This is a genomic window from Planctomycetota bacterium (assembly GCA_039819165.1).
GTDB lineage: Bacteria > Planctomycetota > Phycisphaerae > Phycisphaerales > UBA1924 > JAHCJI01.
Window position 1 is genome coordinate 2,528,425 of record JBCBSM010000001.1, and the last position, 56,063, is coordinate 2,584,487.

At 70.8% G+C, this 56,063-nt stretch carries 49 protein-coding genes, 2 tRNA genes and 3 pseudogenes (2 of these 54 only partly in view); 26 read left to right on the top strand and 28 right to left on the bottom strand.

The genetic code is table 11. The annotated features are described in order from the left end of the window. The 5 genes from plsX to fabG form a co-directional block, all read left to right on the top strand. Positions 1-564 carry the 3' portion of a phosphate acyltransferase PlsX gene (plsX, locus tag AAFX79_11065; GenBank protein ID MEO1009102.1) on the top strand. 477 nt of this gene lie to the left of the window's left edge, so 564 of the gene's 1,041 nt are visible here — the last part of the coding sequence; the start codon falls outside the window, past its left edge; its stop codon occupies positions 562-564. After that, complete coding sequence (locus AAFX79_11070) at positions 561-1,577, top strand: beta-ketoacyl-ACP synthase III (GenBank protein MEO1009103.1); 1,017 nt, start codon at positions 561-563, stop codon at positions 1,575-1,577. The genes plsX and AAFX79_11070 overlap by 4 nt, the downstream gene beginning before the upstream one ends. Positions 1,578-1,740: 163 nt before the next feature. After that, the gene (locus AAFX79_11075) at positions 1,741-2,667 is read left to right on the top strand and encodes an ACP S-malonyltransferase (GenBank protein MEO1009104.1); all 927 of its coding nucleotides are present in this window, start codon (positions 1,741-1,743) and stop codon (positions 2,665-2,667) included. Between the two features lie 161 nt (positions 2,668-2,828). Beyond that, positions 2,829-4,121: a hypothetical protein gene (locus tag AAFX79_11080; protein MEO1009105.1), complete on the top strand. Its 1,293-nt coding sequence runs from the start codon at positions 2,829-2,831 to the stop codon at positions 4,119-4,121. Between the two features lie 176 nt (positions 4,122-4,297). Beyond that, a complete protein-coding gene (fabG, locus tag AAFX79_11085) occupies positions 4,298-5,044 on the top strand; it encodes a 3-oxoacyl-[acyl-carrier-protein] reductase (protein MEO1009106.1) in 747 nt (248 codons plus the stop codon). 22 nt (positions 5,045-5,066) lie between these two features. Here the strand turns inward: fabG and AAFX79_11090 are convergent, their stop codons facing one another. After that, entirely contained in the window at positions 5,067-6,434 is a 1,368-nt protein-coding gene (locus AAFX79_11090; GenBank protein ID MEO1009107.1) for a tetratricopeptide repeat protein, read from the bottom strand. A 214-nt stretch (positions 6,435-6,648) separates the two neighbouring features. Here AAFX79_11090 and AAFX79_11095 point away from each other — a divergent pair, with 214 nt between their 5' ends. Then, entirely contained in the window at positions 6,649-7,779 is a 1,131-nt protein-coding gene (locus tag AAFX79_11095) for a PA0069 family radical SAM protein (protein MEO1009108.1), read from the top strand. 89 nt (positions 7,780-7,868) lie between these two features. Here AAFX79_11095 and AAFX79_11100 read toward each other — a convergent pair whose 3' ends face one another. Both AAFX79_11100 and AAFX79_11105 read right to left on the bottom strand, forming a co-directional pair. Next, the gene (locus tag AAFX79_11100; GenBank protein MEO1009109.1) at positions 7,869-8,336 is read right to left on the bottom strand and encodes a MaoC/PaaZ C-terminal domain-containing protein; all 468 of its coding nucleotides are present in this window, start codon (positions 8,334-8,336) and stop codon (positions 7,869-7,871) included. Next, positions 8,333-8,773, bottom strand: coding sequence for a VOC family protein (locus AAFX79_11105; protein MEO1009110.1), 441 nt, complete (start codon positions 8,771-8,773; stop codon positions 8,333-8,335). The genes AAFX79_11100 and AAFX79_11105 overlap by 4 nt, the downstream gene beginning before the upstream one ends. 57 nt (positions 8,774-8,830) lie before the next feature. On the opposite strand from AAFX79_11105, the gene AAFX79_11110 reads away from it, so the two are divergent. Beyond that, on the top strand, positions 8,831-9,298 hold the full coding sequence (locus tag AAFX79_11110; GenBank protein MEO1009111.1) for a GNAT family N-acetyltransferase: 468 nt from the start codon (positions 8,831-8,833) through the stop codon (positions 9,296-9,298). 37 nt (positions 9,299-9,335) lie between these two features. Here AAFX79_11110 and AAFX79_11115 read toward each other — a convergent pair whose 3' ends face one another. Genes AAFX79_11115 through AAFX79_11130 form a run of 4 tightly spaced genes read right to left on the bottom strand, consistent with a single transcriptional unit; the run spans position 9,336 to position 13,108 of the window. Next, a complete protein-coding gene (locus AAFX79_11115) occupies positions 9,336-10,418 on the bottom strand; it encodes a succinylglutamate desuccinylase/aspartoacylase family protein (GenBank protein ID MEO1009112.1) in 1,083 nt (360 codons plus the stop codon). Then, the gene (locus tag AAFX79_11120; protein ID MEO1009113.1) at positions 10,415-11,620 is read right to left on the bottom strand and encodes a RimK family alpha-L-glutamate ligase; all 1,206 of its coding nucleotides are present in this window, start codon (positions 11,618-11,620) and stop codon (positions 10,415-10,417) included. Before AAFX79_11120 ends, AAFX79_11115 begins: the two co-directional genes overlap by 4 nt. After that, complete coding sequence (locus AAFX79_11125; GenBank protein MEO1009114.1) at positions 11,617-12,102, bottom strand: RimK/LysX family protein; 486 nt, start codon at positions 12,100-12,102, stop codon at positions 11,617-11,619. Before AAFX79_11125 ends, AAFX79_11120 begins: the two co-directional genes overlap by 4 nt. Before the next feature lie 4 nt (positions 12,103-12,106). Further along, a complete protein-coding gene (locus AAFX79_11130) occupies positions 12,107-13,108 on the bottom strand; it encodes an AraC family transcriptional regulator (GenBank protein MEO1009115.1) in 1,002 nt (333 codons plus the stop codon). Positions 13,109-13,176: 68 nt separating this feature from the next. Between AAFX79_11130 and AAFX79_11135 the strand changes: the two genes are divergently transcribed. Then, on the top strand, positions 13,177-13,584 hold the full coding sequence (locus tag AAFX79_11135; GenBank protein ID MEO1009116.1) for an ester cyclase: 408 nt from the start codon (positions 13,177-13,179) through the stop codon (positions 13,582-13,584). 18 nt (positions 13,585-13,602) lie between these two features. Further along, a complete protein-coding gene (locus AAFX79_11140) occupies positions 13,603-14,292 on the top strand; it encodes a type 1 glutamine amidotransferase domain-containing protein (GenBank protein ID MEO1009117.1) in 690 nt (229 codons plus the stop codon). A gap of 187 nt (positions 14,293-14,479) precedes the next feature. Here the strand turns inward: AAFX79_11140 and AAFX79_11145 are convergent, their stop codons facing one another. The 6 genes and pseudogenes from AAFX79_11145 to AAFX79_11170 all read right to left on the bottom strand — a co-directional run bounded on the left by AAFX79_11145 (position 14,480) and on the right by AAFX79_11170 (position 20,868). Next, positions 14,480-15,097 (bottom strand): DinB family protein, encoded by a 618-nt coding sequence (locus AAFX79_11145; protein ID MEO1009118.1) that lies wholly within the window; start codon positions 15,095-15,097, stop codon positions 14,480-14,482. Between the two features lie 77 nt (positions 15,098-15,174). Then, positions 15,175-15,248 (bottom strand) — tRNA-Pro (locus tag AAFX79_11150). Positions 15,249-15,329: 81 nt separating this feature from the next. Further along, complete coding sequence (locus tag AAFX79_11155; GenBank protein ID MEO1009119.1) at positions 15,330-16,094, bottom strand: prepilin-type N-terminal cleavage/methylation domain-containing protein; 765 nt, start codon at positions 16,092-16,094, stop codon at positions 15,330-15,332. A 199-nt stretch (positions 16,095-16,293) separates the two neighbouring features. Then, positions 16,294-19,851: pseudogene (gene secA, locus AAFX79_11160) on the bottom strand (preprotein translocase subunit SecA). Positions 19,852-20,139: 288 nt separating this feature from the next. Further along, a pseudogene (locus tag AAFX79_11165) lies at positions 20,140-20,397 on the bottom strand (hypothetical protein). 123 nt (positions 20,398-20,520) lie between these two features. Continuing rightward, entirely contained in the window at positions 20,521-20,868 is a 348-nt protein-coding gene (locus AAFX79_11170) for a hypothetical protein (protein MEO1009120.1), read from the bottom strand. 218 nt (positions 20,869-21,086) lie between these two features. On the opposite strand from AAFX79_11170, the gene AAFX79_11175 reads away from it, so the two are divergent. After that, entirely contained in the window at positions 21,087-21,458 is a 372-nt protein-coding gene (locus AAFX79_11175) for a hypothetical protein (GenBank protein MEO1009121.1), read from the top strand. Positions 21,459-21,464: 6 nt separating this feature from the next. Here AAFX79_11175 and AAFX79_11180 read toward each other — a convergent pair whose 3' ends face one another. Next, entirely contained in the window at positions 21,465-22,439 is a 975-nt protein-coding gene (locus AAFX79_11180; GenBank protein ID MEO1009122.1) for a D-glycerate dehydrogenase, read from the bottom strand. Continuing rightward, complete coding sequence (locus tag AAFX79_11185; GenBank protein MEO1009123.1) at positions 22,429-23,685, bottom strand: type VI secretion protein ImpB; 1,257 nt, start codon at positions 23,683-23,685, stop codon at positions 22,429-22,431. The genes AAFX79_11180 and AAFX79_11185 overlap by 11 nt, the downstream gene beginning before the upstream one ends. 45 nt (positions 23,686-23,730) lie before the next feature. Here AAFX79_11185 and AAFX79_11190 point away from each other — a divergent pair, with 45 nt between their 5' ends. From AAFX79_11190 to AAFX79_11200, 3 genes are all read left to right on the top strand, one after another. Beyond that, entirely contained in the window at positions 23,731-24,504 is a 774-nt protein-coding gene (locus AAFX79_11190; protein ID MEO1009124.1) for an endonuclease/exonuclease/phosphatase family protein, read from the top strand. A gap of 140 nt (positions 24,505-24,644) precedes the next feature. After that, on the top strand, positions 24,645-25,118 hold the full coding sequence (locus AAFX79_11195; GenBank protein ID MEO1009125.1) for an HU family DNA-binding protein: 474 nt from the start codon (positions 24,645-24,647) through the stop codon (positions 25,116-25,118). A gap of 47 nt (positions 25,119-25,165) precedes the next feature. Then, complete coding sequence (locus tag AAFX79_11200) at positions 25,166-26,068, top strand: pseudouridine-5'-phosphate glycosidase (protein ID MEO1009126.1); 903 nt, start codon at positions 25,166-25,168, stop codon at positions 26,066-26,068. A gap of 18 nt (positions 26,069-26,086) precedes the next feature. Here the strand turns inward: AAFX79_11200 and AAFX79_11205 are convergent, their stop codons facing one another. After that, positions 26,087-26,590 (bottom strand): response regulator, encoded by a 504-nt coding sequence (locus AAFX79_11205; protein MEO1009127.1) that lies wholly within the window; start codon positions 26,588-26,590, stop codon positions 26,087-26,089. A 146-nt stretch (positions 26,591-26,736) separates the two neighbouring features. Between AAFX79_11205 and dacB the strand changes: the two genes are divergently transcribed. Continuing rightward, positions 26,737-28,290: a D-alanyl-D-alanine carboxypeptidase/D-alanyl-D-alanine-endopeptidase gene (gene dacB, locus AAFX79_11210; GenBank protein ID MEO1009128.1), complete on the top strand. Its 1,554-nt coding sequence runs from the start codon at positions 26,737-26,739 to the stop codon at positions 28,288-28,290. Between the two features lie 13 nt (positions 28,291-28,303). Here dacB and AAFX79_11215 read toward each other — a convergent pair whose 3' ends face one another. After that, positions 28,304-30,439 carry a UbiD family decarboxylase gene (locus AAFX79_11215; GenBank protein MEO1009129.1) on the bottom strand — a complete coding sequence of 712 codons (2,136 nt, stop codon included), beginning with the start codon at positions 30,437-30,439 and terminating at the stop codon, positions 28,304-28,306. 12 nt (positions 30,440-30,451) lie between these two features. Between AAFX79_11215 and AAFX79_11220 the strand changes: the two genes are divergently transcribed. Further along, positions 30,452-31,147 (top strand): class I SAM-dependent methyltransferase, encoded by a 696-nt coding sequence (locus tag AAFX79_11220; protein ID MEO1009130.1) that lies wholly within the window; start codon positions 30,452-30,454, stop codon positions 31,145-31,147. A gap of 51 nt (positions 31,148-31,198) precedes the next feature. On the opposite strand, the gene AAFX79_11225 is transcribed toward AAFX79_11220, so the two are convergent. Further along, entirely contained in the window at positions 31,199-31,993 is a 795-nt protein-coding gene (locus tag AAFX79_11225; GenBank protein ID MEO1009131.1) for a prepilin-type N-terminal cleavage/methylation domain-containing protein, read from the bottom strand. Next, positions 31,994-33,649 carry a sigma-70 family RNA polymerase sigma factor gene (locus AAFX79_11230; GenBank protein ID MEO1009132.1) on the bottom strand — a complete coding sequence of 552 codons (1,656 nt, stop codon included), beginning with the start codon at positions 33,647-33,649 and terminating at the stop codon, positions 31,994-31,996. A 159-nt stretch (positions 33,650-33,808) separates the two neighbouring features. Between AAFX79_11230 and AAFX79_11235 the strand changes: the two genes are divergently transcribed. Beyond that, entirely contained in the window at positions 33,809-34,888 is a 1,080-nt protein-coding gene (locus AAFX79_11235) for an ABC transporter ATP-binding protein (GenBank protein MEO1009133.1), read from the top strand. After that, positions 34,885-36,045: an ABC transporter permease gene (locus tag AAFX79_11240; protein MEO1009134.1), complete on the top strand. Its 1,161-nt coding sequence runs from the start codon at positions 34,885-34,887 to the stop codon at positions 36,043-36,045. The genes AAFX79_11235 and AAFX79_11240 overlap by 4 nt, the downstream gene beginning before the upstream one ends. Here AAFX79_11240 and AAFX79_11245 read toward each other — a convergent pair. Further along, positions 36,042-36,794, bottom strand: coding sequence for a DUF6065 family protein (locus AAFX79_11245; GenBank protein ID MEO1009135.1), 753 nt, complete (start codon positions 36,792-36,794; stop codon positions 36,042-36,044). The two genes, AAFX79_11240 and AAFX79_11245, sit on opposite strands and share 4 nt — an antisense overlap. Before the next feature lie 413 nt (positions 36,795-37,207). Between AAFX79_11245 and recA the strand changes: the two are divergent. Then, positions 37,208-38,236 (top strand): annotated as a pseudogene (recA, locus tag AAFX79_11250) (recombinase RecA). Positions 38,237-38,419: 183 nt separating this feature from the next. Next, positions 38,420-38,505: transfer RNA gene (locus AAFX79_11255), tRNA-Leu, on the top strand. 244 nt (positions 38,506-38,749) lie between these two features. Here AAFX79_11255 and AAFX79_11260 read toward each other — a convergent pair. Together AAFX79_11260 and AAFX79_11265 are read right to left on the bottom strand one after the other, a co-directional pair. Further along, positions 38,750-39,247, bottom strand: a complete 498-nt coding sequence (locus tag AAFX79_11260; GenBank protein MEO1009136.1) for a hypothetical protein — start codon at positions 39,245-39,247, stop codon at positions 38,750-38,752. Then, the gene (locus AAFX79_11265; protein MEO1009137.1) at positions 39,244-41,646 is read right to left on the bottom strand and encodes a hypothetical protein; all 2,403 of its coding nucleotides are present in this window, start codon (positions 41,644-41,646) and stop codon (positions 39,244-39,246) included. The genes AAFX79_11260 and AAFX79_11265 overlap by 4 nt, the downstream gene beginning before the upstream one ends. A gap of 405 nt (positions 41,647-42,051) precedes the next feature. On the opposite strand from AAFX79_11265, the gene ileS reads away from it, so the two are divergent. From ileS to AAFX79_11290, 5 genes are all read left to right on the top strand, one after another. Then, positions 42,052-45,030, top strand: coding sequence for an isoleucine--tRNA ligase (gene ileS, locus AAFX79_11270; protein ID MEO1009138.1), 2,979 nt, complete (start codon positions 42,052-42,054; stop codon positions 45,028-45,030). A 119-nt stretch (positions 45,031-45,149) separates the two neighbouring features. Next, a complete protein-coding gene (locus AAFX79_11275) occupies positions 45,150-45,980 on the top strand; it encodes a HAMP domain-containing sensor histidine kinase (GenBank protein MEO1009139.1) in 831 nt (276 codons plus the stop codon). A gap of 6 nt (positions 45,981-45,986) precedes the next feature. Further along, positions 45,987-47,468: a sigma-54 dependent transcriptional regulator gene (locus AAFX79_11280; protein ID MEO1009140.1), complete on the top strand. Its 1,482-nt coding sequence runs from the start codon at positions 45,987-45,989 to the stop codon at positions 47,466-47,468. A 31-nt stretch (positions 47,469-47,499) separates the two neighbouring features. Beyond that, positions 47,500-48,279: an exodeoxyribonuclease III gene (locus AAFX79_11285; GenBank protein ID MEO1009141.1), complete on the top strand. Its 780-nt coding sequence runs from the start codon at positions 47,500-47,502 to the stop codon at positions 48,277-48,279. A gap of 56 nt (positions 48,280-48,335) precedes the next feature. Beyond that, the gene (locus AAFX79_11290; protein MEO1009142.1) at positions 48,336-48,941 is read left to right on the top strand and encodes a hypothetical protein; all 606 of its coding nucleotides are present in this window, start codon (positions 48,336-48,338) and stop codon (positions 48,939-48,941) included. A 23-nt stretch (positions 48,942-48,964) separates the two neighbouring features. On the opposite strand, the gene AAFX79_11295 is transcribed toward AAFX79_11290, so the two are convergent. Next, entirely contained in the window at positions 48,965-49,645 is a 681-nt protein-coding gene (locus AAFX79_11295; protein ID MEO1009143.1) for a biliverdin-producing heme oxygenase, read from the bottom strand. A gap of 28 nt (positions 49,646-49,673) precedes the next feature. Next, positions 49,674-50,714, bottom strand: coding sequence for a GC-type dockerin domain-anchored protein (locus AAFX79_11300; protein ID MEO1009144.1), 1,041 nt, complete (start codon positions 50,712-50,714; stop codon positions 49,674-49,676). A gap of 158 nt (positions 50,715-50,872) precedes the next feature. Here AAFX79_11300 and AAFX79_11305 point away from each other — a divergent pair, with 158 nt between their 5' ends. Then, positions 50,873-51,727, top strand: coding sequence for a prepilin-type N-terminal cleavage/methylation domain-containing protein (locus AAFX79_11305; protein ID MEO1009145.1), 855 nt, complete (start codon positions 50,873-50,875; stop codon positions 51,725-51,727). Positions 51,728-51,760: 33 nt separating this feature from the next. Beyond that, positions 51,761-53,155: a tyrosine--tRNA ligase gene (gene tyrS, locus AAFX79_11310; GenBank protein ID MEO1009146.1), complete on the top strand. Its 1,395-nt coding sequence runs from the start codon at positions 51,761-51,763 to the stop codon at positions 53,153-53,155. On the opposite strand, the gene crcB is transcribed toward tyrS, so the two are convergent. The 4 genes from crcB to infA all read right to left on the bottom strand — a co-directional run. Continuing rightward, a complete protein-coding gene (crcB, locus tag AAFX79_11315; GenBank protein ID MEO1009147.1) occupies positions 53,152-53,565 on the bottom strand; it encodes a fluoride efflux transporter CrcB in 414 nt (137 codons plus the stop codon). The two genes, tyrS and crcB, sit on opposite strands and share 4 nt — an antisense overlap. 17 nt (positions 53,566-53,582) lie before the next feature. Next, on the bottom strand, positions 53,583-54,464 hold the full coding sequence (locus AAFX79_11320) for a hypothetical protein (GenBank protein ID MEO1009148.1): 882 nt from the start codon (positions 54,462-54,464) through the stop codon (positions 53,583-53,585). A 131-nt stretch (positions 54,465-54,595) separates the two neighbouring features. Beyond that, positions 54,596-55,822 (bottom strand): tryptophan synthase subunit beta, encoded by a 1,227-nt coding sequence (gene trpB / locus AAFX79_11325; GenBank protein ID MEO1009149.1) that lies wholly within the window; start codon positions 55,820-55,822, stop codon positions 54,596-54,598. Positions 55,823-56,037: 215 nt separating this feature from the next. Beyond that, a protein-coding gene (gene infA / locus AAFX79_11330; GenBank protein ID MEO1009150.1) for a translation initiation factor IF-1 crosses the window boundary here: on the bottom strand, positions 56,038-56,063 show its end. The gene runs 202 nt beyond the window's last position; 26 of the gene's 228 nt are visible here — the last part of the coding sequence; the start codon falls outside the window, past its right edge — the gene reads right to left on this strand; the stop codon is at positions 56,038-56,040.

Consider the following 56,063-nt stretch of genomic DNA (forward strand, 5'->3'; position numbering starts at 1 on the left):
TACGCGGTGATGGCCGAGGCGTATGCCCGCCAGGCGCTGCACATCGAATCGCCCCGGGTGGCCGTGCTCAACATTGGGGCCGAGGAGGGCAAGGGCACCAACCTCATCCAGCGTTCGCGGGACCTCATCGCCGCCTCGCCCGGCATCAACTTCATCGGGTACATCGAGGGTCGCGACTTCTTCGACGGCGCCGCCGACGTGGTCGTCACCGACGGGTTCGTGGGCAACACCGTGCTCAAGATGGCCGAGGGCCTGGCGCGGAGCCTCTTCGGCGCAGTCGCCCACGCCATCTTCGACATGGATGCCGAACTGGCGCTCAAGATCGAGCCGGCGATCAAGTCGCTCTATCGCAAGAGCGACTACGAGGAACTCGGCGGGGCGCCGCTGCTGGGCGTCAACGGCACCTACATCATCGCGCACGGCTCGAGCAAGGCCAAGACGATCGCCGCCTCGATCCGCAACGGCTTCGCGTCGCTCCGCGCAGGCCTCAACGACGCCATCGCCGCCCGCCTCGAGGAGGTCGAGGGCGCCGTCGACGCCGATCTCGTGCGGGAGTCGGCATGACCAGCCGAGGCTTTCCGGGCGCGGCCATCGTCGGGTCGGGCATGGCGCTGCCCCAGACGCTGCTGACCAACGCCGATCTCGAGCGGATGATGGACACCAGCGACGAGTGGATCCGCCAGCGGACGGGCGTCGTCCAGCGGCGGGTGGCCAAGCGTGAACTCGGCGAGAGCACCGCCATGCTGGGCAGCCGCGCGCTCGAGGCCGCGCTGCACGACGCGGGCCTGGGCCCGACCGACCTGGACCAGATCGTCGTCGCCACGATGACGCCCGACATGCCCACGCCGTCGGCCGCATGCCAGATCGCCGCCGCCGTCGGCGCCGGGACCGTGGGCGGGTTCGATCTGTCGGCCGCCTGCTCGGGCTTCGTGTTCGCCCTCAACACCGCCGACGCCCTCGTTCGCGCGGGCACGGCCCGCACCGTCGGGCTGGTGGGCGTGGACATCATCACCCGCCACGTCGACTACTCCAACCGCGCCCGCGGCACCTCCATCCTCTTCGGCGACGGCGCGGGCGCCATGATCATCCAGGGCTGCGACGACGATGCGCTCGGCGTGCAGGCGCAGGCCATGCACACCGACGGCGCGCGCTGGCCCGACCTGTTCGTCCCGATGGCCGACGCCGACTTCCCGCCCGACTTCGACCACGAGCGCGACGGCTTCGATCTGGGCAGCCTGCACATGAACGGCCGCGCGGTCTTCAAGTTCGCCGTCACGACCTTCGGCGACGTGATCCAGGAGACGCTCGACAAGGCGGGCCTCGCCGCCGACCAGATCGACCACTACGTGTGCCACCAGTCCAACCGCCGCATCCTCGATGCCGCCCGCGAGCGTTTCGGCCTGCCCGAGAGCAAGCTGCACGTCAACATCGATCGCTACGGCAACACCGTCGCGGCCAGCGTGGCGTTGTGCTTCGCCGAACTGAGGGCCGAGGGCCGCATCGAGCCCGGACAACTTGTGATGTTCCTGGGCTTCGGCGCCGGGCTCACGTGGGGCAGCAGCCTGTGGCGGGTCTAGAGCATCTTCGAGCGCTCCGTAGCGGCCGTCCGGCCGCACACTCGCTCTCGTGCGGCGTCGCCGGAGTGCATCCGGCGGGCCTAGACGGACGCACACGCTACATCTGCATCGAATCTGCTCTAGCCGCGAGCGGCGCGACGAGCAACGGGAAGGGCGACCGGCCATGAGCGACGCCATCGTGGTGCTGTGCCCGGGCCAGGGCGCCCAGGCGGTGGGCATGGGCCGGGCGTGGGCCGATGCCAGCGACGCCGCCCGGGCGATCTTCGAGCAGGCCGACGCCGTGCTGGGCGACGAGCTCGGCGCGCCGCTGTCGGCCCTGTGCTTCGATGGCCCGCCCGAGACGCTCAACCGCACCGACGTCAGCCAGCCGGCGATCTACGTCGCCTCGGTGGCGTCGTGGCACGGCTGGGGCGACCATCCGCCGCTCGCCGCCACCGCAGGCCTCAGCCTGGGCGAATACACCGCGCTGCACCTCGCGGGCGCCTTCAGCTTCGAGGATGGCCTGCGGCTGGTCACGCTGCGCGGCCGGGCGATGCAGGACGCCGCCGAGGCCGCTCCGGGCGGCATGCTCGCGCTCATCGGCGCCGATGAGGCCGCCGCCCAGAGGGTCTGCGATGAGGCCCGCCAGGGCGCCGTGCTGGTCTGCGCCAACTTCAACGCACCGGGCCAGGTCGTGCTCAGCGGTGACGCCGAGGCCATCTCCCGCGCCCAGGAGCGGGCGTCGGCCGACGGCCTGCGGACCGCGCCGCTGCCGGTGGCGGGGGCGTTCCACTCGCCGTTGATGGAGCCCGCGGCCGACCGCCTCGCCGAGGCCCTGGCCACCACGCCCGTGCGGGCCCCGGGCTGCCCGGTATCGTCCAACGTCACCGCGCGGCCGCACGAGGCCGACCCCGATTCCATCCGCCGCCGGCTGGCCGAGCAGCTCACCAACCCCGTTCGGTGGGCGGACGGCTGCGCGAACCTGCGGGCCGAGCCGTCCCTCGCCGATGCCGCCTGGCACGAGCTGGCGCCCGGCAAGAGCCTCGCGGGCATGATGCGGCGGATCGACCGGGCCGTCCGCATCGCGACGCACGACCAGCCGGAGGGATAGCCAGAGAGGCCCCGGCTGCGGCATTCGCCCCTAGGCTGCTCCGGGGCCACACCATCCACCAGGGCCGAACCGCCGCCGATGCCGCGGCGAATCGACTCGGCAGGGGGCGGCCTCGCCCCGCGGACCGGGATTCGCCGGCCGCCTGCTTTGGAGAGCCACGCATGTCCATCCGCCGCAACGGTGTCGTCCGCGTCCTGGGGCTGGTTGCCGCCGCCGTGCCCGCGGTGCTGGTGGCCTGCAGCGAGCCCCCGCCCCCGCCGCCCCCACCCCCGCCGCCTCCGCCGCCGCCTCCGCCGCCGATGGTCGACGCCACCGAGGTGCTCGCCTCGATGGACGTGGACGCCCGCATCTCGGCCTCGCCGGACATCCGCGTGCTGGCCGAGCACGAGCCGTTCATCCGCGCGTCCTTCGAGTTCGCCGACGCGCTCGCGCGGGGCGACGACGAGGCGTTCCAGGGCATGCTGTCGGCCAGCGCCCGCGGCGTGATGGACGACCTGCTGTTCAGCGGCGGGTGGTACGACGCCATCGACCAGGTCGAGCAGGTGCGGCTGGTGTTCCTGGCGCCGGACGCCGAGGCCGAGGGGATCAGCGTGGGTCCCGCGGCGTCGTTACCGGGCGCGGGCGGCTTCGAGCCGGGCTCGCTCGAAGCGCTGTCGCAGGGCATGGCCGATGCCTTCGCCACGGGCCTGCAGGACATGCCGCCCGAGATGATGCAGGTCATGCAGGACATGGTCCAGGCCATGGCGGCGTTCGGCGGCGACCAGGCACGATTCGAGCGGGAAATGAACGCCGCCGCACGTTCCGTGCTCGCCGCCGATGCCTCGCTCCGCAGCGATCTGGCGAGCGCGCTCAACATGCCCGCCGATGCCAGCGCCGACGACATCGTGGCCCAGCTCGATGATCCGGGCTCGGGCATCCAGGATTCGCTTTCGGGCGGCGCCGGCAGCGTCGAAGAAATGGAGGTCTTCGTGCGGCTCCTCCAGGGCATCGAGGCCGAGGCCGGCGTGGATCCAAACGTCAGACAGGTGGCAACCTCCATCCGCCGGCTCGCGCAGGTCGACCTCGCGGGTGCCGCGGCGGGCGTGGGCTCGCCCGCGCCATCCTCGGGCTTCGCGAGCGATGTCGACGCCGCGGGTGCCATCATCCTCGCCGTCCAGACCCCGGGCGAGGCCTACATCACCGGCTGGTCTGCCCGCCCGAGCGGCGGCTCCTGGGTCTTTAGCGGCGCGCCCACCGTCAACGCCACCGCCGCCCGCGCCACCGCCATGGACGGCTCGGTCGGCTCGCAGAGCTTCAGCATCGCCGCCGTCGCGGCCGCGGTCGACCTCGGCGGAGACGACGCCGGCCAGATCGGCCCCGAGGAGCCCGAGCCCGAGGCCCAGCCCCAGGACGACGGCGGCGGCCGCGTCCGCACGACGCCCCGCGGGCCCATCCGCATCCCCGGCGGCGGTTGATGTGTCCCTGAGCGCTCCGTAGCGGCCCTCTGGCCGCACACTCGCTCCTGCGTGCCCGCGACGCCGGGCGAACCGAGGCCAATCATTGACTCCACGCGGGGCGCGTCGATCGCGCCCCGCTGTCTTTCCACGACGCTTCGATGGGCCCCGCCGGGCCCGCCGCGGAGGCCCCACCCATGGCAGATGACACCCAACGCGTCGCGCTCGTGACCGGCGCCAGCCGCGGCATCGGCCGCGCGATCGCGCAGCGGCTCGCCGCCGATGGCCGGCACGTCGTGCTCGCCAGCCGCTCGCCCCAGCCCCTCGAGGAGGCCAAGGCCGAAATCGAGGCCGCCGGCGGCGCCGCCAGCGTGCTGCCCGTCGACGTCGGCGATCGCCAGGCCCTCGCCAGCGGCATCGACTCGGTCGTCAAGGAGCACGGCCGGCTCGACGTGCTAGTCAACAACGCCGGCATCACCCGGGATACGCTCGCGCTGCGCATGACCGACGAGCAGTGGGACGAGGTGCTCGGCGTCAACCTCACCAGCGCCTTCGTCGCCTGCCGCGCCGCGGCCCGCAGCATGATGAAGAACCGCTTCGGCCGCATCGTCAACATTGCGTCGACGACGGCGGTCGTCGGCAACGCGGGCCAGGCCAACTACGCCGCCGCCAAGAGCGGGCTCGTCGGCCTCACCAAGACGCTCGCCCGCGAGCTCGGCAGCAAGGGCGTGACCGCCAACGTCGTTGCGCCGGGCTTCATCGAGACCGACATGACCGCCAACCTGCCCGACGAGGCCAAGGACCACGTCCTCAAGCTCATGAGCGTGCCGAGGCTGGGCGCCGCCGACGACATCGCCGCCGCCGTCAGCTACATCAGTAGCGACGATGCCGGCTTCCTGACCGGCCAGGTGCTGTGCGTGGACGGCGGCCTGACGATGTGCTGAGCGGCAGCGGCGATCGCCAGCGCTACCCAGCCCGCCGCCGGAGCAGGATCTCCATCGCGAACCAGCGGGCGGCCGTCGCGACGCGGTGGGCGCGGATCTGGAACTGCAGCCGCCGCATCGAGGCGTCGTCGGGGTCCACCGACAGGCCCTGGCGGATCCAGTAGCGGGCGCGGCCCCACTGCTGCTCGCGCATCAGCGCCAGCGCGATGTTGTGCATCGCCGGCACGAAGCGGGGGTCCAGTCGCACGGCCTCGCGGGTCGCCTCGATGCCACGCAGCCGCTCGCCCGCGTGGAAGTGCGCGAGCCCGAGCCAGTGCCACAGTGCGCCATCGCCGGGACGCATCCGGACGGCCCGGTGCAGCACGCGGATGGCGAGCTTCTCGGCGCCGGCATCGATGAGCAGCTCGCCCAGTTCGGCCAGCGCGGGCCCGTCGGGCGTTCCGCCGTCCCGGTTGACGCGATCGACCTCGGCCTCGAGCAGCTCGACGGTCTGGGCCTGGGCATCGGCCGGCCCCGCGGCGAGCATCAGCCGCGCGAGCCGCCGGGCGACCTCGCCGTTGCCGGGCTCCAGCCGCCGCGCAACGTCCAGGTGCACCATCGCCCGGGACGCATCCCCCCGCTTCTGGTACAGCTGGCCCAGTTCGGCGTGGGCCTCGGCGTGGTCGGGCTCGATCTCCAGCACGCGGCCGAACTTCTCTCGCGCCTCGTCCAGGCGCCGCATTTCCACGAGCAGGCGACCCAGCGACATCAGCACGCGGATGTCACCCGGGTCCTCGCGCAGCTCGATCAGGAACAGCTGCCGTGCTCGCTCGTGGCGGCCGGTCTGCCAGTAGGCCTCGGCCAGCTTCGCCTGCACGCCGGGCAGCTCGGGCTCGAGGCGAGCGGCCTCGCGGAGGCACCACACCGCGCGATCGAGCTTGCCCCGCGTCAGCAGCGAGCCGGCGATGGCCGAGTACGCCTCGGCGCACTCGGGCTTGCGCTGCTGGAGCATGTAGAAGGCAAGCTCGGCGTCGTCGTGCTCGCCCAGCTCGGCGAAGGCCTCGATCCGCGCAATCGCGGGATACACCTCGTCGGGCTCGGCGGCCTCGGCCTTGTCGAACCATCCCAACGCATCCCGCGTGCGGCCCGAGCGGACCAGATTCACGCCCGTCGCCATCGCGGCGTTGAAGTCGCCCGTGCGGAGGTTGTACGACTCGGAGAAGGCGTCGGCGGCCTCGTCGTAGCGGCCGTCGGCCTCGAGTGCCACGCCCAGATTGAACTGCCAATCGGGCTGGAAGGGATTCAGCGCGATCGCCTCGCGGAGCGCGGCGGCAGCCTCGGCCCAGCGGCCCGCTTCGTACAGCGAATGGGCCCGCTCCACGTGGGCCTCGGCCTCGATCCAGTCGCTCATGCCTACCCCGATCCTGCCTCCGGCAGTTTACGCGGCGAGCCCGCCGGGGTTCAACGCGGAGCGCTCGCCCGGCCTCTTGTATCGTCGGCGCTGCGGCTTGTTCTTGCCAAACCGCTCGTGCCGCCGGCCCGCACTCCAAGCGCCAACCAGCCGGGGACTCCCGCTCTTCTCTTTGGTTGATCTCCGAGAGTTTTGTTTGTATATTGATAGGTATATGGCCGAGGACGACTTCGCCCATCGCGACGCCCTGCCCGGGGGGCCGGCGCACCGCCGCGGGGCGGCGCTCAACCCGGGCAACCGCTTCGAGTCCGTCCGCCTGCACGTGCTGGGCGAGGAACTCGACCGCCAGCTCATCGAGCGCGAGGACGGGGATGGACGCCTCCGCCGGGTGCCCCGCCAGGTCTTCGCCGACAAGAGCAGGTCGATCATCAACCGCGTGGCGCCCACCAGCGACGTGCCATTCGACTGGACCGTCAATCCCTACCGCGGCTGCGAGCACGGCTGCGTCTACTGCTTCGCCCGCCCCTACCACGAGTACCTGGGCTTCAGCTGCGGCCTGGACTTCGAGACCAAGCTCATGGCCAAGCCCGACGCGCCCGACCTGCTGCGGCGGGAACTCGCCCGCCCCCGCTGGAAGCCCGAGCCCATCGTCATGTCGGCCATCACCGACATCTACCAGCCCATCGAGCACACCCACCGCATCGCGCGCGGCTGCCTGGAAGTCCTGGCCGAGTGCCTCCAGCCCGTCTCGACCATGACCAAGAGCGCCATGGTGCTCCGTGATGCGGACCTCTGGTCGACGCTGGCCGCGAGGAACGCCGGCCGCGTCACCATCACCCTCGTCACGCTCGATCGGGTTCTGGCCGAATCGCTCGAGCCCCGCGCGTCGGCCCCGAGCGCCCGGCTGCGGGCCATCCGCGAGCTCACGGCCGCCGGCGTGCCGGTCACCGTCAACGTCGCGCCGGTCATTCCGGGGCTGACCGACGCGGAGCTGCCCGCGATCCTCGAGGCCGCGGCCGACGCGGGCGCACGCCGGGCGTCGTGGGTGCTGCTCCGGCTGCCGCACCAGCTCAAGGACCTGTTCCTCGATTGGCTCCAGCGCAGCGTGCATCCCGATCGTGCGCGGCGGGTCGAGTCGCTGCTCCGCCAGAGCCACGGCGGCACGCTCTACCACGCCGACGCGAAGCGTGGCCGTGGTCGCGGACCGATCGCCCGACAGATCGCCCAGAACTTCGACGTCTTTACTCGCCGCTACGGCCTCAACCGCGACGTCCGCCCGCTCTCGGGGCGGCACTTCCGGCGGCCCGAGGACGGCGGGCAGATGCGGCTCTTCGACGTCGGCTAGAGCCACCTGTATCGCTCCGTCGCGGCCTCCGGCCGCACACTCGCGAGCCGATCCCACGCAGGAGTAAATCCTGCGGGGATCAGCCTGCTCTAGCTCGGGGACGCCGGCCTCGCGAACGCGAGCACCGTCCAATCCTGCGCGAGCACCTCTGTTTCACCAGCCGCGAGCGTTGCGACGCGCATGCCGACCAGCCCGCGATCGGGCCGCGACGGCCTTGGTGGCGTCAGCTCGATGATCTCGGCCTCGGCGTGCAGCACCATGCCGGGCAGCACGGGGCGGCGGAATCGGATTGCATCGACCCGCACGCCGACGAGGGGCGCCGCGCCGAACGGCTTCGCGCGCACCATCAGGCCCATCGTCAGCGAGAGCGTGTGCCAGCCGCTGGCGACGAGCCGTCCGAAGAAGCCGGCCTCGGCCGCGACGCCGTCCAGATGCATGGGCTGCGGGTCGTACCGGGCGGCGTACTCGCTGATGGCGTCCGCGGTCACCTCGATCGACGCCGTGCGGAAGCGCTGGCCGATCGAAAGATCCTCGAAGTGCAGCCCGTCCGTGCTCACGTCGCGAAGAGCTGCCCGCGATCGGCGAAGGCCTTGAATTCCAGCGCGTTGCCCGAGGGGTCGCGGAAGAACATGGTCGCCTGTTCGCCCGGCTCGCCCTCGAAGCGGACGTAGGGCTCGATCACGAATTCGACGCCGGCCTCGCGGAGCGTAACCGCGAGCGTCCGCCACGCGTCCATGCCGAGCACGACGCCGAAGTGGGGCACCGGCACGTCGTGGCCGTCGACGGCGTTGGCGATCGCGTCCCCGGCCTCGCCCCGACCGTCGCCGGCCCGGCTGCTCCCAGACAGATGCGCCACGATCTGGTGACCGAACAGGTCGAAGTCGATCCACGTGTCGCTGCTGCGTCCCTCGGGGCAGCCCAGCAGCCCGCCATAGAAAGCGCGGGCCGCGACCAGATCGTGCACGGGGAAGGCCAGGTGGAAGGGATCGGGCATGGAGCGATGATACGCTGAGGGTCCGCGTGTACGCGACGAGCACAGCGAGGGAGACACATGCTGATCGACGCCATGGAGGGGCACGTCCCCGAGATGCTCGAGGTTGCCGCCGACTGCGGCCTGTTCGACGAGCCCCAGCTCGGCGTGCTGCTGCAGACCATCGAGCGGCATTTCCGCGGGGAGTCCGAAAGGCACGAGCTCTGGCTGAACGACCTCGCAGGCGACCGCGTGATCTCGGTGGCGTATTGCGCCGAGGAGGTCATGACCGATCGCGTCTGGAACCTGCTGTTCATCGCGGTCCGCACCGACTTCCAGAACCAGGGGAGGGGTGGCCGCGTGCTGGGCCAGGTCGAGGCGGCGCTGCAGGATCGAGGCTGCCGGATGCTGATCATCGAGACCGCCAGCGGCGAGGATTTCGCCGATACGCGAGCGTTCTACGAGAAGCACGGCTACGACCGGGAGGGAACCGTGCGGGACTTCTACGAGCAGGGCGTCGACAAGATCGTCTTCCGCAAGCTGCTGTAGGTGCCGCGCACGGAGCGCAGATCCATCGCTGCAACCTTCACGTCGAGTCCTTCTCTTCGGGGCTCGTCACGAGCACGTTCGAAGCCAGGTCGTCGCGGATCCGCTGGTGTAGCGAGTCCTCCGCCAGCCCGCCGACGAGCCGGCCGGCCTTCTTGAGCTCCCCCTTGCTGGGGAAGGCCAGGTGGCACACCGGATCGCCCGGCGCGACAGCCGGGATGGTGGTCATGCCCAGGACGATGCCGTCCCGCGGCGCGGGCAGGACGTTCTGCGCCACGCCCATCAGGTCGGTGTTGGTCGCGATGGGTTCTCCCGCGCGGACGATGTCGCCCGGGGCGGCGTGGAACTCTAGGAAGCCGCCGTGCTCGGCGCGGATCCACTTGGTCGCGTCGGTCTCGATGCGGTAGGGCGGTTCCTCGGGCTCGCCGTCGACCATGCCCAGGAACCTCAGGCAGTTCGTAATGCCCCGCGTGGCGTACTCCACGACGCCCGGCTCGACCTTCCAGACCTCGCCCGCCTCGAGGATCAGCGTCTGGCAGCCCGCCGCGCACGCGCTCGCCCGCAGCGAGCCCTTGGGGCCCTGGCCGCTGACGATCAACTCGGCGCCGAACGCACGGGCGAACGCCGCGAGCGTCGCGTTGCCCATATCCGCGCGGACGTTGGGAAAGTTGGTCCGCCGCACCGCCGCCGTGTGCAGGTCGATGCCGTACGCACAGCGCTTGATGATCTGGTCGAAGAACGACCAGGCGGTGCGGGCCGCGGCGCTGCCCTGGGGCGAGCCGGGGAATGACCGATTCAGGTCGCGGCGGTCGGGCAGGTAGCGCGTGTGCCGCTCGAAGCCCGCGATGTTGACCACCGGCACGAGCACCAGCGTGCCCGCGGCGATCTCGAAGGGGCGCTCGCGGATGATGTGCCGGATCGCGCCGGTGCCGTTGATCTCATCGCCGTGGACCGCGGCCGTCACGCACACCGTGGGGCCCTCTCGGACGCCTCGCCACACGCAGACGGGCACCCGGACGGGCGCGCCCGAGTAGCTCTGCGAGAGCGGCAGCGAGGTCGACACCCGCGCGCCGGGATCGACCCGCGTGCCGAACCAGGTCGAGGCGTCGCCGGCGTTGCTCACGAGGGCTCCAGGTTCTCGAGCAGCTGCGGATCGAGCTTCTTGGCGCTCACACGCCGGCGTCGCCGCTGCTTCTCGGGCACCAGGCTCCGCATCTCCTCGAGCTTGCCGTAGCACAGCAGCTTGTCGCCCGCGATCAGCTCCCGGGAGCTCTTGGGGTTCGAGAAGACCGCGGTGCCGCGGTGCAGGTTGAGCACGGCGATGTCGCGGTCCCGCAGCCCCGATTCGCCGATGGTCTTGCCGACCAGTTCGGAGCCCTCGGGGATGATGACGTCGGCCACGCCGTAGCCCTTGGTCACCGTCAGCCGCTGCCGCAGGTCGATCTCGGGGAAGTTGACCTGGTTGGCGATGTAGTCGATGATCGCGCCGGCGATGTCCAGCCCCGTCGCGCCCTCGATGCCCTCGAGGCCGGGCGAAGAGTTCACCTCCATGATCTGCGGGCCGTCGACTCCCTCGAGCATGTCCACGCCCGCGACGCGGAGGCCCATGATCTGCGCCGCCCGCACCGCGGCCTGCTCGAAGGCCGGATCGAGCTGCACCCGCTCGGTGCGGCCGCCGCGGTGGACGTTGCTTCGGAATTCGTCGCCCTGCGCCACGCGTCGCATCGCCGCGACGACCGTATCGCCCACCACCAGCGCCCGGATGTCCTTGCCCTTGCTCTCGCTCACGAATCGCTGGATCAGCACGTTCTGCTTGGCGGTCTGCAGCGTCTCGATGATCGCCTCGGCCACCTTGGTCGATTCGGCGAGGATCACGCCCACGCCCTGCGTGCCCTCCAGGATCTTGATGATGATCGGCGCGCCGCCCAGCCGCTCGATGGCGGGCAGCACGTCCGCGCGGTCCCGCACGAACGCGGTGTGCGGGATGCCGATGTCGTGCCGGCTGAGGATCTGCATCGACCGCAGCTTGTCCCGCGAGTTGGTGATGCCGTTGGCCGTGTTGGGCGTGTAGACGTCCATCTGCTCGAACTGCCGGACGACCGCGGTGCCGAAGTAGGTGATCGACGCCCCGATCCGTGGCAGGATCGCGTCGTACTCGCTCAGCGGCTTCGAGCGGAAGTAGAGGTCGGGCTCGCCCTCCTCCAGATCGATGGTGAACCGCAGCGTGTTGAGCACCTTGACCCCGTGGCCGCGCTCGGCGGCGGCCTGCCGGAGTCGCTTGGTGCTGTAGGCCCTAGGAGCCATCGACAGGATCGCCAGCTTCACGTCCGTGCCTCCCCGGCCTGATCGTCGCCTGCCGCCGCCACGCCGGGCGGCGTCGTCAGCAGATAGGTCCGCGCCGGATCCACGACGAACCGGTCGGCCAGCGCGGTGCGGCCGATCAGCATGCGGCAGAGCATGCCGGCGCGGCACACCAGGCTCAGCTCGATGTCCAGTTCGTGCTCGCCGATGCGGATCCGCGTCACGCACACGTGCCGCTCCTGCGCAGCGCCATGGCTGGGCTTGACCACGCTCGTGCGCGCCGGCTCGGCGGTCACCCATCGGGTCCGCCGCGTCGGCCGCAACCGCGACACCACCTCGAAGCGCAGCAGGCCGTCGGGTTGCTCCTCGACCGCGGCAACGTCGATGGCGCTCGTGCGGGCGCCGGTGTCGATCTTGGCCTTGACGCCGCGGAAGCCCCACTCGGGCAGGTCCACCCGCTCCCGCCAACCGATCGTTGCGAGCGAGCGATCGCGTTCCATCGCCATGAGTTTATCCGGGCGAACCATGCGATGTGCGACGGCCGCGAGCGCGTTCGTGCTTCGCGGGCCAGGCGGGCGGCGGAAAGCGCCACGATCGCCCGTTCACGATACCGCCCCGCGTGATCTCGCGCGGCGTCCTGCCGAAGGCGCGCCGGAGCCACCGCGTCAGATGGGCCTGGTCGGCAAAGCCGACCTCGCTCGCCACCGCGATGGGCGCCGCGCCGGCTTGGAGCCTGGCGATCGCCTGCTCGAGCCGCGCCGCCAGCACGTAGCGGTGGGGGGGCATGCCCGTCGCCAGGCGGAATGCGCGGGCGAAGTGGCCTCGGCTCAGTCCCGCGACGCCGGCAAGCTCGAGCAGGCCCAGGCGCGCCCCAAGCTGGTCGTGGATGAACTCCAGGACGCGCCGCGTCGTGGCGGCATCCAGCGCACGCGTCCCAGCGTGCCGGAACGGACCGCGCACGTCGCCGTAGCGATGCATGAGATGCGTCGCCGCCCGAAACGCAACGGTCTCGGCCCGCAGCGTGGACCAACCGGGTTCCGTCAAGCAGGCGGACATGGCGCACGAGAGCAGCCAGATCTCGGCGTCGCTCTCGTCGAATGCGTGGCGAACCTCAACCGAGGTCCGCCGGCCGCCGGTGATGTCGTCCGCCACGTCGTTCAGGAAGTCCGGGTCCAGCCACAGGTGCAGGGAGCGCGGCCGCGTCGTGCTGCGCCACGCCCAGGACAGCCCCTGTTCGGCCGGCAGCACGTTGCACTGGCCAACAGCCGGCCGCCCTCGATGCGATACTCCGCCTCGGTGCTGCTCGGCCTGTTCATTGCCGGCTGCGTGCACGACGACGAGATGCGCGGAGTGCCCGGCGGCCATCTCTACCGAGTCGCGGCGCTGGTTCTTCCTGATCGCAATCCCGAATCCCCGCCACGCATGGGATGCGCTCGAGGCCTGGATCTCCGATTCCATCACGTCGAGGGGGTGCTGCGGACTGGATTGGCCCATGCCGTGCACCCCGCGCATGCGTCGAGAAATGACGAAGCCTCACGAATCTTCTCGCCCGACCGAGCCGGCCCACGAACCGTAGCGGCATGGATGCCACGCAGTTATCGCTGGAGTTCTTCGACGCATACAGGCAGCAAGACATCGAGTCGATGGTCGCCCTGTTCCATCCGGAGGCCACGATCCGGTACGTCCCCTTCGCGATGGAGGGGGGACTCGAGGAGGCAGGCGTCTCGGCCTGGGGCGGCCTGATCGATGCGTTCCCGGACCTCTCGAATCGGGTCGAGAAGGTGTGGGACGCCGGAACGACGGCGTTCGCGCGCGTCTATATCTCGGGCACCCAGGCCAAGGACGCGTTCGGCGTGCCCAACCGCGGCCGACGGTACGACCTCGAGCACCTGTTCGTGATCGAAACCGATGATGGAAAGATCGTCCACATGACGAGCTACTGGGACAATGCCGAATGGCTGCGGCAGCTCGGACAGAACTCGCTCTAGGCAGGAGGGCTTGCGACGATGGGTGATGTCCCCAGCATTCTGGTTGTGCTGACCAGCCACGATCGCCTCGGCGATACTGGTGATCCCACCGGGTTCTGGCTCGAAGAACTCGCGGCGCCGTACTTCGTCTTCCGAGATGCGGGGGCGCGCATCGTGCTGGCCTCGCCGAAGGGCGGCCTGCCGCCGATCGATCCCAAGAGCCAGCTGGACGAGTTCCAGACCGACTCCACGCGGCGTTTCATCGACGACGCCGCCGCCATGGAGCAACTCCGATCGACGCAGCTACTGGATGGGGTCGACGAGGCCGGGTTCGACGCCGTCTTCTTCCCCGGAGGGCACGGACCGCTCTGGGACCTCGTGGAGAACGCGGACGCGATCCGGCTCGTCGAGCGCTTCTGGGCGGCACGCAAGGCGGTCGGGGCCGTATGCCACGCCCCGATCGTCTTCAGGGGCGCCAAGGACGCGGAAGGCAATCCGATCGTCAAGGACAAGCAGGTCACCGGCTTCTCCAATTCCGAGGAAGCGGCGGTCGGCCTCGCGGAAGTCGTCCCGTTGCTCGTCGAGGACGAACTGGTCCAGCTGGGCGGCCGCTACGAACGCGCGGCGGACTTCGTGCCCTTCGTGCTCCGCGATGGCCTGCTGGTCACGGGCCAGAACCCCGCATCCTCCGCCCCGGCGGCGGAATTGCTGCTGGAGAGCCTGGGCTAGGACAACGCTTCCTCCCCGGAGTGCCGCACGCGGCGAGCATGGAAGCAACTCGCCGTTGGCGTGCCGCGCAGCAACGCGGCACCGACCAAATAGCCATCGAGCAGTTGTGCGGTGGTGTGGAGTGACTGCCTGGGCCGGGTCTGGGAGAGAAACCCATCTGTATCGACTCAACACATGGATGTCGGCTTCACTCGAAGCAGCGGCGGCCGCGAGCCTTTAGCGAACTGATCTGGCCCGTATGCATCGCCTCGTGTTCGATGAGATGGAAGATGACCCATTCGGGCGTTGCCTCGTACTCCCGATCCGTCGGATCCAACCGAAGACGACGCCATTCCTCAAGACTGATCCCGGCCATCTCTCGGCGCAGGATCGTGCGGGTTCGGCCAAGAAGACTGATGTGCTCGCTGAGCGGCCGTCCCGTCACGCGTGCCAAGCAGCCGGACTCGTTTCCGAAGGGCAGTAGTCCGAGGATCTCTGGGGGCATCTCGGTGCGTTCTAGGATCTCGCCCCACAACCAGCCCATCTCGACATCCGCGATGTGATACAGCAGCGAGCCAATGGAGTTCTCGCGGCCGTCGTGTCCCTCCCAGTCGATGAGCCGCTGGTCGAGATCGCCGATGATCCGCAGTGTCCGGCTCCGAACTTCTTCGAGTGCCCAGAGCCATCTGCCGATCTCCGGGGCAATGCCGTCCACGGATCGAACAAAGAGCTTCTCGGCGTGCGGTTTGGTCACGATGTGGCTCAGCGTATCGCCCAAAGCCGTTCCTGCCCGGAGCGATACTTCATCGATCCAGCGAATCAACACCGGATGACAAGATACGGTTGAATCTGCCGCAACCATAAGTGGTCCCGGCATTTGCCGGGGCCATCAGGTCTGCAAAGTCGGGGTGAGAGGATTCGAACCTCCGACCTTCTCGTCCCGAACGAGACGCGCTACCAAGCTGCGCTACACCCCGGAGGACGCGATGGTATGCCGCGGCCGGCGTCTCCGCCCGCAGCCGGTGAGACGGGGCTGGCTCGGAGGGCCGAGGACGGCCTCAGTTTTCGCTCTGGAACCGCGGCGTGGCGGCGTAGACGTTGTCGTCCACCTCGCCCGGGTTGCCGTCGGGGCCCGACGAGTAGAAGTAGGGCACGCCGTTGATGCACAGGCCGCCGTCGGCGTCGCCCTGCACCGGGTCGCGGCGGATCTCGCCGGGGAAGTAGCTGCCGCCGTCGGGGGCCGGGCCCAGGAAGTCCGGGTCGTTGAGCTGCTCGGGGTCGAGCCGCAGGCCGTGGAAGCGGGGCAGCACCAGCCGCAGCGGGTTGCCCCAGGCGTCCAGCACCGTGGGCACCGCGGGCTCGCCCATGGCGGGATCCTCGCTGAGGTCGGTGGCGGGGGTGTAGGCGAAGTCGCGGAAATTCTCGGTCCGCAGCGCGCCGAGCGTCTCGGAGACCCCGGCCGCCCGCCGCGCCTCGTGCACGAAGTAGCCCACGCTATTGATGGGCCGCTCGTTGTCGGTGTCCCAGGCGTCGGCCAGCGGGAGGTACACCGGGTTGCTCGCGATGGCGCCCTCCGGATACCTCGGGTCGAGGATCGTGGACGGCACGGAGCGATCGAGCGTCTGCTGGTAGCTGCCCAGGGTCTGGTCGAGCGTCTTGATCAGATCGCGGGTCTGCGTCGACTTGCCGCCCGCCACCACGCCCGAGCCCACCGCCAGGCCGATGGCGACGAGCACCGAGATGATCAGGACGACCACCAGCAGCTCGATGATCGTGAACGCGGCGCGGCTCGGATGCGTGCGGCTCGGATGCGTGCGGTGCATGGCGTAACCCCTCCCCAGAGCGTCTACCGGCGGCGGCCCGGCCTGTTGCGGTGGCGATCGACGACGCCACGCCGGCCCACCATCCTACTTCGGTCGCGCCGCGGAGCCCGAACGGAGGCCTCCGCGGAGGGAGCACGCGAGAACCCACCCCGATCCGCAGCCCGCGGCCGACAGGTTCTAGAGCCGGCGGGCCCGACGCCTAATTGAATCCGGGCCCGGTGATGCCGCCGCCCTGGGCGCCCCCCGCCGGCGGCGGGCCGCCCGCGCGGACCGGCGCGATCCTGCCCTGTCCCGGACCGGCAGCCCGGCCGGCCGCCGCGGCGCCCGTGGGCCTTGCACCCCCGCTGGCCAGCGGGCCCAGGCCCGTGCCGCTGGTGGGCTCGGCCGGGGTCAGCTGGATCTTGAAGATGTAGTCCGTCACCCGGTCGCGGACGTCCTGCTGCATGCCCTGGAAGATGGTCGCGCCCTCCCGCTTGAAGGCGATCCGTGGGTCCTGCTGGCTGAAGGCCCGGAAGTTGATCGAGTCCCGCAGCTTCTCCATCTGGTAGAGGTGGTCCCGCCACCCGTTGTCGAGGGCCTCGAGCAGCACCATCCGCTCCAGGTGCAGCATCTCGCCGCGGAGCAACTCCTCGATGCGGCCGCGGACCACGCCGGAGCGCTGCTCGCCCCGCAGGCCCCGCATCCAATCGGGCACGCCAACGCGGAGGTCGAAGCGCTGCTTGAGGTGGGCGTCGAGCGCGTCGTCGTTGGGGCACGCCAGCGCGTCGTCGATCTCCTTCTGCAGCCGCCCCGAGTCCACGAACTCCCGCGAGGCCTTCTCCAGCTTCTGCTGCAGCGCCGTCGGGTTGGTCTTGCGCAGCTCTTCGTCCTTGAGGCCCAGCTGGTAGCGGCGGTTGGCCCACTCGGCCAGCTGCGTGAGCGCGTCCGCCGGCGACTGCCGCATCATGTTCCGCGTCACGTTCATCGCGAACTCGGGCGGGTAGCGAACCTCGAGGTCGTGGTACAGCTCCCGGGCCTTCTGCTCGATGAGGTCGGCGGCGGTCCGCTCCTCGGCCTTCTCGGCCTTGAGCACCTCGGCGATGTCCACCTCGAAGCCGAACTTGGTGTTTACCCACTTGGCCAGCTCGCGGGCGCCGTAGTCGTCCGCGGTGTACTGCGCCAGCCCCGAGAGGTCGGCCTCTTCGATCTTGTGGTGGGCGGCATCGACCAGCAGGTCGAACACGTGCCGCCGCTCGCTGGCGCCGCCCTCGCGGAGGTCGGCCGCGTCGATGTCGACGTCGAAGCGGCTCTTGGCCCAGTTGATGAGGCCCGCCGAATCGAAGTCGACGCTGACCTCCGATCCCTCCATGGGGATGTACTCGCCCAGCGTCACGTCGATCATCTGCCGCACGTCGTCCTTGGCCTCGCGGCGGATGGCGATCTCCATGTCCTCCTGGTCCTTGCCGCGGAGGCGATCGGGCTGGATCGAGCAATCCAGGTTCTGCTTGGCAAACTCCGCGGCGCACTCCGCCGGGTAGTCGCGGTCGAGATACTCGCCGCACGCCTCGTCGACGGAGGTGTCGATGTACCCGAGCACCAGCCCCTTGACGTCGCGGCCCTCCAGCACCCGCTGCCGCAGCCCGTAGAAGTACTGCCGCTGGTGCTCCATGACCTCGTCGTACTCGAGGATGTTCTTGCGGATCTGGAAGTTGCGCTCCTCGACCTTCCGCTGCGCCCGCATGAAGCTCTTGCTCAGCCACGGGTGCTCGATGGAGTCGCCCTCCTTCATGCCGCCCACGCGGCTGAGGAAGCTCTGCATCGCCTGCCCCGCGAACATCTTCATCAGCGGATCCTCGAGGCTGACGAAGAAGCGGCTCGAGCCGTTGTCGCCCTGCCGGCCCGAACGCCCGCGGAGCTGGTTGTCGATGCGTCGGCTCTCGTGCCGCTCGGTGCCGATGACGTGCAGGCCGCCCAGGTCCTCGACGCCATCGAACCAGCGGATGCGGTGCAGCAGGAAGCGGCCCGCGGCATCGAGCTCGGCCAGCAGCTCGTCGCGGCTCGCGCCCTCTACCTGCTTGGGCGTCAGGTAGGTGTGCCCGATCGCCCAGGCCCGCAGCAGCTTGATCTCCAACTCCTCGAAGGGCAGCTGCTCGATCTCGCGCTTGCTCAGCCCCTCACCCTTCAGCTCGGTCTGGGCGACCTTGCGGTAGACGTTCTCGCGGAGTTCGTCCTCGCCGGCGTCGGGCTTGAGGCCGCGGGAGGCGATGCCCCGCCGCAGCCAGTGGTCGATGAGATCCTCGCGGCTCACCGCGCCCAGCTTGATGTCGGTGCCGCGGCCGGCCATGTTGGTGGCAATCATCACGGCGCCGATCTGGCCCGCGTTGACCACGATGTGCGCCTCCCGCTCGTGCTGCTTGGCGTTGAGCACCTCGTGCTTCACGCCGTGCTTGCGCTGCAGCATCTGGCTGAGGAACTCGCTCCGCTCGACGCTGGTCGTGCCCACCAGGATGGGCCGCCCCACGTCGTGGAAGGCCTTGATCTCGTCGACGATGGCCTCCCACTTGTCCTTCTCGCGGAGGAACATGAGGTCGTCGAAGTCGTTGCGGACCACCTGCTTGTTGGTGGGGATCGAGACCACGTCCAGGCTGTAGATGTCGTTGAACTCCTGGGCCTCGGTGTCGGCCGTGCCGGTCATGCCCGCCAGCCGCTCGTACATCTTGAAGAAGTTCTGGATCGTCACCGTCGCGACCGTCTGGGTCTCCTGCTTGACGGGCACCTGCTCCTTGGCCTCGACGGCCTGGTGCAGCCCGTCGGACCACTGCCGCCCGATCATGGGCCGTCCGGTGAACGTGTCCACGATCACGATGCTGGGCTCGTCGCGGCCCGTCTGCCGATCGGGCATGTTCATGATGACGTAGTCGCGGTCCTTCTCGTACACGACGCGGGCCCGCAGCGCGTTCTCGAGCAGGTGCGGAAGGTCCATGTTCTCGTCGACGTAGAACGAGCCCACGCCGGCCTTCTTCTGTGCCTCGGCGATGCCCTCGTGCGTCAGGTGCGCCTGCTTGCGCTCCATCTTCACTTCGTAGTACTGCGTGTGCTGGTCGCGCTCGGCCTCCAGCGGCGCGAGCCGCGTGCGGGCCTCGGCCAGCTCGGCCTGCATCTGCTTCTTAGAGGCCGCATCGCGCGCGCCGCGGATGTCGCCCTCCAGCGACTTGATGCGGTTGACGCACTCCTGCACCTTCTCGTCGGTGGCCGTCCACGGACGCGCAAGCTCCACGAGGTGCAGCGCCAGCTGGTCGGCCAGCTCGTAGCGGGGGCGGTCCTCGTGGGCCGGGCCCGAGATGATCAGCGGCGTACGAGCCTCGTCGATCAGGATCGAGTCCACCTCGTCGACGATGGCGAACTCGCGTCGGCGCTGCACCTGCTCGGCCACCTGCCGCTTCATGTTGTCGCGAAGGTAGTCGAAGCCGAACTCGCTCGTCGTGCCGTACACGACGTCGCAGCGGTACATGTGCCGCTTGATCTCTTCGGGCTGCATGTGCTGGGGGTGGATGGCGCCCACCGTCATGCCCAGCGCGTGGAAGAAGGGGAAGGTCCAGTCGCGGTCGCGCTGCACCAAGTAGTCGTTCACGGTGACGACGTGGACCTTCAGCCCCTCGATGGCGGCCAGGTACGTCGCCAGCGGCGCGACGATGGTCTTGCCCTCGCCCGTCTTCATCTCGGAGATCTTGCCCTGGCTGAGCACCATGCCGCCGATGAGCTGCACGTCGAACGGCCGCGCCCGGAACGGTGGGCGGCTCTCGGGGTACAGCTCGCGGACGGCCTCGTAGTACTCGGTGGGGATCTCGACCCGCTGCCAGCCCGCGATCGGCCCGTCCGCGCCGAGGAAGGCTTCCTCCTCGTCCATCACCGCCCCCTCGGGCGGCTGGCCCATCGCCGTCTTGGGCCACACCACCGGCAGCTCGGCGGCCCGCGTCATCAGGTCGGCGTGCAGCGATTGCATCGCCTCGGGCAGCCGGCTCGCATCGAAGCCCTGCTCGGGATTGAGCGTGTTGCGGATGCCAACCGCGCGATCCATGGCCTCGCGGGCGGTGGCGAAGGCCTCGGGCAGCACCTCCTCGGGCTTCGCGCCCGACTCGATGCGGCGGCGGAAGGACGCGAACCGCCCGCGGATGTCCTCGTCGCTCAGCGCCCGGATCTCGGCCTCGAAGTCGCCGATCTGGCCGACCCGCTGGGTGTACCGCTTGACGAACCGGTCGTTGCGCGACCCGATGATCTTGTTCAGCACCGGCCCGATGACCGGAATGCCCTGGTTGCTCGACATGGCGTGCCTCGTGCGAAGATGGTCCGCCGGGGCGGCAACCACGGCGGCGATGCGTGTCTCGATGTCACGGCGCGGGCAATGAAGTCCGCCGCTGGGCGCCCGGAGCCCGGCGCGGCGGGAGCGCTACGAGGCCGGCGAAGGCGGCGGGAGATCGATCAGCCACGGCGACGCGACGATCGAGGCCGTCACGCCATCGGTGGGTGCGCTCGCCGCGAGGCGGTCTTCCGCCCGCGGGTGCGCGAATCCAATCCTGTCCCGGGCGTCGGTCGCGGAGAGCGCGTGCTCGATGGCCCGCTCGGCATCCCGGGGCCACGCGCCGCGGGGCGCGCCGGCGACGACGGCCGACACGATCAGCGGCGTGCGGCGGGCCGCGTCGGCCGTGCTCAGCAGCACCAGCGCGGTCGCCAGCGCCGCCAGGGTGACCGCCCGGCCGCAGCGAGTCGTTCGGGATGTGATCGGTTCGCTGCGCATCGTGCCGGCGTTCGGACGCGGTCTCCCGCGTGGTATCACACTGGGACGCGCCGGGTTCGGATTCCGGTCCGGCGACGTCGCGGCTGCGTAAGTATCGGCTGGGCTGAGCCCGGGGGCAACGCCCGTGCTCGTCCAGTCCGCCTACAACGACCGATATTCGGGCTCGTCACGCGTCCGGACCCGAGATCGATCCGTCCAAGAGGCCCACAATGCACGTCATGGCCGAGCGTCGCCTGCTGCCCACTACCCGCAACGCCGTCACGCACAAGTTCAGCGTGGGCGGCCACGAGGGCTATCTCACCATCGGCCTGTACGACGATGGCAGCCCGGGCGAGGTCTTCATCAAGATGGCCAAGGAGGGCTCGACCATCAAGGGCATGGTCCAGGCCTACTGCCGCGCCCTGAGCCTCGCCCTGCAGTACGGCCTGCCGATCGAGGAGGCCGTCACCCGCTTCAAGGGCATGCGCTTCGAGCCCATGGGCCCCACCAGCAACCCCGACATCCCCGAGGCCACCAGCCTCGTGGACTACACCGCCAAGTACCTCGACCACCAGTTCGGCGCTGCCGCTCCGCGGCGCTACACGCCCTAGGCCTGTTTACGCGATCCGATTCGGCGGCTCGCCGCCCGCCAGGATCGCCCGCGCATTGGCCGACACCATCTCGGTCATCATCTCGCGGTACCGCGTCTCGGCGCTGCCGATGTGCGGCGTGAGCACCGCGTTGTCCGCGGTCCGCAGCCCGGGATGGATCGCCGGCTCGCGCTCGTAGACGTCCAGCCCCGCGCCCCGGATGGCCCGCGCATCGAGCGCGCCCGCGAGGGCCGCTTCGTCCACCACCGGACCGCGGGCCGTGTTGATCAGGATCGCGCCGGGCTTCATCAGCCCAAGCCGCCGTCCGTCGATCAGGTGCCGCGTCTCGTCGGTCAGCGGCGTGTGCAGGCTCACCACGTCGGCCCGCGCGAGCCCCTCGTCGAGCTCCACCCGCTCGGCGGCGAGGGGCGCCAGCTCGAAGTCCCAGTGCCGGCTGCGGGCCACGTACAGCACCCGCATGCCCCAGCCCAGGCTCCGCAGCGCCACCGCCCGGCCGATCCGCCCCGCCCCCACGATCAGCAGCGTCCGCCCCGTGAGGTCGGCCCCCAGGAAGTCGACCATGCCCAGCGGGCCGTTGTCGGGGTACGCATCGCTGCGGGCGTAATGGTCGGCCTCGACCACCCGCCGCGCGACGGCCAGCAGCAGCGCCCACGCCAGATCGGCCGTGCCCTCGGTCACCGCGTCGGGCGTGTTGGTAACCAGCACGCCGCGATCACGGCAGGCGTCGAGGTCGATGTTGTCCACGCCCACGGCGTACTGGCACACGCCCCGCAGCGAGCCGCCCGCGGCCTCGAGCATCTCGGCGTCGACGCGGTCGGTGAACATGCTGACCAGCAACCGCGCGCCCCGGATGGCCTCCAGCACCGTCGCCCGCGGCGGCATCTCATGCCCCAGCACCCGCACGCGCGCACCGTCTGCGTCGAGCGTTCCAGGCACGGCTCGGGTGACGAGCACGTCGCAGGGTGCTCCCTCAGCGGGCATGCGTGGCCCCCGTCTTCGGGCCGACCGCGCGATCGGGCGTCGCCATCGATGGCGGGATGCGCCCGAAGGCGATCTTGTCGTCCATCTGGTGGCTGCATCCGTGCATGGATCCAAAGTAGAGCGAGGCCGGCCCCCAGCGATCGGTCGCCGCGTCGAGCACCCGCGACAGCTCGGCGGGCGCGCGCTCCAGGCCGAACAGCATGCCGGGTTGCCCATCAGCGCGCACCAGTCCGCCCACCGCCGCGTGCACCTGCAGCGGTCGCGTCCCCCGCCAGGTCTGCCGCTCCCACAGCCCGTAGAAGCAATTCAGCAGCTCGGGCGTGTCCTGCACGTGCGGCAGCGTGGCCGAGGCATGCCAGCGTTCGCCGCCGTCGAGCCGGACACCGATGCCGAGTTCGCCGGCGAGGTATCCGTCGTTGCGCAGCCGCCGGCCGAGCCTGCTGACGAGCCTCACGAGCATCGTGCGGGCTCCCCGGGGATCACGGAGCCTCGGCTCGAGTACGTTGGCGTGGCTCATCGAGCTCCGCCTGGTGGGGATCTCGGGCTCGTCGAGGCCGTGGAAACCGGCCCACCAATCCCCGCCGATCGCCGAGCCCCACAGCCCGATGGCCTCTCGCCGATCTAGGTTCCACAAGTCGCGGACGGTAGAAACGCCCCCGGCTCGTAGTCGCGCCGCCATGGATCGTGCGATGCCCGTGAGATCGTCGAGTTCGAGGTGCCCGAGGCGATCGGGCATGTCCTCGATCGCCAGCACCGCGAGCCCATCGGGCTTGTCCAGATCGCTGGCGATCTTCGCCAGCAGCCGCGATGGCGCGATCCCCACCGAGCAGGTGATCGCCTCGCTGAATCCGGCGCGGATCTCCGAGCGGATGTGCTCGCCCAGGGCGCGCGCCGCCGCCGCCGATCGCTCGGCGCCCACCAATCGCACCGACCACTCGTCGATGGAATAGGCCTTGTGCACCGGTGCGCACCGGTCGATGCAGGCCATAACCTCTCTGTGCACGTCGACGTACGTGGGCGGCCGGGCTTGCACGAAGGCGATGTCGCCGCACAGCCGCCGGGCCTCGTGCACCCGCGTGCCCACCGAGACGCCGGCCCGCTTGGCTTCCTGGCTGGCGGCGATGACGCAGGTCCCCTCGGAATCCGTCGGAACGATCCCTACGGGCCGCCCGCGCAGCTCGGGCCTCAGGTGCTGCTCGATGGACGCGAAGAAGCTATCCATGTCGACGAAGAGCCAGTTCAGCACGAGCGACGCCCCGGTGTCATTCCAAACATTATGCGATCAAATCTGATGGGGTCCACGATGCTCACCCTGGCGGCCTGGAACATCTGCCACGGCGGCGGGCGGCGGCTGCCTCGGATCATCCTGCGGCTGCTCGATCTCGACGCCGACGTCGTCGCCCTCAGCGAGGTCCGCTGGCCCGCCGCCGGCCAGCTGATCGGCATCCTGGCCGACCACGGCTGGCGCTGGCACGCCGCCGCCCGCGTCGGCCGTGGCAACGGGCTGCTCGTGCTCTCGCGGCTGCCGATGTGCAGCGAATACGGCGAGCACCAGAAGCACGCTGGCCACGAGGAGCACGGCGAGCACCCCCCGCCTACGGGCGGCGTCAGGCCCTCCATGCTGCCGTGCCGCTGCGAGAGCGGCCCGGGCTCGCCCGGCCGTCCCCTCGACCTGCTGGCGGTCCATCTGCCGCACGAGCCTCGGCTCCGGGTGGCCGCCTGGCGCGGCGTCGAGCGTCGGGCGCGGGCCGCCACGGGCGATCTCGCGGTCGTCGGCGACTTCAACGCGCCGCCCCGGGGCCATCCCGCGCTCGCGAAGGCCGACGCCGTTGCAATGGGGCGGCTGGCCTCGCTCGGCGTCGTCCGCGTGCCCGCGGCGGACCCCGACGGCGTCACCTGGCGCGGCAATCTGGGCAGTGCCGAGATCGACGGCGCGTTCGTTTCGGGGCGGCTGCGCGACCGCGTTTCGTCGGTGCGCATCGTGGCCGAAGCGCTCGACGAGCGCGAGTCGGACCACGCACCGATCCGCGTCGAGGTGCTCGCCGCGGGAGAAAAACGGAAATAATCGGCAAAAACACCGGTTTTTTTAGGGTCGCCGAGCAATCAGCCGACTTGTTTGCGGCAAGCGGATGCGTTTAATTCGTGCCCGGAGTATGGGCACCCGCACGGCGCACACGCCAGACCGCACGCACGGAGTGCACGACCATGGCCAAGAGAACCACCACCCGTTCCACCCGGAAAACCACCAAGAAGACGGTCCGCCGCCCCCGCAGCACCGCCACCAGCCGCAAGGCGAGCACCAGCCGCAAGACCTCGACGCGGCGCACGAGCACCGCCGCCAAGTCCGGCAGCGCCCGGATCACCGGCGCGAAGGGCAAGCCCCGCACCAAGAGCGAGATCCAGGCCCTCATCGCCGAGCACGTGGGCATCTCCAAGAAGGAGGTCGCCCAGGTCTTCGACACGATGGCGACCATGATCGCCGCCGACCTCAAGAAGGGCAGCGTCGGCACCTTCAACGTGCCGGGCATGATGAAGGTCACCGTGCAGCGCAAGCCCGCCACCAAGGCCCGCAAGGGCATCAACCCCTTCACCGGCGAACCGACCGTCTTCAAGGCCAAGCCCGCCCGCAACGTCGTCAAGGTCCGCCCCCTCAAGGGCCTCAAGGACGCCGTCGCCTAGCCATCCCGGGCCGGACGCGAGATCGTCCGGCCCACCAGCCCCGCCGCATGGCCGACCAACCCCACGCCCGCGCGACCCATCGCACCACCGTGCGACGCGTCGCCGGGCGTGCTGCCGTTGCGCTCGAGACCACGCTGCTCGCCCACGGCGTGCCGAGGGCCGAGGGCGCCACGCTCGGCGGCGAGCTCGAACAGATCGTCCGCGACGCCGGCGGACGGCCCGCGACCATCGGCGTGCTCCGCGGCACGCCCGTCGTGGGGCTGTCGGCCGACGAACTCGCCGAGTTCCTTGCCGAACCCGAGATTACCAAGGCCAACCCGGCCAACCTGGGCGTGGCCTGTGCGCGGGGTGGCATGGCGGCGACCACCGCGGGCGCCACCATCCAGCTGGCGGCCGCCGCCGGCATCCGCGTCGTCGCCACGGGCGGCCTGGGCGGGGTGCACCCCGATCTCGCGCAGCGGCTGGACGTCAGCGCCGACCTCGCCGCACTGGCCCGGTACCCCGTTGCCGTCGCATGCAGCGGCGTCAAGGGCCTGCTCGACGTCGCGTCCACTCGGGAGCTGCTCGAGACGCTCGGCGTGCCCGTCGTGGGCTACCGCACGGACGCCTTCCCCGCCTTCTACCTCCGCGACGGGGCCGCGGGCGTCGATGCTCGATTCGACGACGTCGCCGGCCTCGCGGGCTTCGTCCGCCGCAGCCTCGCGGAGACCGGCCGCGGCGTGCTCGTCGCGCAGCCGGCGCCCGAGTCCCACGCGATCGATCCCGCCGCCTGGAACGACTGGCTCGCGCAGGCCCGCGAACGGGCGGCGTCGGCGACGGGCCGGGACGTCACACCGTCCATCCTCGCGGCATTGCACGAGATCTCGGGGGGTAGCACGCTGCGCGCAAACCTCGCGCTCGTCCGGGCCAACGCGCGGCTCGGCGGCGAGCTGGCCGCCGCCATGGCATGACCGCGCGAATGCGCCGGGCTACGCGCCCTCGTCCCGCAGGTACCGCTTCAGGTCCCGCTGGGCCTTCTCGAGGTCGACCTGCAGCCGCCGCACGCGCAGCAGCGAACGGACTCGGGTCAGCAGTTCGAGCTTGTTGACGGGCTTGGTCAGGAAGTCGTCCGCCCCGCTCTCGACGGCCTTCTCCACGTCGCCCACCTCGCCGAGCGCCGTCACCATGATCACGGGGATGTCGCGGGTCGCCGGGTCGCCCTTCAGCCGCTCGCAGGCCTGGTAGCCGCTCATGCGGGGCATCATGATGTCCAGCAGCACCAGGTCCGGGGTGTGCTCGGCCACCATCCGCAGGGCGGCCTCGCCGTCGGCGGCGATCGAGACCTCCACGCCCAGATCGTCCAGGTAGGCCTCGAGTAGCTCGGCGTTCTGGGCGTTGTCGTCGACCACGAGCACACGGCCCGGCGTCTCCGGGCTGCTTCCGTCGGGTGCCGGCTGCGTGTCGGTGTGGTGCTGGGTGTCGTCCTGGGCCATGCTCGGGCTCCCCGCACGCGTCGTGGGACGCGGGGAACTTATATGCTCGCCGCTCACCGCCCGCCGGTGATCTGGCCGATGCACACCACCCGGGCGGCGTGCTCGGCCGCAAATGGGCACGGAGGCAGCAGCACGGAGGCAGCAGCATGGTGAGCGAGGTTCGGCGTAGTTCGATGGCGCGGCTGCATGCCGCGGCCCTGGCGGTCCTGCTCGTCGCCGCGAGCGCCCTGGGCGTCGACCTGCAGCGCGACATCGATCGCATCCTGGCCCGCAACGGGCTGGAGGGCGCCAGCATCGGGATCTCGGTGGTCGACCTGGCCACGGGCCGCCAGCTTGCGCAGGTGGATCCCTACGAGCCGCGGATCCCCGCCTCGAACATGAAGCTGTTCACCAGCGCCGCCTCGGTGCTGGCCCTGGACCCAGTCTTCGCCTTCGAGACGAAGTTCGTCCGAGACGGCGACCTGCTGGTCATCGTCGGCGCGGGCGACCCGGGCCTGGGCGACCCCGTATTGCTGGCCGACCGCGCGGGCCCCAAGGACGTCGACGGCCTGGTCGACACCATCGCCGCCAAGATCGCGGTGGCCGACGACGGGCCGATCCGCGAGATCGTTATCGCCGACGGCATCTTCGACGGCGAGGTCGTGCACCCGAGCTGGCCGGCCGAGCAACTCCAGAACTACTACTGCGCCGAGGTGCGGGGGCTGAACTTCCACCTCAACATCGTCAACGTGTTCGCCGGCCCGACGACCATCAACCAGCCCGGGCGGATCGCCGTCGAGCCCGACGCCAGCGGCGTGGAGATCCAGAACGTCACGAGCACGGTGGCCAGCCGCACCGCCGCCGGCCGGCCGCACCGCAGCGCCATCGCCATCCGCCGCGACGATGCCGCCAACCGGCTGCGGGTGTCGGGCTCGCTCTCGCGCTCGGTGAGCGCACGCGTGTCGGTTTACGACGCCGCCACGCTCTTCGCCGAGATGATCGCCGAGGGGCTGGAGCGCGAGGGCGTGCAGGTCGGCCAGCCGGGCCGCCTGGCCATCGATGCCGTCCGTCGCGCCTCGCCCGGCGAGCGACCGACCGGCGCCGTTGTGCACCGCGAGCGGACGACGCTGGCCGAGGCCCTCGATCGCTGCAACCGCGACAGCTACAACCTCTACGCCGAGGCGCTGCTCAAGCGGCTGGGACACGAGCTGACCCGCGAGCCGGGCAGCTTCGGCCACGGCGCCGCGGCCGTGCGCTCGCTGCTGGTCGATGCGCTCGGCCCGTCGGCGGTGCAGGAGCTCCGCGTGGCCGACGGCTCGGGCATGAGCCGCGACAACGCCGTCGCGCCCGCCACCATCGTCGCCCTGCTCGCCCACATGAACGACCTGCCCGACGAGGACCGGCGGGACCTGTTCCTGGCCTCGCTCGCCCGACCCGGCGAGGGCACCCTCCGCCGCAACTTCCCGAGGGATCGCGACCTGGACAACCGCATCGCCGCCAAGAGCGGCTACCTCAACGGCGTCCGCACGCTGTCGGGCTACGTGCTGCCGGGCCGCAGCGGCCAGCCCGTGCTTGCCTTCTCGATCATGATGAACGACTTCAAGCGGACCGACGCGATCCGCAGCCGGGACCTCCGCAACGAACTGGTCACGCTCCTCGACCGCTACGTGTCGAACGAGCTGGCCGAGGGCAACCTCGTCGCCGAGACGCGCGACCCCTAGGCGAGCAACGCCGCTACCCCGGCCCCACGAACTCTCGCGCATCCTCGAAGCGGTCCGCGACCGACGCGACCCGCCCGCGGGCGCCGTCGTCGTGGCGGATCACCGGTGGCCAGGCCCGCACGCCGTAGCCGCGGAGTGCGCCCGGTGCCTTGGGCGTCGCGTCCCACGCGCGGACGCGGAGGCCGTCCGGCGTCGGCAGGTCGTCGCGGCCCGGATCCATGTTCGCCAGGAAGTGGAACATGGCCTCGTCGACGCAATCGACGCGGACGCCCTCGCCCAGGAACACCACGAATGGCACGGCGTCGCCGATGGCGTCGGCCACCCGCGTCCACAGGGCCTCGACCGCGTCGCCGCGCGCCGCGGTGGCGATGAAGAGCCAGCCCGGCACGGGCATGGCCGCCCCGTCGACGCCCGCCACGATGGCCTGCGCGTCGGGAACCGTCCTGCGGGGCGGATCGCCGTCGAGCCGGTCGCCGGGCAACTTCCGCGTGCAATCGAAGCCGATCTTGGTGCCCGCGCCGAGCGCCGGGGCCGCGTGGTCGAGGATGTCCAGCGGGCCCCGTGTGAGCACGACGTCGGCGATCGGATCGCAGCGTTCGGCCGCCAGCCGCAGCACCTCGACGTGGTCGTGGACGCCGGCGGACTCGTCGACGATGAACAGGCACTTGGTCCAGGCCATCTGGCCCGCGCCCCAGATCGACGCCATGACCCGCCGGCCCTGCATCGCGTAGGCCTTCTTGATCTTGATCATCGCGCAGTTGTGGAAGGCGCCGAAGAGCGGCAGGTCGTAGTCCTCGATGTCGTGCACGATGGTCTTGAGTAGGGGCAGGAACAGCCGCTCGGTCGCCTTGCCCAGGAAGTAGTCCTCCTGCGGCGGCAGCCCGACGACGGTAGTGGGGTACACCGCGTCGCGCCGGTGCGTGACGGCGGCGATTTCAACGATGGGGTAGCGGTCCGGCATGCTGTAGAAGCCGGTGTGGTCGCCGAAGGGGCCCTCGAACACGGCGCCCGTGCCCAGTGGCTCGTCCGTCTCGCGCGGATCCCAGCCCGGGTAGCCGGCCTCGGTGCTGACCCGCCCCTCGATGACGATCTCCGCGTCGGCGGGCACCCACAGCGGCACCGTCCTGCCGCGGCACATGCGGATGCCCCGGCCGTTCAGGAAGCCGGCCATCAGCAGCTCGCTGATGCCGGGGGGCAACGGTGCGGTGGCCGCGTAGGGCAGCACGCTGGGCCCGCCGAGCGCGATGGCGACGGGCATGGGCTCGCCCAGCTTCTTCCAGCTCCGCCAGTGGCTTGCGCCGTCGTGGTGCAGGTGCCAGTGCATGGCCAGGCGGTTCTTGCCCAGCAGCTGTACGCGGTACATGCCGATGTTGTGGCTCGCGGGCCGCGTCTCGTGGCGGTCGCTCGCGTGGATGGTGTGGATGCCCGCCAGCGTGATATACCGCCCGCGAAACTCGGCGTCCCATCGATCGGCGTCGATGTTGGTGTGGCCTAGTGCATCGATGCCGTCGTTGATGTCCGCCGGGTAGCCCACGGCCTCGAAGTCGCCATCCAGGGGCCAGCAGCGGAGGATCGGCAGCGTGGCGAGGTCGATGTCGTCGCCGGTGTGTACGACCTCCTGGCAGGGACCCGCGCCGCGCATTCGCTTGGGTCCGATCTTGAGCAGCGGCGCGAACTGCCTGGCCTTCTGCAACGCCTCGCCGAGCGAGCGCGGCGGCTGGGGCTTGGTGAGCTCGGCGATCAGCGCCGCGATGCCCTCGAGGCCTCCCGCGCGCTTGCCCTGGTCCGGTCTTCCGCTCGGGGCGGCGACGACGCCGGCGCTCGACACGGGTGCGAGCGCCATCTTCGGCTGCCACGCCTCGTGGCAGCCCAGCGCCATCTCCATGCGGCGGTAGCTGCCGAAGGCGTTGATCAGCACCGGGAAGGCGCTGCCCTGCACGTTCGTGAACAGCAGCGCCGGTCCGCCTCGATCGTGGAAGCGCGGGTCGTTGGCCCGCGTCGCCGCGGCGCACGCGTTGGGCGCCCGGGCCTTGCTCGCGCGGTCGGCCAGCTCCGCGATGTCCAGCGTCGGCGACACCGGATCGTTGATCTCGAGCAGCTCGCCGTTGCGGCGGAGGGCGTCCACGAACGCGCGCAGGTTTCCGTACATAGGCTCAACGCTATGGCCGACCCCGCCGCCATCCCGCCCGCCGGAGGAGAAGCCCGCGGGCCCGACCCGTGGGACGAACTCGCGGGCCGTCCCGATCCGGGGCCCGCGTTCGCCCGCGCCGCGGAGCGGGATTGGCCGGGCTACTTCCGGGCGGTCGCGGGCAAGCCGCCGCGGGAGACCACGCTGCAGGCCCTGGACCTGTTCGATGCGCCGGGCTTTGCGATCGACCTGGGCTGCGGCGAGGGCCGCGACGCCGCCGCGATGCTCGCGCGGGGTTGGCGGGTGCTGGCGCTCGACGGGCACGAAATGGCGGTGGAGCTCACCGCGCACAATCCGGCGATACCGAAGGCCACCGCGGATCGACTCGAGGTCCGGCTCGCGGCGATGGAGGCCGCCGAGCTGCCGGCCTGCGACCTGCTCAACGCCAGCTTTGCGCTGCCGTTCTGCGAGCCCGCCGCCTTCCCGGACCTCTGGGCACGCATCGTGGCGGCCATTCGTTCCGGCGGCGTGTTCGCGGGCCAGCTCTTCGGCGACCGCGATACGTGGGCGGCGCTGCCCGATCGCACGCACCTCACCCGCACCGCGGCGCTGGCGTGCTTCGACGGCTTCGATCTCGTCCGCTTCGACGAGGAGGAGCGCGACGGCGAGGACGCCGGCGGGCAGGCCAAGCACTGGCACGTGTTCCACGTCGTGGCCCGCAAGGGCTGACGCCCGGTCCATTGAGAGGACGATTGGCGGCGCCGGATCAGCGGCGCCGGATCAGCGTCGATAGATCTCGGGCACCAGGAACTTCCAGTCCGGGTGGCCGTGGGGCTTGCGCTCCTCGGTGGTCTGCGGCACGAAGGGGTCGGGCGTCAGGTCCTGGCGGTTGTGCCAGCGGCAGTCGGGGTTGCCGGTCTCGAGGAATCCCAGGATCTCGACGTGGCCGTCCTGGAATCCGTAGACGCCCTTGCCGTCGTGCCAGTAGCTGTACGGCCCGGGATTGTCGCCGAAGTAGTTGGCCACGATCGGCGGGCTGACGCGGAGGTGGCAGAAGGCGCGGTTGGTCTCGGCCACGAGGATGGTGTGGCTGGGGCGATCGATGACGGCGTCGCTGATGCGGGCCTGCTCGTCGCGCTGGTCGCGGCGCCACAGCAGGTGGCCGTTGAGGGCGTAGCTCGAGACGACGTCGCCGACGCAGCGGGCGCCGCCGGTCTCGTAGCCGACCTCGCTGCGCGGCCCGGGCTCGGGGTGCAGCGGGCAGCTCCAGATGGTCGCGTCGTCGACGTACTGCTGGTCCATCAGCAGCCGCCGCCAGGTGATGTACTCCGAAGAGGACTCGAGCACGCGGTTCTCGGGCAGCCGGCTGGCGTTGGACGCCGAGAACGCGTTGACGCCCACGAGCACCTGCCGCATGTTGCTGAGGCACCGGGTCTGCTTGGCGGCGAAGCGGCCCTGCAGGATGATGGGCGTGGCGATGGTGAACAGCACCACCAGGATGCCGAGCGTGACGAGGACCTCGATGATGGTGACGCCCGATCGCGCGGGCCGGAGGGTGTGGCGGGGGGCATGCATCTAGCGGTCCCCCGCGATGGTCACGACGCGGACGGGATTCTCCGCCGTGTACTCGAAGGACGCGGGCCAGCGGGTGCTGCGGCCCGAGGACGGCGTGAAGTACGCGATCTCGTAGTCGTCACCCTTCTTGCGGATCAACAGCCGGAACCGCGTGCCGATGAGCCTCGGGTCGCGGCCGCCGGCCTGGATGCTGAGCACCCGCGAGTAGCCCGACATCTGGATCCACTCGATGATGCGGTAGCGGCCGGCGTTCCATCCATCGGGCCCGAAGCGGATCTCCGTGCCGCTCATGGTGACCGGGATGCGCTCGGATTCGGTCCACGGGCCCAGGATGCCCAGCGGGCCGGCGTCGTCGGGGATGTCGTCCCGCTCGTCCCACCCCAGCGGCGGGCGGACGCCGTACCACGCCGGTTCGTTCTTGCCCATCTGGACCTTGTCGTCCTTCTCGCGGATCACGATGCGGTCGTACTGGTCGAAGGCGACTCGGAGCGTCAGCGCCTCGCCGCGCTCGAAGCGCTGCCACTCGTCTTCCCGGGGCATCACGCTGGCGGTGATGGCGTCGAGCTCGGCGACCTCGCGGAGGCTCTTGGTTCGTCGGTCGTCCTCGACCACGCGGGTCTCGCGGATGTCCAGCCGGATGCGCACGGGCACGCCGGTCGCGGCGTCGACGCCGCGGCGGAGGGCGAGGCTCCTGCCCGTGACGAACGTGCCGCTGGCGTCGAAGTCCTCGTCGTAGGCCGAGATGATCTCGAACGGGCCGAGGGTTCGCGCGGGGGGCGGTGGCCCGGCGTCTCGGGCGGAGACGCCCGCGCCGAGCACCAACGCGGGCATCGGCGGCGCGGCGGGCGTACCACCGGCGGCGCCGCTTCCGGGGCCAACGGCGAGGACCGTCGCGACCGTGGCCGCCGCCCCGATGCTGGCCGCCAGCCCCGCGGACACCAGCACCGCGGGCAGCTTGGACTTCTGCACCCCGATGCCCGCGATGGCGATCTTCGCGACGCCCGACGAGGCGGTCCCCGCGGACGCGGCATCCGAGGCGTGCCGCAACGCCGCGCCGAGCGCCACCACGCCCACGACCGAGAGACCGCCCCTCGCGAGCCGGCGGCGGAGCTTCTCGAGCACGCGGGAGACCCGCCGCGACACGGTGCCCTCGCTGACGCCCAGCTCGCGGGCCAGCTCGGCCTGCGATCGGCCGGCCAGGAATCGAGCCACGACCAGCTGGCGATCCTCGTCGCCCAGCTCGGCCAGGGCCTGGTCGATGACCGGCTCCAGGTCGATCCATAGCCGCTCGCTGGCGGGCGGCTCGAGGGCGTGATCGCGGCGGTCCGCCGCCGTCCGCTCGGCCCGCGATCGTGCGCCGGCCCGGCGGACGAGGTCGATGGAGGTGCCGATGGCGCAGGCGTGCAGCCATGCCGCCACGTTGCTGCGGACGCGTCCGGCGCTGCGGGCGAGCCTCAGGAAGGTCTCCTGGGCGGCGTCCTCGGCGTCGGCGTCGCTCCCGAGCCGGCGGCGGCAGGTCGCCACCACCATCGCGTAGTACCGCCGCGCGAGCAGTTCGAAGGCCTCCGGATCGCCGGTGCGGACGTAGCGCCGCAGGGCGGTTGCGTCGTCGACGGCGGCGAGCGAGTCGGGCGGGCTGGTGTGCATCGTGGGCATGGATCGGCTCCTTCGCCCCAAGGTCGTACGCCGCGGCCCGGGTGTGCGCGCAACAATCGATTTCTTGCGCAGGTGCTCCGCGTGGGGTGGGCCATCCGGGGCGGACCGGCAAAACGCCCGAGGGAAGATCCCGAACCAACGCGGCGGGGAGATACGCCCATGAGCGATGCCGTCGTCCAGCTGCAGGACCTCCGGAAGCGGTACGGCCGGAGGGTCCACGCCCTGCGGGGCGTGACCATGGACGTGCCCCGGGGGTCGATCTTCGGGCTGCTGGGGCCCAACGGCGCGGGCAAGAGCACCCTGGTCAAGATCCTGATCACCGCCGTCAAGCGGAGCGGCGGCTCGGGGCGGCTGCTGGGCGAGCCGCTGGGCCGCAAGGCCGCCCTCACCCGCGTGGGCTACCTGCCCGAACACCACAACCTGCCGAAGCACCTGACCGGGCAGCAGGTGCTGGAGTTCTTCGGGGCCATGGCCAAGATGCCCAGGGCCGATCGCCGCCGCCGCGCCGACGAGCTGCTCGACCTCGTCAACATGCGCGCGTGGCACAAGAAGAAGGTCGGCGGGTACTCCAAGGGCATGCGGCAGCGGATCGGCCTGGCCCAGGCGCTCGTGAGCGATCCGGAGCTGGTCATCCTCGACGAGCCGACCGACGGCGTCGATCCGGTGGGCCGCCGCGACATCCGAAACATGCTCATGCGGATGCGGGATGAGGGCCGCACCGTGTTCATCAACAGCCACCTGCTGGGCGAGCTGGAGATGGTGTGCGACCGCGTGGCGATCATGCACAAGGGCCAGGTCGTGTCGATGGGCACCATCGAGGAGCTGACCGAAGGCATGCATCGCTACGAGATCGAGCTGGACGCCGCACCGGAGCTCGCGGGCGATGCGTTCGCCAGGGCGCTGCCCGACCTCGCGCGTGGGGGCGGCAATGATGCGCCGTCGCCGACCGCGGGCCTGGCGCCGCCGACGACCTCGCCGCTCGCCCGCCGGGTCGGGCTCCGGGGCGAGCTCGCGACGGGCGAGCCCGTCGAGGTACACGGCAGCCGCCTGTGGATCGGCACGACCGAGGCCGGCGTGATCCAGCCCGTGCTCGATGCCATCCGGGCCAAGGGCGGGGTGATCCGCGAGGTCCGCAAGCACCGTCCGTCGCTGGAGGACCTCTTCTTGCAGGCCGTCGAGCGGGACGACTCGCCCGGCGCGGCCCGGGCCGCCGCCGGCACGAACGGGGGTGGGGCATGATCACCCAGACGATCGCGCTGCTGGTCGACGCCTACCGCGAGCTGCACGCCAAGAAGCTGTTCTGGATCACGATGATCCTGACGGTGCTGGTCGTGGCCGTGTGCGGCACGGCGGGGATCAACGAGAAGGGCATCACCTTCGCGGGCTTCGTGCTCTTCAGCAGCCTCGGCGAGTTCGCCGTGACGAGCGAGAACATTCCGCCGTCGCTCTTCTACAAGAACATGTTCCTCGGGCTGGGCGTGCAGGTCTGGCTGACCTGGATCGCCATCGTGCTGGCCCTGATCTCGACGGCCGGCATCGTGCCGGACCTGATCTCGAGTGGGTCGATCGAGGCCATCCTGTCCAGACCCATCGGCCGGGTGCGGCTGCTGCTGACCAAGTTCGCCGGTGGCCTGCTGTTCACGGCTCTCCAGGTGGCCGTGTTCTCTGCGGGGGCGTTCCTCGTCATCGGCATCCGGGGTGGCGATTGGGAGTGGAGCATCTTCCTGGCGATACCCATCGTGACGGTGATGTTCAGCTATCTCTTCGCGTTCTGCACCCTGCTGGGCATCATCACTCGATCGACCATCGCCGCGTTGCTGCTGACCGGCCTGGCCTGGGGTGCGCTGATCATCTACAACCGCACCGAGGAGACCATCGTTGCCTTCAACGCAACCGCCGAGGTGCGCCTGGAGCGGGCCGCCGCCAGCCTCGAACGCGCCGAGCGAGCGGCGCGTCTGGTGCTGCTCAACGAGGAGAACGAGCGTCGCGAGGCCGAGGGCTTGGAGCCGCTGGAGTCGCTCGATCTCACGGCCGAGCAACTCGACGAGCGCAGCCCCATCTTGCCGTCGCGGCGCCTCGATCTCGAAGAGGCCACGCAGGCCGAACGCGAGTGGCAGTTCTGGACGGACTTGCTCCGCTACGTCAAGGCGCCGCTCCCCAAGACGAGCGAAACTACGGCGCTGCTCGGGCGTGTGCTGATCGATCCCGAGGAGACCGCCCGCGTTCGGCAGCCCGAGCCCACCAACGACGACATCGCCGTCCAGCAAGAAGCCAGCGAGGCCGCCGAAGCGGAATATGAGTCCCGCTCGCTCGGGTGGATCCTGGGCACCAGCCTGGCCTTTGAGGCCTTCATCCTCGCCATCGCCTGCTGGATCTTCAAGCGGCGCGACTTCTAGCCGAAGTCCTTCAGCTTCAGCCTCGAGCGATGGTGCTCGGGAGCCGGCCCGCTGACGGTCTGGCCCTTGAGGTAGTCCTTCTGCCAGACGTCCTCGCCGGTCTCGGCCCTCTGGACGATGGCCTGCTGCCGCGAGGCGGCCCAGGTCAGGTAGGCCTCGTGCATCTTCGGGTCGCTGTCGATCGCTTGGGACCTCGGCTCGGTCCACTCCAGCAGCGCCATGGGGTAGGGCTGCAGCATGCACACCGGGTCGCCCTTCTTGAACCACACGTCGGTGCCCCGCTTCATGATCTTCCAGTTCATCGTGAAGGTCGACGGCGACCAGTCGGTCTCGACCAGGCCGTCGAGCGGCACCGCGAAGTCCTTGGGGCTGTTGGTCGCGCCGCGGACGAACAGGCCGATCTTTGGCGGCGTGCGGAAGAGCCACGGCAGCCGGAAGGTCAGGATGCCGCTGCCGAAGTGGCTCGAGATGTAGGGTTCGATCCCGGGCGGTCCGTCGTGGACCTTGATCGTGAGCCCATCGGGTGAGTCCTTGCCGTTCCAGCGGCACGAGAACGTGGCGGGGCAGCCGATGATCCAGCCCGCCTGGTTGGCCATCGCCAGCGGCAGGCAGCGGTAGGCGCCCTTGCCGGGCGTCTTGTCCATCCAGTCCCGCTTGGGGCCGCCCGGTTCGATGGTCCAGCCCGCCGGGTCGCTCACGACGTAGGCCGTCAGCGGGCACGGGCCGTCGATGGTGATGGATTCGGGCACGTCCTGATCCTCCCTCGGGTGCGACGCCAGCATACCAGCGGCGGCCGCGCTTGCGAAATCTTCGCACCCGAATGCATGCCGGACGGTTGACTGCTTGTTTGGGCTCTGGTAAACTCGCGGCAAGCCGGGCACGCGACCAGCACCGCCCCCGGCACCCGACGCACGAGGCCACGGTGGGCCGGCGCGGGCACGACGTGCTGCAGCGGCGTGACGCCCGGCCGGCCCCGTCCGCGAACGAGGTCCGCGCAGGCCACGGCACGCCGAAGACAACCGGAGGTGTGCCCATGGCACGCGCGAAGTCCGAGGGCGGGACGGCCACCAAGGCCCCCGCATCCGTCGAGCCCAAGCCCAGTTCGTCCAGCCCCAACGGTTCGAAGCCCGGCCGCCCCAAGGGCAACGGCGCCGCCGAGATCGTGGCTCCCGAGCCGCCCGCGTCCGCGTCGGGCGCAGCGACCAAGCCCGAGCCCAATCCCGAGAAGGCCAAGGCGCTCAACCTCGCGGTGGGCCAGATCGAGCGGAACTTCGGCAAGGGCGCGATCATGCGCCTGGACGAGAACGCCGCCCTCAACATCCCGGGCATCAGCACCGGGGCGCTCTCGCTCGACCTGGCGCTCGGCGGCCGCGGCATCCCGCGGGGCCGCATCGTCGAGATCTTCGGCCCCGAGTCCAGCGGCAAGACGACGCTCGCCCTCACCGTGGCCGCCCACGCGCAGAAGACCGGCGGCGTGGCGGCCTTCATCGATGCCGAGCACGCGCTCGATCCGTCCTGGGCCCGCCGCCTGGGCGTCAACATCGACGACCTGCTGGTCAGCCAGCCCGACACCGGCGAGCAGGCCCTGGAGATCTGCGAGCTGCTGGTGCGCTCGAACGCCGTCGACGTCATCGTCGTCGATTCGGTGGCCGCCCTCATCCCCCGCGCCGAGATCGAGGGCGAGATGGGCGACAGCCACGTCGGGCTGCAGGCCCGCCTCATGAGCCAGGCCATGCGCAAGCTCACGGGCATCATCGCCCGCAGCAACTGCACCGTCATCTTCATCAACCAGATCCGCGAGAAGATCGGCGTGATGTTCGGCAGCCCCGAGACCACGCCCGGCGGCCGCGCCCTCAAGTTCTACAGCTCGGTCCGCATCGACATCCGCCGCATCAGCTCGATCAAGGACGGCGAGCAGGCCGTCGGCAACCGCGTGCGGGCTCGCGTGGTCAAGAACAAGGTCGCCCCGCCCTTCCGCCAGACCGAGTTCGACATCATGTTCGACGAGGGCATCAGCATCTCGGGCGATCTGCTGGACCTGGGCGTCGAGCACAAGGTCGTCGACAAGAGCGGCGCATGGTTCAGCTACGGCGAGGTCCGCCTGGGCCAGGGCCGCGAGAACTCCAAGCAGTTCCTCCGCGAGAACGACGACCTGGCCGCCGAGATCCGCCACAAGGTGCTCCAGCGGCACCTCGAGCAGGCCCAGGCCAAGGCGAAGAAGTAGCACCAGCCGGCTGGGACCGGAGCGTCCAGCGATCGACGGTCGGGGACCGGCCAGCGCTCGATCAGGCCCGCGGGGTTCACCCCCGCGCGGCCGTACGAGAGCGAGTGTGTGGCCGGAGGCCACTACGGAGCGCTATGATCCAGACCAACCGCGGACGTGGCGGAATTGGCAGACGCGCTAGGTTCAGGTCCTAGTGGGAGTAAAATCCCGTGGAGGTTCGACTCCTCTCGTCCGCACTCGAAACCGGCCTGTGAAGGCCGGTTTTTTCGTGGAGAAGGACCGTCGATGAGAGTGCGAGTGAAGCGGGACTTCTCGCGATACCGCCAGCCGGAAGACGAACTGTGGCACACGAGGCTGCACGAAGGAGTGGAGTACGCCGTCATTTGCTTCGAAGACGGCCACTATCTGGGAGGACTACCACGACTACGACGCAAAGGCGATCGCGTGCTTTCGTCGAATCATGGGACGGCCGAGCCTTCCCTAGCCCTTCCGGAACCCATGCACCGCGTGCCGGAGCGGCTGGCCGAACGCCCGCTCGGCGTGGTTCGCGCTGGCCAGGGCGGCGTCGAAGGCCTTGGGCGCCACCAGCATTGATAGTGGCGTGACGCCGCGGCTGTGCTCGGCCAGCGATCGCACGCGGTCGCGGAAGGTCCTGCCCCGTCCCAGCGTCATCGAGAGCACGATGAGGGCGCGGTCCTCGGCCGGCAGGCGGTGCCACAGGCGGCCCGCGACGATGACCACCAGCGGCACGCCGATGGCGATCGCGGTCAGGCCCAGCTTGGCGGCGGGCGCCAGGCGATCCCGCCAGCTCGGTGCGAGCTGCTCGCCCCCGCCGGCGGTCGTGGCGCCCTCCTCTGCGCCGGGGATGACCAGCTCGATGGAGCGCAGGTCGACATCCTGCGACTGCCCCGATGCCAGCACATCGGGCGCAACCACAAGAACGAACGCCAGCGAGGCCGCGAACACGAGCCGCATCATGCCACCGCTCCCTTACCCCTGCTGCGGCCCGCGGGCGTGTCCTGTTCCACCTGGCCCCCCGGCAGCACCCGCGCCTCGGCCGCGACGGCCCGCAGCTCGTCGACGGGGATGTCGAAGGCCGAGTCGTCGCTCGATCGGCCCGAACCGCGTCGCCACCGCTGGCGGGCCTCGGCCTCCAGGCTGCCCATGCAGGCGGCGGCCCGGGCGCGGGCGGCGCCGTCGGGGTCGTGGCGGGCCATGTCGGCGATGACCGCCGCCAGCTCGGTCCAGCGGGTGCCCAGCGCGATCTCGGGCCCGCGCCGCAGCGCCCGGCCCGCAACCCAGAGCGCCGACACGCGGTGCGCGGGCCGCTCGTCGCCGAGCATCGAGCGGAGCGTCTCGCCGGCGCGCTCGTGGTCGTGCGGGCGCTCCGGTGTGTTCGGCGGCGTCGGCTTGGCCTCGAGCTTGGACGCCGGCCGATGCCCCGCAAAGAGCGCCGCCCGCACCGCGTTGGCGCGGACGCGCTGGTGCGCATCGCCCGTGAACTCGATCAGGGATATGTCCGCGGGATCGACCCGCATCCCCTTGCGGCGGCGTTCGGCCAGCGCCTCGATGGCGTTGGCGCGGACGCGGGGGTGCTCGGCGTGCAGCGCGGCGTGCAGCGCCGTGACGACGGCATCGCCCGGCACAGCGGTCAGGGCCCGCACGGCGGTGGCCACAACGCGGCTGGCGTCGCCCTCGCGCTGCCGCGCGGCGTCGCCCAGCCGGAGCACCTCGAGCATCGCCTCGCGGATCTCGCGCGCCTCGCACAGGCCGAGGCGGACGGCGAGCCTCATCGCCGAGATGCGGTCGCTGGGGTCGAGGGCGTAGTGGATGCGTTCGGCGATGCGGCTCGCGGGGTCGAGCGTGCCGGCCGACGCCTGCCGCCGCGCGGCGCAGGTTCCCGCGGCGGTCGCGGCATCGGCGTCGTGGCGAGCCCGCTCTTGGGTACCCATGGCGCGGAGCGAGGCGTCGGCGTGCCGGCCCAGACCCCGCATCCACGGCTCGGGCGAGGCCTCCATTGGCTCGCCGACGCGGGAGAGCGAGAGCGCCGCCGACCGCGACACCGCACCGCTCGGGTCGTACACGAGGTCTTCGCGGAGGGTCGTGGTGCCGAAGCGGACCACCGAATATCGCACGCGGGGCTCGGGGTCGACCAGCCTCCGCATGAGGATGTGCGTCCGCGTCGGGCTGTCCAGGCCGATGCCCGCGAGCCACTCGGCGAGCCCGGCGCGGCCGGCGGGCGAGAGCGCCTCGGTCATCGCCTCGTCGGGCACGGGGCAGGCCTCGGGCCAGCGGATCGTCGCCGGTGGCGTCTCGGCCGGGTCCAACCCGGCATCCGCAGGGCCCGCCGCCTTGGGCTTGTGCAGCTTGGGTCGATCTCGGAGGTAGCCCAGCTTGCTGCGTCGCTCGGCACGGCGGATCAGGTGGACCCGGGCGAGCACCGCGTCGTGCTCGGCCGGCGTGCGGGCCCGCGCCAACCGGTCGCCGGCGGCCGACGCGACGGGGTCGAGCACGATCCAGGAGAGCGCACGCTCGCGGGCCAGCGCGATGTCGGCCTTGCGGAGCACCATCCGCAGGGCGCCATGCGCGGGGGTCGAGTCGCCGGCGAACCAGGCCGCCAGCGCGTGGCCGACACCCCGGCGCGCCGCCGACGCCGAGGCGTCCGATAGCGTGGCCACCGCCGCCAGCAGCACGCCGAAGCGACGGTGCTGGTCGAATTCGGCGATGGCCTGGGCCAGCACGCCCTCGATGCCCTCGACGGGCTCGTCGTCCGGGGTCGGTCCGGCGGATGCGTCCTCGTCGGCATCCCCCCCCGCCGCGAGCAGGCCGGCGCGGCCCGTGGCGCGGACGATGGCTCGCTCGGCCGCCACCTGCACGCCGCGGACGTCGTCGCACAGCAGCCCGAGCACCAGGTCCATCGCGCCGGGGGTGGCGATGGTGGCGGCGATCTCGGCGATCGAGGCCCGGGCGGCGGGGTCGGCGCTCGCCGCGGCACGCTCGATGGCCCGCGTCCAGCGGGCGCGGGGGCCGATCGAGAGCGCAATGGGCTTGAGCGCCTGGGGCACCGAGGGCCAGCACCGCGTGAGCTGGTAGACCGCCTCGTCGGCGGGGGCGGCCGCGTCGCCCCCCCAGGCGATCCGCGCGAGCCGGTGCAGCGCGGCGGCGACGCCCGCGGCGGGTCGGTTGCCCCGCTCGGCCTGCAGCACCAACCAGGCGGCGGCCCGCTGGCGATCGGCGGGGTCGAGCCAGGGCATCGCCTCGCCGAACACCATCGCCCGCTGCGCAGCCGAGAGCCGCCGCGTCTTCCGCAGGCCATCGGACGGCCGCAGGTCGGCCATCCGCCTCAGATCCGGTGCTGTGTCGTCCTGCTGGGTCATCCGTTGACGCGTCGTGTGTCTCGCCGGGTGTCCGGGCGGGTGGTGGCGGCGGCCGGGGAGGGCGGCGCGCCGCACAAACATAGCTGGATCAACGGCCGGCCATCCGCGCCGGTGCAGCCCCAGCGTATCGACGCGGCCGCGGCCCGGCCGCCAGAAGCCACGGCCATCGCGCTACAGTTGCACGATGACCGCGATCCGGCGAATTATCTCGCCCCGCTGAGGGGCCCACGCCGCGTGCGGGCGACGCCCCGCCGACGCTCCCGCGTTCCATCCATTCGCCGTGAATCCCATCGCACAGCCAACCACGCCGGCAAGCGACACCAAGCGACAGGCTCGCCGCCCCACGCAGCAGCGAGCCCGCCGAGCGACGACCGATGCCCCCCGCACGCGGGGGCGGAGGGCACGATGACCGAATCGACGCCAACCCAGCCCGCGGGCGCGCAGACCAAGAAGACGCCCAAGGCCGACAAGAACCGCTATCGCCCCACGCTCAACCTGCCGCAGACCGACTTCCCGATGCGAGCCGGCCTGGTCAAGAACGAGCCGCAGTCGATCGAGCGGTGGAGCGGCTCCGACCTGTACGGCCGGCTCCGTGCAGCACGCAAGGGCCGCGAGCCCTTCGTTTTCCACGACGGCCCGCCGTACGCCAACGGCTCGATCCACCTGGGCCACCTGACCAACAAGTGCCTGAAGGACTTCGTGGTCCGCAGCCAGAGCATGCTGGGCAGAGACTGTCCGTTCGTGCCGGGCTGGGATTGCCACGGGCTGCCGATCGAGCACAAGGTCATGGCCGAGCTGGTGAAGTCCGGCGAGATCAAGCAGCTCGAGGGCCTGGATCCGTGGGCCCGCCGCGCCCGCATCCGTGCCGCGTGCGACGCCTACGCCCGCAAGTACGTCGAGCTGCAATCGGGGCAGCTCGTGCGGCTGCTCACGCTCGCGGACTACGGCGACCCGTACCTCACGCTGCACCCGCAGTTCGAGCAAGCCACCACGGAGGTGCTGGCCGATCTCGTCGAGCGCGGCCTGGTCTACCGCGCGCTCAAGCCCGTGCATTGGTCGATCGCCAACGAGACGGCGCTCGCCGAGGCCGAGCTAGAGTACATGGATCGTGAGGACATCTCGGTCTACGTCGACTTCGAGGCCGCCGACGCCGACGCCGTGTACGAGGCGTTTGGCCTGTCCGGGGACGATCGCCCCGAGCAGACGCCCAGCTTCATGATCTGGACGACCACGCCGTGGACGCTGCCGGCGAACCTCGCGGTTGCCGTGCACAAGAAGTACGCGTACGCCGTGGCCCGCATCGACGGCAACGTCACCGTCGTGGCCGAGGACCTGCTGTCCAAGGTCGCCGGAATCGCCAAGGCCGAGGACGTGCAGGTGCTCGCGACGGCCTCGGGCGAGAAGCTCGTGGGCCTGCGCTACAAGCACCCGTTCCGCGATGCGCCGGCCACGCCGCTGGGCGAATCCGACGCCGACGTCTCGAACGCCTGGCAGATCGTCGAGGCCGAGTACGTCACGCTGGAGGATGGCACGGGCCTGGTGCACACCGCGCCGGGCCACGGCGCCGACGACTACGACACCGGCAAGCGCGTCGGGCTGCCCGTCTATTGCCCGGTGCGGGGCAACGGCACCTACGACGAGACCGTGCCCGAGTGGATCGCCGGCCAGAGCATCTGGAAGGCCAACCAGGCCATCACCGATCGGCTGCGCGAGAGCGGGCACCTCTTCCACGACCACACGTTCATGCACAGCTATCCGCACGACTGGCGGAGCAAGACACCGGTCATCTTCCGCTGCACCGAGCAGTGGTTCGTGTCGATCGACGGCGCGTTCGGCGTGCCGGGGGAGGATGCCCCGCCGGCGTCGCTGCGTGATCGCGCGATGCACGCCGTGGACGCCGGCAACCCCGAGAGCGTGGATTTCATCCCCGCGTGGGCCCGCAACCGCCTGCGGGGCATGCTCGAGAGCCGCCCGGACTGGTGCATCAGCCGCCAGCGGTCGTGGGGGCTGCCCATCCCCGCGTTCGTCACGCCCGACGGCGACACCGTGCTGACGCCCGCGCTCGTGCGCGCCATCGCGGCGGTCTTCGGCGAGCGGGGCAGCGACGCCTGGTTCACCGAGGACGCCGCCACGCTGCTGGCGGGCTGGCAAGCGTCGGCCGACGCCGACCTGCCCGAGTCGCTGCGCGGCCTGGACAAGGCCACGCTGGCCAAGGGCGAGGACATCCTCGATGTCTGGTTCGAGTCGGGCGCGACGTGGAATGCCGTCATGCGGGCGCGGGGGCTGGGCTTCCCGATGGAACTCTACCTCGAGGGTTCCGATCAGCACCGCGGCTGGTACCAGTCGAGCCTCGCCTGCGCGCTGGGTTCCGTGGGCGAGCCGCCGTACAAGAAGATCGTCACGCACGGCTTCATGGTCGACAAGGACGGCCACAAGCTCAGCAAGAGCCGCGGCGACACCATCGAGAAGCTCTTCGAGAAATACGGCTGCGACGTGCTCCGCTGGTGGGTCGGCAGCCTGAGCTACGAGAACGACGCCAAGACCGACGACGAGTTCTTCCAGATCGCCGGCGAGAGCTACCGCAAGGTCCGCAACACGCTGCGGTTCGTGCTGGGCAACCTCGGCGACTTCGATCCCGCGCAGCACGCCGTCGAGTTGTCGGCCATCGAGCCGGCATCGATCGACGCCTGGGCCCTAGCCGAATACGACCGAGTTGCGACCGGGGTCATCGCGGCGTACGAGCGGTACGAGTTCCGCGCCGTGCATTCGCTGCTGTACGACTTCTGCAACGAGACGCTCAGCGCCGTGTACCTGGCGGCGATCAAGGACCGCCTGTACTGCGACGCACCCGATGCGCTGCGTCGCCGGCGCACGCAGACGGCGCTCTACCACATCGCCGATGGGCTGTGCCGCCTGCTCGCGCCGGTACTCTGCCACACGGCCGACGAGGCCTTCCGTGCGCTGCGCCGGGTGGACGACGACGAGACCTGCGTGCACCTGGAGGAGTTCGTCGTGAGCTTGGGCGTGGCGTGCGAGGACCGCTGGGCGGCCGCCATGCAGACCCGCGACGCCGCCCTCGTGCGCATCGAGCAGGCCCGCAAGCCCGAGGCCGAGGGCGGCCTGGGCATCGACAACCCGCTCGATGCCGGGGTCACGCTGCCCGACCCCGACGGTGTGCTGGCGGCCTTCGGCCCGCTCGACCTGGCCGACCTGCTGGGCGTCAGCCGCGTGGCGGTTGATGCGTCCGCGGGGGAGATCATGGTCGAGGACCTCCGAAGCGAGCCGCGCTGCGAGCGGTCGTGGAAGCGGGACGGCACCGTCAAGGAGCGTTCCGACGGCGGACTGCTCAGCGAGCGGGACGCGATCGCCATCGGCGTGGCATAGCGCACGTGCTGCGCGATCGGCCGCGAATAACGCTTCCAATGATGCGGGTCGTCAACGTCCGAGAGCGCAGCTTCGGCGGATGATGACCAGCGGACACAGGTCGGCGGCGGATCGGGCCGATGAATGATGCGATGGAGCATCATCCCGATCGCGATCCGAAGCCGTCCGCCCGCCGTGGTGGGGCCGCCCCGCCGCCCGCCGCCGCGGGCTCGGTGCCCGTGGCCGACCGGCTGACCACGCTGGCGCACGATCTCAACGGCCTGCTCGATGGGTCCATGCGGCAGCTCACGCTGGCGCAGCGGTCGCTCGACGCCGAGGTCAGCACCGCCGATGCGGACGACCTCGACAGTGCCCGCAAGCACGTCGCGACGGCGTACTCGGCCCTCGAGCGGATGTGCGACCTGCTGCACGCGACGCTGACGGGTTCGCTGGGGGCCGCGGGCTCGCCGACGATCACCAAGGGCGCGCCCATCACGCTGGGCGAGGCGGCCGAGCACGCCGTCTCGGTGCTGGCGCCGGCGGCGGCCGAGGTGCGGGCCAACCTTGAACTGCAGATCGACGCCGAGGCGGGCGTCATCCCCGCGGGTGCGATCTATCCGCTGCTGCTCAACGGCATCCGCAACGCCATCGAGGCCATCGAGCGGGGCGGCCGGGGCGGCGTGGTTCGCGTCGAGGTCGCGGTTGAGCCGGGGGACGACGCCGACGGCGTCCGCATCGAGATCGTCGACGACGGCGCGGGCGTCGACGGCGAGCTGCCGGCGGGGCGGCTGTTCGAGCCGGGCGTGACCTCCAAGCGGGAGGGTTTCGGGCTCGGGCTGGCGATCTGCGCCGAGGTCGTCTCCGACATGGGCGGCTCGATCGAGCTGGGGCCGTCCGGCTCGGGCGGCGGGGCGGTGCTGCGGGTCCGCTACCCCGTGCCGCAGGACCACGGCAGCACGAGCATCGGCTAGGCATCCATGGCGGCAACCGCAGAACTCGACGGCAGCCCGCCGAAGGCCTCCACCGATCGGCGGAAGGTGCTCGTGGTCGACGACGATCCCATCGTCGCCGAGTCGCTCGCCGAGTTCCTCAAGCGTGAGGGCTACGAAGCGGCGACGGCGCTCGACGGGGCCGAGGCGCTCGAGGCGCTCGCCGAGGCCGAGCAGCACACCGACGCGCCCGATCGCGTGCCCGAGGCCTTCGACCTGGTGATCTGCGACGTGTCCATGCCCGGGCTCAACGGCATGGAGCTGCTGCAGCGCATCCAGAAGGAGTACGACGCGGCGGTCATCATGCTGACGGGCTACGGCACGATCGAGTCGGCGGTGGAGGCGCTCCGTCTGGGCGCCAGCGACTACCTGACCAAGCCCGTGGTCGATGCCGAGCTGCGGGTCTCGCTCGAGCGGGCGCTGCGGCAGCACGTGCTGCTGAGCGAGAACCGGCGACTCAAGAAGCAGCTCGCGGGCCGGTATGGGCTGGAGGGCATTGTCGGGCGGGACCACCGCATCCAGCGGTTGTTCGAGCTGATCGAGGCCGTGGCGCCCAGCCGCACCACCGTGCTGATGACTGGCGAGAGCGGCGTGGGCAAGAGCCTGGTGGCGCGGGCAATCCACCAGAACAGCCCGAGGCGGGACGAGCCCTTCGTCGAGATCTCCTGCGGCTCCATCCCCGAGACGCTGCTGGAGAGCGAACTGTTCGGCCACGTCAAGGGCGCCTTCACCGGCGCGCACGCGGACAAGGCCGGGCGTTTCCTCGCGGCCGACGGCGGCACGCTGTTCCTCGACGAGATCAACAGCGCGAGCCCCGCGATGCAGCTCAAGCTGCTCCGCGTGCTGCAGGAGCGGCGCTTCGAGCCGGTGGGCAGCAACGAGACCATCGAGGTCGACACGCGGGTCGTGCTGGCCAGCAACCAGCCGCTGGAGGAGCTGGTCGCGGAGGGCCGCTTCCGGCAGGACCTCTACTACCGCATCAACGTCGTCAAGATCGAGATCCCGCCGCTGCGGGACCGCGTCAACGACGTGCCGGTGCTCGCCAAGCACTTCCTGGAAGCGAACGCCGACGAGCTGGGCAAGGCGCTGCTGGGCTTCAGCAACGAGGCGATGGACGCCCTGCGGCGGTACAGCTACCCCGGCAACGTGCGCGAGTTGCAGAACATCGTCGAGCGAGCGGCGGTGCTGACGCGGACGCCGACCATCGGCCTCGACGACCTGCCCCAGCAGGTGATCGAGAACGCGACGGGCCCGCTGGGCCCCAGGCCGGCGGCGGCAGAGGACGATCGGCCGTGGGTGGCCACGCCGCTGGTCGACGCGCTCCGCGAGCCCGAGCGGCGGATCATCCGGCGGGCGCTGCGGGCCAACGAGTGGAACCGCCAGAAGACCGCCGACGACCTGGGCATCAACCGCACGACGCTCTACAAGAAGATGAAGGCGCTGGGGCTGGACGGGCCCGAGGACGCGTAGGGCGGCACGTTCGGGCATACCGTGCGGCGGCATGCGCATCGTGACCTGGAATGTCAACGGGATCCGGTCGGCGGCCAAGCGCGGCCTGCGGGAGCGGCTCGACGCGATCGACGCCGACGTGCTGCTGCTCCAGGAGGTTCGGGCGGAGCCCGAGCAGGTTCCGCAGGAACTCTTCGATGATGGCGGCTGGCACGCCACCTGGAACCCCGCCGAGCGGAAGGGCTATTCGGGCACGGCGTTGCTCTCGCGTGTGAAGCCGAAGCGTGTTCGGATCGGCCTCGATGGCGAGCCCGACGACGAGGGCCGCATCGTGCTGGGCGAGCTGCCCGGCCTGCTGGTGGTGAGCGCGTACCTGCCGTCGGGCACCTCGGGCGAGCACCGGCAGGCCGTGAAGGACGAATGGCTGCCGAGGTTCGCCGGGTGGATCGAGCCGCTCCGCCGCAAGCGCACGCCGGTGATCCTGGGCGGCGACTTCAACGTCGCGCACACCGAGCGGGACATCTTCCACTGGCGGAGCAACCGCACCACCAGCGGCTTCCTGCCGCACGAGCGCGCGTGGATCGGCGGCGTGCTCGACGCGGGCTGGCGGGACCTGATCCGTGAGAAGCACGGCGACGTCGACGGGCCGTACTCGTGGTGGTCCATGCGTGGGCAGGCCTGGGCGAGGGACCGTGGCTGGCGGATCGACTACCTGCTGGCGAACCCGGCGGCGGCGAAGCGCGTGCGGGACTGCCGCATCGACCGCGACGCGGCGGCGGGCATCTCCGACCACGCACCAGTGATCGTGGACCTCGATCTGGCCGCGAAATAGGCCAGCTGCGCTGGGGTTGGGTCAAGCCGCGGTCCGATATGTCCGAGGAGGCCCCCATGCGCGCGACCCTCGACGGACAAGAACTGCAGACCGACGGCGGCTCGCTGGCGGCGGCCATCCGCGCCGGCGCCGAGGCCGCCCGGGCCCGATCCCGCATCGTGATCGAGGTGCAGGTCGACGGCGCGCGGATCGGGGAGGCCGCCCTGGAGGAGCCCGGCGAGGGGCCGCTCGACGGCGAGCACGTCGAGATGACCTCCGCCGACCCCGTCGCGCTCGTGCGGGTCACGCTGTTTGATGCCGCCGACGCACTCCAGGATGCCGACGCCCACCACGCGGCGTCGGCCGAGCAGATCCACCGCGGCGACCTGTCGGCGGCGATGGGCTCGATCACCGAACTGCTCGCGACCTGGCAGGCGGTCCGCGACGCGGTGACCCACGGGTCGGCGGCCGTTGGCGGCACGCTCGATCGCTACGCAACAGACGCGGATCTCGGCGGACGCATCGATGCGCTCGCGGGCCTGCTGGCGGAGCTCAGGGCCGCGCTGGGCGCGAACGACCTGACACGCGCCGCCGACGTTGTGGAGTACGACCTCCGCGAAGAGGGCGAGCGCTGGCGCGGCATGCTCCGCACGATCGCCGGCGCGATGAAGCCCAGCGACTAGCGGGCGCGAGCGAGTCGCGACGACTAGGCGCTTGGCGTTCGGCCGCTCAGCTGATCGAGCAGCTGCGTGTTGATCGCATGGATGCCCTCGAACGTCCGCCGGGCGGCGGCGACGATGCCATCGAGCGCATCCGCATCGAGGTCGAGGCGATCGAGCCTGCTGCGGAATCGGCCCCAGCACTCGCGCTGTTCATCGCCGTACGACTCGAGGTACCGCAGGCCGTCGCCCTCGAGGCCCAGGGCGGGGCCGATGGCCCGAGCGATGAAGCGGTTGCCGTTGGTCGAGCCCTCGAGCACGTACTGCGGGCCGATGACCGCGGTCGGGTTCTTGTGCGCCGTGGCGTTGAGCCAGGAGGCGAAGTCCTCCGCCGCGGACACCGGCCGCACCGTCGCGGGCTCGACGCCGAGCGTGCTGAGATCCTGCTCCAGCCGCGGGCTGTGGGTCGGCTGGTCCTCGTTGAGGCTGCGGACCCGCTCGCAGTGCCGGCCGGCGTGCTCGATGGACGCCTCGAGGGCCCGGTGCACCACGAGGAGCTGGGCGAGCAGGGCCGCGTACTCGCCTCGGCCGAGTTCGCCCTTCACCAACCGCTTCTGGAAGTGCCCGTTCTCGGCCGTCTGGTGCAGGTCCCAGGTGCCGGATTTGAGCGTGTCGGCGATGCCAACGCGGCTCTCGGGCTCGGCGGGCTTGGTCGGACTGGTCGTCATGGCGTTGCTCCCTCGATGGGCAGTCTATTCAGCCCGCATCGAAGGCATTCTGGAACGCGAGGAAGTCGAACAGCGTGAGGGCGCAGTCGCCGTCGAAGTCCGCGAGCGGATCGCCGGCATCGAAGGCATTCTGGAAATCCAGGAAGTCGAAGATGGTGAGCTCGCCGTCGCCGTTGAGGTCCGCATCGTCGACCGCGATGACCGTCAGCTCGAGCCGCGGGGCGTAGCCAAGGGGTGCGGCCAGCGCGTTCTCGCGAGTGATGAAGACCGGGAAGGTCGGGTCGGTGGTGCCCATCGTGGCGTCGTGCAGGCCCGTGATCGTGAAGTTCAGCCGACCGGCGTCGAGCGACTCGCTGAAGAAGCGGGCGGCTCCGACGCCGCACGTGTCGATGTCGAACGCGAAGAAGGCCTCGGCCGGCACGAGCTCGCCGGGCGCGGCGTCGTCCGTGAGGCCGACGGCGAGTGGCTCGGCGTCGAGGCGGTCGGCGACCTGATTGGACACGTCCGTCGCCGCGCCGTCCGCGCCGTACACGGCCGCGAAGGCCGTGCGGCTGCCCTCCGGCGGCGGGAACGTGGGGTCGGTCGTGAAGTCCGTCGTTTCTTCCCAGGTGGCGATGGAGAAGCCGTTGCGGTAGGCGGTCGCGAAGATCTCGATCGGGCGTCCGGCGTCGGCGTCCTCGGCGCGATCGGGATCGCCGTCGGGCAGGTAGGTCGCGATCGGATCGATCGTCGGGTCGTACGCGAAGGTGTCCCGGTTGAGGATGACCAGCTGCACGCGGGCGGAGACGACGCGATAGGCGTCGGCGCCTAGGCCGGTGGGGATGTCGGCTGCGGTATCGAAGCCCACGACGAACTGTGCGTCGCGATCATCGAATCCCGGGACGCCCACCGCGCCGAACACGCTGGCCGCGACGCGCGTGCCCGGCGTCGCACTGAAGGGGTAGTTCCAGCGGTCGCGGGCCGGCTCGTCGAAGCTCACGGTGATCGGGCCGGTCTGGGCGAGTCCGGAAGCGCCCATCGCCAGGAGGGGGGCGGCGGCGATGGCGAGGGTGCGGTCGTGGCGTGGCATCGGTGGTCTCCAGTGCGGGTTGCTGATTTGCCGAGTTAATTGAGATCGAGTCTCAGGCTCATATAGTGGTCGTGCGTTGCCTGTGAGTCAAGAATGATTGCTGTATGGCAGGAATGTCGCGCCCACGTCGAGGGACAACGCCACGCAAGGAGACCGCCATGGCAGGCTCCGCCGCCGCCCCCAGCCGCGGGTTCACGCTCATCGAGCTGCTCGTGGTGATCGCGATCCTCGCGATACTCCTGGCCATCCTCCTGCCCTCGCTGGCCTCGGCCCGCGGGCTGGCCCGGGGCGTCCGCGAGGCGTCGGCGGCGCAGCAGGTGATGGTGGCCTTCCAGCTCTACGCCAACGACCACGCCGGTTTCGTGCTGCCGGGCTTCCCGGATCGCTCGGAGGTGTCCGGGGCGAGCGCCCCGTTCGACGATCGCGGCGAGCCGATCGGCGACGTGTTCGCGGCCCAGCGATACCCGTGGAGGCTTGCGCCCTACCTGGAGTACAACTTCGCCGGCCTCTACAAGGACGACAAGGTGCTCGCGGAGCTGCGGCAGCGGCGGGGCGACTTCCAGTATGTCGTGAGCCTGTACCCCACGCTGGGGATGAACTCGGCGTTTGTGGGCGGCAGCGTCAGCCAGCTCGGCGACCCGACGAGCAGGCGCATCTTCGGGCGGGTGTACGTCCGTCGGGACGACGAGGCGCGGCGGCCAACGGAGGTGCTGGCGTTCGCATCTGCCCGCTTCCGGGGCGCGGGCACGCTGCCGGAGCTTCCCGAGCCCGGCGGCTTCTTCCGCGTCGAGGCGCCGACGCTGGGCGCCGGCTGGCAGGAGGCCTACGACGAGCGTGCGCCGAGCCCCGGCATCAACAGCGGCTTCATCGCGCTGCGGCACAACGGCCGCGCCGTCGCCGCCATGCTCGACGGCCACGCCGAGCTGCTCGGCTGGGACGAGATCCTCGACATGCGTCGCTGGGCCGACGGCGCCGATCGGGCCGACTGGGCGCCCGAGCCCCGGCGTCGCTGAATCCCGCCCGGTCGTTGCTCATACGATTCGTCCATGGCGATGGAGACGGCCGAAGCATCGATCACCGACGTCCTGGGCGAGCTGCGCTGGCGCGGACTTCTGCACCAGTGCACCGACGAGGGCGGCCTCCGCGAGCACCTGGCGGCGGGTCCCCGCCGGATCTACTGCGGCTTCGATCCCACGGCCGACTCGCTGACGATCGGCAACCTCGTGCCGATCATGGTGCTGGTGCACTTCGCCCGGGCCGGTCACGAGCCCATCGTGGTCATGGGCGGGGGGACCGGGCTCATCGGCGACCCCAGCGGCAAGAGCGCCGAGCGGCAGCTGCAGGGCAAGGACCGCATCGCCGCCAACGTGCGCGCCCAGACGCCGATCTTTGAGGACGTGTTCCGCGGCGCCGGGCAAGCCGCCCCGCCGGTGCTCAACAACCTGGACTGGCTGGGCAAGGTCGGCTTCCTCGATGCGCTGCGCGACGTGGGCAAGCACTTCAGCGTCAACCAGATGATCCAGCGGGATTCGGTCCGCGAGCGGCTGCAGAACCGCGAGCAGGGCATCAGCTTTACCGAGTTCAGCTACATGGTGCTGCAGGCGCTCGACTTCGCGCAGCTGCACCTCACCCAGCGGGTCACCATCCAGGTGGGCGGCAGCGACCAGTGGGGCAACATCGTCGCGGGGACCGATCTGATCCGGCGATTGCACGTCGAGCTGCCGATGCAGCGGCCGGGCTGGCTGCAGCAGGCGGTGGATCCCGACGAGGCGCAGCAGAAGCTTGAGGAGCGGGCGGCGGTCTTTGGCCTCACCGCGCCGCTGGTGACCAAGGCCGACGGCACCAAGTTCGGCAAGACCGAGGCCGGCGCCGTATGGCTCACGCCCGATCGCACGAGCGCGTACGACTACTACCAGTTCTGGCTCAACGCCAGCGACGACGACGCCGGCCCGTTCCTGCGGACGTTCACGCTGCTATCGCGCGCGGACATCGAGCAGATCGAGACCGAGCACGCCGCCGAGCCCGGCAAGCGGCTCGCGCAGACGGCGCTCGCTCGCGCAGCGACGACGCTGCGCTACGGCGACGAACAGATGCGGCAGGCCGAGCAGGCGGCGGCGGCGCTGTTCTCCGGGGCCATCGACGCGCTGCCCATCGAGCAGCTCGAGCACGCGGTGGCCGACGCGCCGTCGCGGGAGATGCCGCTCGCGAGGCTCGAGGGCGGCGTGCCGCTGGTCGAGCTGCTGATCGAGGCCGGCCTGGCCAGTTCGAAGCGGGAGGCTCGCGAGTTCCTGGCCAACGGCGCGATCCGCATCAACGGCCAGCCCGTCAAGCTCGACCCCGCGAAGGCGGCGCTCACGAAGGTGCACGTGCTGCACGGCAAGCTCACGGTGCTGAAGCGGGGCAAGAAGAAGCAGTGCGTCGTGCGGTGGGTGTCCAGCTAGCCGGACGTCGCGACGAACCGGCTCGTGACCCAGGCGCCGATTGCGACCGCGGCGATGCCGGCGACGATGTGCACGCCGACGTAGGCTACCGCGTGCGCGTGCTTCGCGTCGCGCAGCAGATCGATGGTCTGCTGTCCGAAGGCGCTGAAGGTCGTGAACGAGCCGAGCAGGCCCACGACCAGCAGCAGCCGCAGGTGGTGCGTGCCGCCGTCGGCTTCGCGGGCGAGCAGCCAGGGCAGCAGCGCGCCAATGGCAAGGCAGCCGGCGAGGTTGACCGCAAGCGTGGCGGCGTGGGCGGCGAGGTCGTGCCCCTTGAGGAGCGCCGCGATGCCGAGCCCCGCGGCGTAGCGGAGCACGGCGCCCAATGCGCCGCCGAGGGCGACGGTTGCGATGGCGGGGAACCAGGACATGGGGTCGGCCTCCGGGCCTACACCCCCGCGTACGCCACGGCCGCCGCAACGGCCTCGCGCACGAGGTCGGCGTGCTCGGCGGCGTCCTCGGGCGTCAGCTTGAGTTGCAGGCGGTTCTTTCGCTTGCCGTGGACCGGCACGCCGGCCTCCTCGAAGCGGGCCTTCCACGCGTCGGCGTCGTCGATGTACATGTACACGGTCACCACGCCACGCGTCGGCTTGGGGCTGAGAGCGACGACGTTGCGCACGACGCCGCCGGACTTGAGCCCGAAGTAGCCGCGCAGGTAGTTGAACTCCTGGGGCGCGTTCGCGTGCTCGTTGACCATGGCGAGCACGTCGTCGCAGATCTTCATGAGCGCCGGGCCAGCGCGCTGATCCCAGTACGAGCGCTCGACGATGCCCCCGGCGTCATCGCTGGACTCGGTGTCGTCCGCCCGCAGGTCGGTCAGGTCGAGAACCTGCACGAAGTTGAGCAGGACGTGCTCGTTGACCTTCAGCGCGTCGAGCTGGATCGCGATCATGGGGATGCTGCCGCTCATGAGGGCCATCACGTTGAGGAACCGCGTCGTGATGTCCTCGGCGATGAGGACCGCCACGTGCTCGTACGCCGGGTAGCGGCGGCGTTCGAGGTCCCAGTACTCGATCGAGCGGATGATGTGGCTCGGATCGCTCGCGCCCAATTGGATTTCGACCTCGTAGCGGCGATCGTTGTCGTCATCGAACAACAGCAGGTCCAGCCGGCCGCCGCCCGTGAGCGAGCGTTCGCGGTCCAGCACGCGCACGTCGCCGAGCCCGAGCACGCCGGGATCTTCGCAGATGCGGTCGTGCAGCCACGCCTCGTTGAGGGCCGGATGGCGACGCAGGCTGAGCTTCTCGTGCGGCGTGTACTGGATCGTCATGCGGCCTCTCCTTGGTGCTAGGCCGCGGCCAGTCTATACCCGGATTGCCCTAGCGCCTGGGGCGCATGCATGCCAGCGAGTTGCGGAGTGCTTCCGCCGTTCGATTCGGACTCCCTTGCATCTAGGTGAGCTCAGCCCAGCTCCGCCAGCAGCCTCGCCGCCTCTTCCACGTCCTTGTCGCCGCGGCCAGAGAGGTTGATCACCAGGTTCGCGCCGCTGGGCATCTCGCGGGCGAGGTCGATCGCCTCGGCCACGGCGTGCGCCGTCTCCAGGGCGCACAGGATGCCCTCGGTCCGGCCTAGTAAGAGGAAGGCGTCCATCGCGCGGCGGTCGCCGCAGACGCGGTAGTCGACGCGGGCGGCGTCCTTCCAGTAGGCGTGCTCGGGGCCGACGCCGGGGTAGTCCAGGCCGGCCGAGCAGCTGTGGGCCTCGCCGGTCTGGCCGTGGGTGTCCTGCAGGACGTAGCTGAGCGAGCCGTGCAGCACGCCGGGCTCGCCGAAGCTGAGTGGGGCGGCATGCAGGCCGGTGGTGGCGTCGCCGTCGGGCCGGTCGCCGCCGGCCTCGACGCCGACGAGCTTGACCCTTGCGTCCTCGACGAAGTCGTAGAAGATGCCCGCGGCGTTGGAGCCGCCGCCGACGCAGGCGACGATCGCATCGGGCAGCGCGCCCAATCGATCGAGGCACTGCTGCTTGGTCTCGCGGCCGATGACGCGCTGCAGGTCCCGCACCAGCGAGGGGAAGGGATGGGGGCCGACGACCGAGCCGAGGATGTAGTGCGTGTTCTCGCTCGAGGCCATCCAGTCCCGCATGGCCTCGTTGGTCGCGTCCTTCAGCGTGCGGCTGCCGGACTCGACCTCCCGCACCTCGGCCCCGAGCATGGTCATGCGGGTGACGTTGAGGTGCTGGCGGCGGGCGTCCTCGGCGCCCATGTAGACGACGCACTCCAGGCCGACGAGGGCGGCGGCGGTCGCGCTCGCCACACCGTGCTGGCCCGCGCCCGTCTCGGCGATGATCCGGGCCTTGCCCAGCCGCTTGGTCAGCAGGGCCTGGCCCACGGTGTTGTTGATCTTGTGGGCGCCGGTGTGGGCCAGGTCCTCGCGCTTCAGCCAGATGCGGGCCGCGCTGCCGGTGTCGCCGCGGGCGTGTGCGGTCAGCCGCTCGGCGAGGTACAGCGGCGTAGGCCGGCCCACGTAGTCGGCAAGGAGCGCGTTGAGTTCGTCCCAGAACGCGTCGTCGCCGCGAGCCTCTTGCCATGCGTGATCGAGATCCCGCAGCGGCGCGATGAGCGTCTCGGGCACGAAGGTGCCGCCGAATCGGCCGAATCGGCCGGTGGCGTCGGGGACGGCGCTGGTCGTCATGCGAACAGTTTACAGCACGCCGCGATCGGTGGCCGGTCGCGCTGAGGCAATCACTTGGACCAATAAGGCAGGTCCCGGCGGGACGTACTAGGGGCCGAATCGGTCTACGCGCTGTCGCGGGAGCGTCCGTTCAGGCCCGCCGGATTCACTCCGACACGGTCGTACGAGAGCGAGCGTGCGGCCGGAGGTCGCTACGGAGCGCTCTGAGCAACCTGCTACCGCCCGCGGAAGGTGATGCGTC

Coding starts and splice junctions, on each gene's coding strand:
- AAFX79_11070 (MEO1009103.1), top strand. CDS start 561: ATGACCAGCCGAGGCTTTCCGGGCGCGGCCATCGTCGGGTCGGGCATG.
- AAFX79_11075 (MEO1009104.1), top strand. CDS start 1,741: ATGAGCGACGCCATCGTGGTGCTGTGCCCGGGCCAGGGCGCCCAGGCG.
- AAFX79_11080 (MEO1009105.1), top strand. CDS start 2,829: ATGTCCATCCGCCGCAACGGTGTCGTCCGCGTCCTGGGGCTGGTTGCC.
- fabG (MEO1009106.1), top strand. CDS start 4,298: ATGGCAGATGACACCCAACGCGTCGCGCTCGTGACCGGCGCCAGCCGC.
- AAFX79_11090 (MEO1009107.1), bottom strand. CDS start 6,434: ATGAGCGACTGGATCGAGGCCGAGGCCCACGTGGAGCGGGCCCATTCG.
- AAFX79_11095 (MEO1009108.1), top strand. CDS start 6,649: ATGGCCGAGGACGACTTCGCCCATCGCGACGCCCTGCCCGGGGGGCCG.
- AAFX79_11105 (MEO1009110.1), bottom strand. CDS start 8,773: ATGCCCGATCCCTTCCACCTGGCCTTCCCCGTGCACGATCTGGTCGCG.
- AAFX79_11110 (MEO1009111.1), top strand. CDS start 8,831: ATGCTGATCGACGCCATGGAGGGGCACGTCCCCGAGATGCTCGAGGTT.
- AAFX79_11125 (MEO1009114.1), bottom strand. CDS start 12,102: ATGGCGATGGAACGCGATCGCTCGCTCGCAACGATCGGTTGGCGGGAG.
- AAFX79_11130 (MEO1009115.1), bottom strand. CDS start 13,108: ATGCGCGGGGTGCACGGCATGGGCCAATCCAGTCCGCAGCACCCCCTC.
- AAFX79_11135 (MEO1009116.1), top strand. CDS start 13,177: ATGGATGCCACGCAGTTATCGCTGGAGTTCTTCGACGCATACAGGCAG.
- AAFX79_11140 (MEO1009117.1), top strand. CDS start 13,603: ATGGGTGATGTCCCCAGCATTCTGGTTGTGCTGACCAGCCACGATCGC.
- AAFX79_11155 (MEO1009119.1), bottom strand. CDS start 16,094: ATGCACCGCACGCATCCGAGCCGCACGCATCCGAGCCGCGCCGCGTTC.
- AAFX79_11170 (MEO1009120.1), bottom strand. CDS start 20,868: ATGCGCAGCGAACCGATCACATCCCGAACGACTCGCTGCGGCCGGGCG.
- AAFX79_11175 (MEO1009121.1), top strand. CDS start 21,087: ATGGCCGAGCGTCGCCTGCTGCCCACTACCCGCAACGCCGTCACGCAC.
- AAFX79_11180 (MEO1009122.1), bottom strand. CDS start 22,439: ATGCCCGCTGAGGGAGCACCCTGCGACGTGCTCGTCACCCGAGCCGTG.
- AAFX79_11190 (MEO1009124.1), top strand. CDS start 23,731: ATGGGGTCCACGATGCTCACCCTGGCGGCCTGGAACATCTGCCACGGC.
- AAFX79_11195 (MEO1009125.1), top strand. CDS start 24,645: ATGGCCAAGAGAACCACCACCCGTTCCACCCGGAAAACCACCAAGAAG.
- AAFX79_11200 (MEO1009126.1), top strand. CDS start 25,166: ATGGCCGACCAACCCCACGCCCGCGCGACCCATCGCACCACCGTGCGA.
- AAFX79_11205 (MEO1009127.1), bottom strand. CDS start 26,590: ATGGCCCAGGACGACACCCAGCACCACACCGACACGCAGCCGGCACCC.
- dacB (MEO1009128.1), top strand. CDS start 26,737: ATGGTGAGCGAGGTTCGGCGTAGTTCGATGGCGCGGCTGCATGCCGCG.
- AAFX79_11215 (MEO1009129.1), bottom strand. CDS start 30,439: ATGTACGGAAACCTGCGCGCGTTCGTGGACGCCCTCCGCCGCAACGGC.
- AAFX79_11220 (MEO1009130.1), top strand. CDS start 30,452: ATGGCCGACCCCGCCGCCATCCCGCCCGCCGGAGGAGAAGCCCGCGGG.
- AAFX79_11225 (MEO1009131.1), bottom strand. CDS start 31,993: ATGCATGCCCCCCGCCACACCCTCCGGCCCGCGCGATCGGGCGTCACC.
- AAFX79_11230 (MEO1009132.1), bottom strand. CDS start 33,649: ATGCCCACGATGCACACCAGCCCGCCCGACTCGCTCGCCGCCGTCGAC.
- AAFX79_11235 (MEO1009133.1), top strand. CDS start 33,809: ATGAGCGATGCCGTCGTCCAGCTGCAGGACCTCCGGAAGCGGTACGGC.
- AAFX79_11240 (MEO1009134.1), top strand. CDS start 34,885: ATGATCACCCAGACGATCGCGCTGCTGGTCGACGCCTACCGCGAGCTG.
- AAFX79_11260 (MEO1009136.1), bottom strand. CDS start 39,247: ATGATGCGGCTCGTGTTCGCGGCCTCGCTGGCGTTCGTTCTTGTGGTT.
- AAFX79_11265 (MEO1009137.1), bottom strand. CDS start 41,646: ATGACCCAGCAGGACGACACAGCACCGGATCTGAGGCGGATGGCCGAC.
- ileS (MEO1009138.1), top strand. CDS start 42,052: ATGACCGAATCGACGCCAACCCAGCCCGCGGGCGCGCAGACCAAGAAG.
- AAFX79_11275 (MEO1009139.1), top strand. CDS start 45,150: ATGAATGATGCGATGGAGCATCATCCCGATCGCGATCCGAAGCCGTCC.
- AAFX79_11280 (MEO1009140.1), top strand. CDS start 45,987: ATGGCGGCAACCGCAGAACTCGACGGCAGCCCGCCGAAGGCCTCCACC.
- AAFX79_11285 (MEO1009141.1), top strand. CDS start 47,500: ATGCGCATCGTGACCTGGAATGTCAACGGGATCCGGTCGGCGGCCAAG.
- AAFX79_11290 (MEO1009142.1), top strand. CDS start 48,336: ATGCGCGCGACCCTCGACGGACAAGAACTGCAGACCGACGGCGGCTCG.
- AAFX79_11295 (MEO1009143.1), bottom strand. CDS start 49,645: ATGACGACCAGTCCGACCAAGCCCGCCGAGCCCGAGAGCCGCGTTGGC.
- AAFX79_11300 (MEO1009144.1), bottom strand. CDS start 50,714: ATGCCACGCCACGACCGCACCCTCGCCATCGCCGCCGCCCCCCTCCTG.
- AAFX79_11305 (MEO1009145.1), top strand. CDS start 50,873: ATGGCAGGCTCCGCCGCCGCCCCCAGCCGCGGGTTCACGCTCATCGAG.
- tyrS (MEO1009146.1), top strand. CDS start 51,761: ATGGCGATGGAGACGGCCGAAGCATCGATCACCGACGTCCTGGGCGAG.
- crcB (MEO1009147.1), bottom strand. CDS start 53,565: ATGTCCTGGTTCCCCGCCATCGCAACCGTCGCCCTCGGCGGCGCATTG.
- AAFX79_11320 (MEO1009148.1), bottom strand. CDS start 54,464: ATGACGATCCAGTACACGCCGCACGAGAAGCTCAGCCTGCGTCGCCAT.
- trpB (MEO1009149.1), bottom strand. CDS start 55,822: ATGACGACCAGCGCCGTCCCCGACGCCACCGGCCGATTCGGCCGATTC.